Annotated in this window: 49 protein-coding genes (1 of these 49 running past the window's edge); 24 read left to right on the top strand and 25 right to left on the bottom strand. The window is 62.3% G+C overall.

Annotated features, from left to right (window positions below):
* Window positions 1–221 precede the first annotated feature (221 nt).
* Both menB and AACO21_RS05120 read left to right on the top strand, forming a co-directional pair.
* Window positions 222–1,043 carry a 1,4-dihydroxy-2-naphthoyl-CoA synthase gene (gene menB / locus AACO21_RS05115; RefSeq protein ID WP_346191425.1) on the top strand — a complete coding sequence of 274 codons (822 nt, stop codon included), beginning with the start codon at window positions 222–224 and terminating at the stop codon, window positions 1,041–1,043.
* Window positions 1,040–2,035 carry an o-succinylbenzoate synthase gene (locus tag AACO21_RS05120; RefSeq protein WP_346191426.1) on the top strand — a complete coding sequence of 332 codons (996 nt, stop codon included), beginning with the start codon at window positions 1,040–1,042 and terminating at the stop codon, window positions 2,033–2,035. Before menB ends, AACO21_RS05120 begins: the two co-directional genes overlap by 4 nt.
* On the opposite strand, the gene phaR is transcribed toward AACO21_RS05120, so the two are convergent.
* Window positions 2,002–2,553 (bottom strand): polyhydroxyalkanoate synthesis repressor PhaR, encoded by a 552-nt coding sequence (gene phaR / locus AACO21_RS05125; protein WP_346191427.1) that lies wholly within the window; start codon window positions 2,551–2,553, stop codon window positions 2,002–2,004. The two genes, AACO21_RS05120 and phaR, sit on opposite strands and share 34 nt — an antisense overlap.
* 168 nt (window positions 2,554–2,721) lie before the next feature.
* Between phaR and AACO21_RS05130 the strand changes: the two genes are divergently transcribed.
* Entirely contained in the window at window positions 2,722–4,386 is a 1,665-nt protein-coding gene (locus AACO21_RS05130; protein WP_346191428.1) for a methyl-accepting chemotaxis protein, read from the top strand.
* A 107-nt stretch (window positions 4,387–4,493) separates the two neighbouring features.
* On the top strand, window positions 4,494–5,102 hold the full coding sequence (locus AACO21_RS05135) for a hypothetical protein (RefSeq protein WP_346191429.1): 609 nt from the start codon (window positions 4,494–4,496) through the stop codon (window positions 5,100–5,102).
* A 109-nt stretch (window positions 5,103–5,211) separates the two neighbouring features.
* On the opposite strand, the gene AACO21_RS05140 is transcribed toward AACO21_RS05135, so the two are convergent.
* The 11 genes from AACO21_RS05140 to AACO21_RS05190 form a co-directional block, all read right to left on the bottom strand.
* Window positions 5,212–6,501 carry an outer membrane protein transport protein gene (locus AACO21_RS05140; RefSeq protein WP_346191430.1) on the bottom strand — a complete coding sequence of 430 codons (1,290 nt, stop codon included), beginning with the start codon at window positions 6,499–6,501 and terminating at the stop codon, window positions 5,212–5,214.
* 133 nt (window positions 6,502–6,634) lie between these two features.
* A complete protein-coding gene (locus AACO21_RS05145; RefSeq protein WP_346191431.1) occupies window positions 6,635–8,548 on the bottom strand; it encodes a 3-hydroxyacyl-CoA dehydrogenase NAD-binding domain-containing protein in 1,914 nt (637 codons plus the stop codon).
* 11 nt (window positions 8,549–8,559) lie between these two features.
* On the bottom strand, window positions 8,560–9,504 hold the full coding sequence (locus AACO21_RS05150) for a DegV family protein (RefSeq protein ID WP_346191432.1): 945 nt from the start codon (window positions 9,502–9,504) through the stop codon (window positions 8,560–8,562).
* Between the two features lies 1 nt (window position 9,505).
* Entirely contained in the window at window positions 9,506–10,792 is a 1,287-nt protein-coding gene (locus tag AACO21_RS05155) for an acetyl-CoA C-acetyltransferase (protein ID WP_346191433.1), read from the bottom strand.
* 1 nt (window position 10,793) lies between these two features.
* Window positions 10,794–13,148 (bottom strand): acyl-CoA dehydrogenase, encoded by a 2,355-nt coding sequence (locus AACO21_RS05160; protein WP_346191434.1) that lies wholly within the window; start codon window positions 13,146–13,148, stop codon window positions 10,794–10,796.
* 42 nt (window positions 13,149–13,190) lie between these two features.
* Window positions 13,191–13,874 (bottom strand): TetR family transcriptional regulator, encoded by a 684-nt coding sequence (locus tag AACO21_RS05165; RefSeq protein ID WP_346191435.1) that lies wholly within the window; start codon window positions 13,872–13,874, stop codon window positions 13,191–13,193.
* 128 nt (window positions 13,875–14,002) lie between these two features.
* Window positions 14,003–14,497 (bottom strand): asparaginase domain-containing protein, encoded by a 495-nt coding sequence (locus tag AACO21_RS05170; RefSeq protein ID WP_346191436.1) that lies wholly within the window; start codon window positions 14,495–14,497, stop codon window positions 14,003–14,005.
* A gap of 19 nt (window positions 14,498–14,516) precedes the next feature.
* Complete coding sequence (locus tag AACO21_RS05175) at window positions 14,517–15,032, bottom strand: dihydrofolate reductase (RefSeq protein ID WP_346191437.1); 516 nt, start codon at window positions 15,030–15,032, stop codon at window positions 14,517–14,519.
* Entirely contained in the window at window positions 15,029–15,439 is a 411-nt protein-coding gene (locus tag AACO21_RS05180) for a dihydroneopterin aldolase (RefSeq protein ID WP_346191438.1), read from the bottom strand. The genes AACO21_RS05175 and AACO21_RS05180 overlap by 4 nt, the downstream gene beginning before the upstream one ends.
* Before the next feature lie 82 nt (window positions 15,440–15,521).
* Window positions 15,522–15,914: a hypothetical protein gene (locus AACO21_RS05185; RefSeq protein ID WP_346191439.1), complete on the bottom strand. Its 393-nt coding sequence runs from the start codon at window positions 15,912–15,914 to the stop codon at window positions 15,522–15,524.
* Window positions 15,915–15,936: 22 nt separating this feature from the next.
* Window positions 15,937–16,155, bottom strand: a complete 219-nt coding sequence (locus AACO21_RS05190) for a hypothetical protein (RefSeq protein ID WP_346191440.1) — start codon at window positions 16,153–16,155, stop codon at window positions 15,937–15,939.
* 161 nt (window positions 16,156–16,316) lie between these two features.
* On the opposite strand from AACO21_RS05190, the gene AACO21_RS05195 reads away from it, so the two are divergent.
* Both AACO21_RS05195 and AACO21_RS05200 read left to right on the top strand, forming a co-directional pair.
* Window positions 16,317–18,695: a phosphoketolase family protein gene (locus tag AACO21_RS05195; protein ID WP_346191441.1), complete on the top strand. Its 2,379-nt coding sequence runs from the start codon at window positions 16,317–16,319 to the stop codon at window positions 18,693–18,695.
* A gap of 141 nt (window positions 18,696–18,836) precedes the next feature.
* Window positions 18,837–21,158, top strand: a complete 2,322-nt coding sequence (locus AACO21_RS05200) for an acetate/propionate family kinase (protein WP_346191442.1) — start codon at window positions 18,837–18,839, stop codon at window positions 21,156–21,158.
* 62 nt (window positions 21,159–21,220) lie between these two features.
* Here AACO21_RS05200 and AACO21_RS05205 read toward each other — a convergent pair whose 3' ends face one another.
* Window positions 21,221–21,913, bottom strand: coding sequence for a carboxylesterase (locus AACO21_RS05205; protein WP_346191443.1), 693 nt, complete (start codon window positions 21,911–21,913; stop codon window positions 21,221–21,223).
* Window positions 21,914–22,082: 169 nt separating this feature from the next.
* Between AACO21_RS05205 and trmA the strand changes: the two genes are divergently transcribed.
* Window positions 22,083–23,177 carry a tRNA (uridine(54)-C5)-methyltransferase TrmA gene (gene trmA, locus AACO21_RS05210; RefSeq protein WP_346191444.1) on the top strand — a complete coding sequence of 365 codons (1,095 nt, stop codon included), beginning with the start codon at window positions 22,083–22,085 and terminating at the stop codon, window positions 23,175–23,177.
* Here the strand turns inward: trmA and AACO21_RS05215 are convergent, their stop codons facing one another.
* Window positions 23,178–27,254, bottom strand: coding sequence for a PAS domain S-box protein (locus tag AACO21_RS05215; protein ID WP_346191445.1), 4,077 nt, complete (start codon window positions 27,252–27,254; stop codon window positions 23,178–23,180).
* Between the two features lie 207 nt (window positions 27,255–27,461).
* On the opposite strand from AACO21_RS05215, the gene cysD reads away from it, so the two are divergent.
* The 4 genes from cysD to AACO21_RS05235 all read left to right on the top strand — a co-directional run bounded on the left by cysD (window position 27,462) and on the right by AACO21_RS05235 (window position 32,964).
* Window positions 27,462–28,385 (top strand): sulfate adenylyltransferase subunit CysD, encoded by a 924-nt coding sequence (gene cysD, locus AACO21_RS05220; protein ID WP_346191446.1) that lies wholly within the window; start codon window positions 27,462–27,464, stop codon window positions 28,383–28,385.
* The gene (gene cysN, locus AACO21_RS05225; RefSeq protein ID WP_346191447.1) at window positions 28,385–29,653 is read left to right on the top strand and encodes a sulfate adenylyltransferase subunit CysN; all 1,269 of its coding nucleotides are present in this window, start codon (window positions 28,385–28,387) and stop codon (window positions 29,651–29,653) included. The genes cysD and cysN overlap by 1 nt, the downstream gene beginning before the upstream one ends.
* 158 nt (window positions 29,654–29,811) lie before the next feature.
* Window positions 29,812–30,972: a response regulator gene (locus AACO21_RS05230; protein ID WP_346191448.1), complete on the top strand. Its 1,161-nt coding sequence runs from the start codon at window positions 29,812–29,814 to the stop codon at window positions 30,970–30,972.
* Window positions 30,973–31,053: 81 nt separating this feature from the next.
* Entirely contained in the window at window positions 31,054–32,964 is a 1,911-nt protein-coding gene (locus AACO21_RS05235) for a diguanylate cyclase (protein ID WP_346191449.1), read from the top strand.
* Between the two features lie 115 nt (window positions 32,965–33,079).
* On the opposite strand, the gene AACO21_RS05240 is transcribed toward AACO21_RS05235, so the two are convergent.
* The 6 genes from AACO21_RS05240 to AACO21_RS05265 all read right to left on the bottom strand — a co-directional run bounded on the left by AACO21_RS05240 (window position 33,080) and on the right by AACO21_RS05265 (window position 39,370).
* Entirely contained in the window at window positions 33,080–34,393 is a 1,314-nt protein-coding gene (locus tag AACO21_RS05240) for an ATP-binding cassette domain-containing protein (protein ID WP_346191450.1), read from the bottom strand.
* A gap of 11 nt (window positions 34,394–34,404) precedes the next feature.
* A complete protein-coding gene (locus tag AACO21_RS05245; RefSeq protein ID WP_346191451.1) occupies window positions 34,405–35,160 on the bottom strand; it encodes an ABC transporter ATP-binding protein in 756 nt (251 codons plus the stop codon).
* 8 nt (window positions 35,161–35,168) lie between these two features.
* Window positions 35,169–36,101: a branched-chain amino acid ABC transporter permease gene (locus AACO21_RS05250; RefSeq protein WP_346191452.1), complete on the bottom strand. Its 933-nt coding sequence runs from the start codon at window positions 36,099–36,101 to the stop codon at window positions 35,169–35,171.
* Window positions 36,102–36,103: 2 nt separating this feature from the next.
* Entirely contained in the window at window positions 36,104–36,979 is an 876-nt protein-coding gene (locus AACO21_RS05255; protein WP_346191453.1) for a branched-chain amino acid ABC transporter permease, read from the bottom strand.
* 208 nt (window positions 36,980–37,187) lie between these two features.
* Window positions 37,188–38,237 carry a 2Fe-2S iron-sulfur cluster-binding protein gene (locus AACO21_RS05260; protein WP_346191454.1) on the bottom strand — a complete coding sequence of 350 codons (1,050 nt, stop codon included), beginning with the start codon at window positions 38,235–38,237 and terminating at the stop codon, window positions 37,188–37,190.
* A gap of 104 nt (window positions 38,238–38,341) precedes the next feature.
* Entirely contained in the window at window positions 38,342–39,370 is a 1,029-nt protein-coding gene (locus AACO21_RS05265) for a hypothetical protein (RefSeq protein ID WP_346191455.1), read from the bottom strand.
* A gap of 362 nt (window positions 39,371–39,732) precedes the next feature.
* On the opposite strand from AACO21_RS05265, the gene paaN reads away from it, so the two are divergent.
* The 10 genes from paaN to AACO21_RS05315 all read left to right on the top strand — a co-directional run bounded on the left by paaN (window position 39,733) and on the right by AACO21_RS05315 (window position 50,089).
* The gene (gene paaN / locus AACO21_RS05270) at window positions 39,733–41,397 is read left to right on the top strand and encodes a phenylacetic acid degradation protein PaaN (RefSeq protein WP_346191456.1); all 1,665 of its coding nucleotides are present in this window, start codon (window positions 39,733–39,735) and stop codon (window positions 41,395–41,397) included.
* A gap of 9 nt (window positions 41,398–41,406) precedes the next feature.
* Complete coding sequence (gene paaG, locus AACO21_RS05275; RefSeq protein WP_346191457.1) at window positions 41,407–42,204, top strand: 2-(1,2-epoxy-1,2-dihydrophenyl)acetyl-CoA isomerase PaaG; 798 nt, start codon at window positions 41,407–41,409, stop codon at window positions 42,202–42,204.
* Window positions 42,146–43,738 (top strand): 3-hydroxyacyl-CoA dehydrogenase PaaH, encoded by a 1,593-nt coding sequence (paaH, locus tag AACO21_RS05280; RefSeq protein WP_346191458.1) that lies wholly within the window; start codon window positions 42,146–42,148, stop codon window positions 43,736–43,738. The genes paaG and paaH overlap by 59 nt, the downstream gene beginning before the upstream one ends.
* A complete protein-coding gene (gene paaI / locus AACO21_RS05285; protein WP_346191459.1) occupies window positions 43,731–44,195 on the top strand; it encodes a hydroxyphenylacetyl-CoA thioesterase PaaI in 465 nt (154 codons plus the stop codon). The genes paaH and paaI overlap by 8 nt, the downstream gene beginning before the upstream one ends.
* Window positions 44,196–44,222: 27 nt before the next feature.
* Window positions 44,223–45,548 carry a phenylacetate--CoA ligase PaaK gene (gene paaK / locus AACO21_RS05290; RefSeq protein WP_346191460.1) on the top strand — a complete coding sequence of 442 codons (1,326 nt, stop codon included), beginning with the start codon at window positions 44,223–44,225 and terminating at the stop codon, window positions 45,546–45,548.
* A gap of 99 nt (window positions 45,549–45,647) precedes the next feature.
* On the top strand, window positions 45,648–46,853 hold the full coding sequence (pcaF, locus tag AACO21_RS05295) for a 3-oxoadipyl-CoA thiolase (RefSeq protein ID WP_346191461.1): 1,206 nt from the start codon (window positions 45,648–45,650) through the stop codon (window positions 46,851–46,853).
* A 54-nt stretch (window positions 46,854–46,907) separates the two neighbouring features.
* Entirely contained in the window at window positions 46,908–48,053 is a 1,146-nt protein-coding gene (locus AACO21_RS05300; protein WP_346191462.1) for an ABC transporter substrate-binding protein, read from the top strand.
* 73 nt (window positions 48,054–48,126) lie between these two features.
* Window positions 48,127–48,900, top strand: a complete 774-nt coding sequence (locus AACO21_RS05305; protein WP_346191463.1) for an enoyl-CoA hydratase — start codon at window positions 48,127–48,129, stop codon at window positions 48,898–48,900.
* An 8-nt stretch (window positions 48,901–48,908) separates the two neighbouring features.
* A complete protein-coding gene (locus AACO21_RS05310; protein ID WP_346191464.1) occupies window positions 48,909–49,691 on the top strand; it encodes an enoyl-CoA hydratase/isomerase family protein in 783 nt (260 codons plus the stop codon).
* Between the two features lie 215 nt (window positions 49,692–49,906).
* Window positions 49,907–50,089, top strand: a complete 183-nt coding sequence (locus tag AACO21_RS05315) for a hypothetical protein (protein ID WP_346191465.1) — start codon at window positions 49,907–49,909, stop codon at window positions 50,087–50,089.
* Window positions 50,090–50,269: 180 nt separating this feature from the next.
* On the opposite strand, the gene AACO21_RS05320 is transcribed toward AACO21_RS05315, so the two are convergent.
* A complete protein-coding gene (locus tag AACO21_RS05320) occupies window positions 50,270–50,800 on the bottom strand; it encodes a cysteine hydrolase family protein (RefSeq protein ID WP_346191466.1) in 531 nt (176 codons plus the stop codon).
* Between the two features lie 120 nt (window positions 50,801–50,920).
* Here AACO21_RS05320 and AACO21_RS05325 point away from each other — a divergent pair, with 120 nt between their 5' ends.
* Window positions 50,921–51,868 carry a helix-turn-helix domain-containing protein gene (locus AACO21_RS05325; protein WP_346191467.1) on the top strand — a complete coding sequence of 316 codons (948 nt, stop codon included), beginning with the start codon at window positions 50,921–50,923 and terminating at the stop codon, window positions 51,866–51,868.
* A gap of 25 nt (window positions 51,869–51,893) precedes the next feature.
* Here AACO21_RS05325 and AACO21_RS05330 read toward each other — a convergent pair whose 3' ends face one another.
* A complete protein-coding gene (locus tag AACO21_RS05330) occupies window positions 51,894–52,694 on the bottom strand; it encodes an IclR family transcriptional regulator (protein WP_346191468.1) in 801 nt (266 codons plus the stop codon).
* A 68-nt stretch (window positions 52,695–52,762) separates the two neighbouring features.
* Here AACO21_RS05330 and paaY point away from each other — a divergent pair, with 68 nt between their 5' ends.
* Window positions 52,763–53,380, top strand: coding sequence for a phenylacetic acid degradation protein PaaY (gene paaY / locus AACO21_RS05335; RefSeq protein ID WP_346191469.1), 618 nt, complete (start codon window positions 52,763–52,765; stop codon window positions 53,378–53,380).
* 8 nt (window positions 53,381–53,388) lie between these two features.
* Here paaY and paaX read toward each other — a convergent pair whose 3' ends face one another.
* On the bottom strand, window positions 53,389–54,336 hold the full coding sequence (gene paaX / locus AACO21_RS05340) for a phenylacetic acid degradation operon negative regulatory protein PaaX (RefSeq protein WP_346191470.1): 948 nt from the start codon (window positions 54,334–54,336) through the stop codon (window positions 53,389–53,391).
* Between the two features lie 171 nt (window positions 54,337–54,507).
* On the opposite strand from paaX, the gene AACO21_RS05345 reads away from it, so the two are divergent.
* Window positions 54,508–55,173: a hypothetical protein gene (locus AACO21_RS05345; RefSeq protein WP_346191471.1), complete on the top strand. Its 666-nt coding sequence runs from the start codon at window positions 54,508–54,510 to the stop codon at window positions 55,171–55,173.
* Here the strand turns inward: AACO21_RS05345 and AACO21_RS05350 are convergent, their stop codons facing one another.
* Window positions 55,174–55,842: a hypothetical protein gene (locus AACO21_RS05350; RefSeq protein WP_346191472.1), complete on the bottom strand. Its 669-nt coding sequence runs from the start codon at window positions 55,840–55,842 to the stop codon at window positions 55,174–55,176.
* A gap of 4 nt (window positions 55,843–55,846) precedes the next feature.
* Window positions 55,847–57,671 carry the 3' portion of a response regulator gene (locus tag AACO21_RS05355; RefSeq protein WP_346191473.1) on the bottom strand. It continues 1,259 nt past the right edge of the window, so 1,825 of the gene's 3,084 nt are visible here — the last part of the coding sequence; the start codon falls outside the window, past its right edge — the gene reads right to left on this strand; it ends in the stop codon at window positions 55,847–55,849.

A 57,671-nucleotide genomic window follows, 5' to 3' on the forward strand; every position in this document is an offset into this window, starting at 1 on the left:
GTTCGTCTGCAAAACCTGGACAAAAGAACCCGAACGCTTCAGGATCAACCCGATCCAGCACACCGTGGGACTAAACACCTAGTCATTAAAGACTAGGACATAAGTTGTAAATGGTTGACCTGGCGCAAACCGCCTCCGCCTGTGCCGCAACTGAATGCAGGTCAAATAAGGGAAGCCTGATCGAGGCTATACTCACGGCATTCCCCAAAAACAGAGAAACCATGGACCCGATTGTCTGGCAAAGCGCCCATACCTATTCCGACATCCTGTTTGAAACCTGCGATGGCATCGCCAAGATCACGATCAACCGTCCGGAACGGCGCAATGCCTTCCGCCCGGAAACCGTCCAGCAACTGATCGATGCTTTTCACCGCGCCCATCACGACAACACGATCGGCGCCATCATCCTGACCGGCACCGGCGACGAAGCCTTCTGTGCCGGCGGCGACCAGAAAATCCGTGGTGACGAAGGCTATATCGACGAAGGCGGCACGCCGCACCTGAACGTGCTCGACCTGCAAATGCAGATCCGTCGCCTCCCCAAGCCGGTGGTAGCGATGGTGGCCGGGTTTGCGATCGGCGGCGGCCACGTCCTGCACCTGGTCTGCGATTTGTCCATCGCCGCAGAGAATGCCCGCTTCGGCCAGACCGGCCCGCGCGTCGGCAGCTTCGATGCCGGCCTGGGCGCAGGCCTGATGGCCCGCACCATCGGCATGAAGCGCGCCAAGGAAATCTGGCTGCTCTGCCGTCAGTACGACGCCGCCACCGCCCTCGACTGGGGCCTGGTCAACGCCGTCGTACCCATCGCGGATCTGGAAGCGGAAACCGTCCGCTGGTGTCGCGACATGCTGACGCTCTCGCCGATGGCCCTGCGCATGATCAAGGCCGGATTCAACGCCGATACGGATGGCCTGGCCGGGATTCAGGAACTGGCCGGCAATGCCACCGGCTTGTTCTACATGACGGCAGAAGGCCAGGAAGGCCGCAATGCCTGGCTGGAACGCCGTCCTCCTGACTTTGCCCAGTACCGCAAGCGTCCGTGACCGCCTCGGCGCCGCACTGGATTGACTACAGCCTGCCGCTGCGTCGCCCCTGGGTGACTCAGTACGGCCAGGAAACCCGGCGCCAGGGCCGTTTATGCCGGATCGGCGATACGGCCGGCCTGGTCGGCTGGGGCGACGCCTCGCCGCTCCCCGCCCTGGGCATCACCCCCGAACTGGCGACACGCTACGCCCTCGAGTGCGCCAGCCTCGACCTCGCCGCCCGCCAGGCCCGCGTACCGCTCTATCGCCACTTGGGACAAGCGCGCCCGGTCAGCAGCCTGGAGGTCAACTGCATGCTGGGCAGCCTTGCCGACTGCACCGCCGAACAGGTTGCAAACGCCTACGCACAAGGTTTTCGCTGCTTTAAGTTGAAACTGGGCGTGACGTCGCTGGCGCTGGAACTGGCCCAACTCGAACAGTTGACCGTCGGACTGCCGGGCGACGCCCGCTGGCGCCTCGATGCGAATGCCGCCTGGACGCTGAGCGATGCCCGATACGCGCTACACCGGATGCGGGACTGGCCCATCGAAGGGCTCGAAGAACCCATGGCCCATGCAGACGCCAATGATCTCGCCTGTTTGCAGGAAAGCGTTCCCTTCCCGCTCGCCATCGATGAATCCTGGCACTTGGTTGATGCCGATTTCTTCAGCGCCCCCTGCGTCCGCCGGCTGATCCTGAAACCGGCCCGCCTGGGCGGCTTGAAGGAAAGCGTGCGGATCGCCGAATACGCCCGGCGTGCAGGCCTCGACTGCGTGGTGACCAGCGCGCTGGAAAGTGCCTGCGGGCTGCGTGCGGCAGCACATCTGGCCGCTGCCATCGCGCCGGATGCCTGTCACGGCCTGGCCACGGGTGACTGGCTACTGGACGACACAGGAGCAAGGCCGAGGCTGACCGACGGTCGACTCGCGCTGGACAGCGAAAATGGGCCAGACGGAACGGGCTTCACGCCCGCCACGGCTTACTTGTCGGCTTTCTCGCCCGGATTGAACTGAAAGCCGGTAAACATCGAACGCGTCTGGCTTTGCAGCTGGTCCTGCATGGACTGGAACATCTTCTGGGATTGATCCATGTAAGCGGTCATCACGCTCTGCATGGCCGGCTGCTGGAAGTTCAGGAACTGGTTCCAGAAATCCGCCTGCACGGAGGCATTGTCGGTCCCGTACATGCTGCGCGACTGCTCCTGCAGCTTGCCCTGGAAGTCGACAAACGTCTTCATGTTGTTCTCGAGATACTTCCCGAGCATGCCCTGCATCGTGCTGCCGTAGAACCGGATAAAACCGGACAGCAGGTCGCTGGAGAACATCGGCACCCCGCCGGTTTCCTCTTCCAGAATGATCTGGAGCAGGATGGAGCGGGTCAGGTCATCCCCGGACTTGGCGTCAACCACCTTGAAAACTTCGAACTTGAGGACCAGATCCTTGACGTCACCGAGCGTGATGTACGCGCTTGTTTTGGTGTCGTACAGGCGACGATTGGGGTATTTCTTGATCAGGCGTACCGCTTCCGACATGCTGCGATCCTCAAATACGGGTTTGTGTGCAGTGCAACATTATAGCTAAAAACGTTTCATGCTGATGCCCATTTTGTGCAGTTGTGACAGGTTTCTGACAGCAAGACAGGCGCACAATCACAGTCATAACAATGAATGCGACAACCACTAAAAGCACGGGGGAAGACCATGAAGATTCAACAAAAGCTACAGATTCTATTGGCCATTGCGATTGGCGCGCTGATTCTTGTCGGCGGATTGGGATTACGGGGCATCCTGATCGAGAGCGAGGCCATCGATGACATTGGCGGGAACCGCATGCCTTCCGTCACGAACCTGCTCCTGATCCGGGAAGCACTGACTGAAACGTCGCGCGGCACCTACATGGCCCTGGCGCTCACCCCCGCGATGTCTGCCGAAAAGAAAAAGGCAGAGATTGAGGTCATTCAGCAACGCAAGGGAAATAGTCAGAAACAACTGGAAGCGGCGATCAAAGGCTATGAAGCCCTCCCCGCCGATGCATCCGAGCAGGCGCTCTGGAATGAGACCAAAAAGCAGCTCGACACCTGGCTGACACTGGAAAGCCGCCTGCGTGTCGCCGAAGAAAAAGCCTTGAAATCGCTGACGGAAGAGGCTTTTAGTGCCTTCCAAAAAGAATCACGCGATGTGATTGAACAGCGTCGCCCGATCACCAAAGCGCTGTATGAAGCCCTTGGAAAAGTCATTGACCTGAATACGGCCGAAGGCCAGAAATCCTTTGCTGTCGCTCATGATGCGGCCGACTTTGCGAAAAAATCGGAGATCACCGTCCTCTTGATTGCCATCGGCCTCATTCTCGCCATCGGCTGGTCGATCATCAAAAGCATCATGCGCCCGATCAGCATCGCACAAGAGACCGTTCAGCACATTGCCGAAACCAGTGACCTGACCCGCCGAGTGGATTACCAGGCCAGCGACGAGGTCGGCGGCATGGTTTCAGCCCTGAATCACATGCTGGGCAAGGTTCAGGATTCGATGCAACGCATCCAGACCAGCATGAGCGATGTGCAAGCGGCCGTCGGCACGCTGACCTCAGCCTCACATGAAGTCGCCAACAGTTCCGCAAACCAAAGCAGTGCAGCCGCTGCCATGGCCTCCAACATCGAGCAACTGACCGTGAGCATCAATACCGTCAGCGACAGCGCCAGCGAAGCCCGCAATATGGCCGCCGAATCGGCCAACGTATCAGATGAGGGCGGACAAATCCTCGAACGCACCATCGCCGAAATGAACAGCATCAACCAGACTGTTGAACGCGCCTCCGGCGTCATCGCCTCACTCGGCAAAGAGGCGGAACAGATTTCCAGTATTGTCCAGGTCATCAAGGACGTGGCCGATCAGACCAACCTGCTTGCGCTCAACGCGGCCATCGAGGCGGCCCGTGCCGGCGAACAGGGGCGCGGCTTTGCCGTGGTGGCCGATGAGGTGCGAAAACTCGCTGAGCGCACCAGTCAATCGACACAAGACATCAGTCAAATGGTCGCCACCATCCAGCAATCGAGCAGCAACGCCGTACACGAAATGCAGGAAGTCGTCTCCCGCATGGCCAACGGCATGCATTTAGCGACCGATGCAGGGGAACGCATGGTGTCCATCCGCGATGCCGCACAACGTGTCACCGGTGCCGTCGTCGATATCAGCAGCGCCCTGCAAGAACAAAGCGTGGCCAGCCATGACATCGCCCGTCACGTCGAATCCATTGCGCAAATGACCGACGAAAACCACGCAGCAGCAGACCAGACGGCCAGCGAGGCGAAACGACTGGACGGGCTTGCTCAGGATGTCTCCCGCGTGATCAGCAGTTTCAAGGTCTAAGCAGCAGAGGGGAAATCCCCTTTGCTGCATTGCGGTAACAGCTTGTAACAATTCATGTTTCTTTAAGCGGTTATAATCCGGGCATTGACTCACTCGTTTCATTGCCCGTGCGCAAACTCCCCCTGCTCCTCGTCGCGCTTCTTGCTGCCGTTCAGTTGCATGCCGCTGAACTGCTTGCCGACAATGCCATTTCCAACGTCGACGCGACCCAGGTCCCCGCAGATGTGGTGATTACGCCCGTGCCCATGCCGCTGCCGGTGCAGGAGCTCTTGCAGCCGGTCAACCCGGCCAAAACGCTCAAAACCGCACGCAAGGCCAAACAGCAAAAAGCGGAAGCTCTGGTCTCCCTGCCGCTCAGCAGAACGGAACGCCAGCAACTCGGCTTGCTTTCGCCCAAGCGAACTCAGGAAAAATACCGTTTCGTCTTTTCCGGCGACGAGAACGACCCGGATGATTTCGACGAACTGGCGATCCATGTTTCCTACAGCCGTCCGCGCCTGAAATCGGACGACCCACAGGACAATGCACTGGATGCCCTCCCCGCCCCGTCGGATACGGCACGTGTGCGTTTGCTGTTTGCCCGCCTGAAGGCACTGGAAGCACACGCCATCGCGCAAGCCCCGGACGACGGCGCCCCGCTCTCCGGTAACGTTCAGCAACGCCTGGCAGAAGCCCGGCACAAAGCCATGGCCATCCACCAGGCCAAATTCGGTTAACCCCAGGCTGCAACAACCGCCCCCCTTCGCATCACCTCCTGGCAAAAAAAATCCCCGGACAAGCCGGGGATAAAATGATGATGCAAGGAAGAGAAGTTGCGTCGTCGGATCAGAAGTTGTAGTTCAACTGAACCGAGAAGAGATCGGCACGCGTTTTAAAGTCGCCACGAACCGTCTGACGGACATAAGTTTCGTCCGTGGAGGAGACATTACGAGCCGTTTTTGCGTCCTTAAAGAAAATATGGGCGTATCCCATATCCAGAGAAGTGGCCTTGTTCATAGACCAACGGGCGCCAAAGGCCAACCAGATACGGTCTGAATCCGGCACCGTCATCGTGCGGTGCGCGTCATCCGGAACCGGTGTTTCATCGTAAGCCAAGCCTGCACGCAGATTCCAAGCCTGATTCAGCTGATATTTACCGCCGATACCGACACGCCAGGTATCCTTGAAGTTGTAGCGCAACGGAGCCGTCGCGCGCGCACCAGTACCTGCATCAACCGGCATCAGCGTCTTCACAGAGCTCCAGCCCGTCCAGGTGGCATCAGCAAGCAACTCCAGGCGATCGTTCAACTTATGGCTTAGTGCCAAGGAGAAAGTATCCGGCGTTTCGAGTTCAGCCTTGATCTTTTGGTTCACATTCGCCGCATCGACCTTGAGCGTTCCGTCCAGGTGAAACTTCATCGTAGAGCGATAGCTGACCCCCACGCGGCTCTGCGGCGAAAGCTGGAACATAGCCCCAACGTTGTAGCCCCAGGCGGTATCATCGCCGGAGAGAACCGCCTTGCCAGCAGTCGACAACCCGGTCGGCGTGTATTGGCGGAACTCGATTTCATTCTTGGCGAAATTGATGCCGGCCCCCAGCGAGACCACCTCGTTCACCCGATAGGCGATGGAAGGATTCAGGTTCATCTGGTGAATAGAAGTGTATTGACCGGAAAAGCGCCCGGCAAACTCTTCCCCATATTCGGTCTCACTGCCGTAGGTCACGGACATCCCCACCCCCACGCGCAAAGCCGGCGTGATTGCATAGCTGTAATAACCGGCCGGCACGAGGGCCGTACCACCGCCATTACCGCCGTTGTCCCCAATCGCCAGCCCCGAGGTCGGCACAGCTTGGGAAATACGGATCCGGTCGGTTCCCGTATCCGTGAATTTGACAGAACGATCAATCACTGTGCCAGACAAGGAAATGCTGTGTCCCTGCTCGAGGTAAGTCATCCCGGCCGGATTGAAGAAGATGGTGCTTGCATCTTCTGCGACGGCTGCAGCCCCGGCGAAGGCCACGCTGGTGCCGGACGCATTCTGGTTCTGGAGTTGGAAGCCGGCAGCTGCTGCGGTACCGGAAAAAGCGACGGCGATCAGCGCCGGAATCAGGCGGAGGCCCTGTTGGGTTTGCATCGATTTGTCTCCTAGTTGTGATGTTGGGGATAAATCCCTTGTGTTACGAAACTCATTAAAACTCAAACAAACGTTTGAAATACCGTTTGATCGAAAAAAACCCGTTAAGGGTGTTGTTGATTTACAACAACGCTTAACGGGTGTGACGGCGATAGTGCAGCGGGCCACCCGTGAAGGGGGCAAATCCTGTTCCGAAGATCACGCCGGCATCGGCCAGTTCGGCATCGCTCACGATCCCGTCGGCAACCAATTGTTCAACACGATCCACCAGCGGTTTAGCCAGGCGCTCAGCCAGACCCGCCGGCACGCCACCTGCTGCGCCCTTCTTGGCCTTGCCGCTGCTCCAGTCGTAAAAGCCTTGGCCGGATTTTTTGCCCAGCAGATTCTTTTCGACCCGGCTCAACAGGCACTTCGGCGCATCCGCCCCACCGGCCAGCTGTTTGCCGGCTGCCATGGCGATATCCAGACCTACCGTGTCGATCAGTTCGATCGGGCCCATCGGCATACCGAAAGCGAGCATGGCTTCATCCACGGTTTCCGGTGAAATGCCCTCGTCGACCGCCCGCATCGCCGCCAGCATGTAGGGCGCAAGCACGGCGTTAACCAGGAAGCCCGGTGCGCTCTTGACTGGCAGCGGCAGCTTGTCGATCTGGCGGACAAAAGCACAGGCAGCCTGTACCGCCTGCGGGTCGCATCCTTCTGCTTCCACCACCTCCACCAGCGGCATCATCGCGACCGGGTTGAAGAAATGGATGCCGACCAGACGCTCCGGGCGTTGAAGCACCGTGCGCAAGTCCTCGATCTTGAGGCTGGAGGTATTGGTCGCGAGGATGGCCCCCGGCTTCATCCGCGGTTCGAGGCTCTTGAACAGCGCGTGCTTGGCTTCGACGTTCTCGAAGATGGCTTCGATGATCACATCCGCATGGGCCACGCCATCGCCCTTTACATCCGGAATCAGACGATCAAATGCGGCGCGGGCCTTGAGCGGGTCGCGCAGTTTGCGGGTATAGAGCTTGTGCGCGCGCTGCATGGCCGGCGCAATCCGTTCCACGCTCTGATCCTGCAGCGTCACCGTCATGCCCCGCAGGGCGCACCAGGCGGCGATATCACCGCCCATCACGCCAGCACCGATCACATGCACATGCCGGGCCTTGAAATCAACGTCCTTGCCGAAACCTTTCAGGCGTTCCTGCATGTAAAACACGCGCACCAGATTGCGTGCCGTCGGCGACGAGATGATGCGATCGACCACCTCGGGTGCCGCCAGGGCATTGCCATTGTGCTTGGCCCAGAGGTCGATGATGGCATACGGCGCCGGGTAATGTGCCGGCCGAGCCTTGCGGGCGACCTGCTTGCGCGCGCCATTGGCGACCACAGCCTTGAGCGGGCCATTGAGCAGACGCTGCATGAACGGCAACGGACGACGTGCCTGACCGGAAAGCAGCAGCTGACGGGCTGCCGGCCCCATCACACGCGGCGGCACGCATTCATCGGCCAGGCCGAGCTTCTTGGCGCGCTTGGCATCCAGGGTCTTGCCGGTGAGCATCATGTCGAGTGCCAGCGCCGGTCCGACGCGTTGCGGCAGGCGCAGCATGCCGCCCCAACCGGGGAAGATGCCGAGCATGACTTCCGGTAAGCCCAGCTTGGTACCGGATTCATCGACCGCCAGAATGTAACGGCAGGCCAGCGCCAGTTCCAGACCACCGCCCAGGCAATGACCACGCACCACGGCCAGGGTCGGATACGGCACGGCAGCCAGACGGTTGAACAAATGCCAGCCACGCTCGACCAGCGCCCGCCCTTTTTCCGGCGTATCCAGCTGGGTGAATTCCTGAATGTCGGCCCCGGCAATAAAGCCTGCCGCCTTGCCGGAACGGAAAATCAGGCCCTTGGGGGGAGTACGCTCAAAGGCATCGAGGATCTGGGCCAGTTCGCCCATCACCGCGACCGACAAGGAATTGGCCGATTCACCGGCCTTGTCGAAAATGGCGGTGGCGACGCCTTCGGCATCCAGCTCGACCCGCCAATGTTGCAGATTCAGATTCATGTCTTGATTCCTCAATGGATCGTTGGGGACACGGCCGCAAATGCGGCGGAAATCGCCCCCGGACCGACGTTGACCGCCGCCGTCTTGCTCATCGGGGCGATCAGGATGTTCGTATGGTGTGCGGCAGCAGTCTCTGCAAAGTGCGCATACCCGGGCAGGGCCTCGACCTGCTCCGGCTCGCCGCCATAACTCAGGCAGACCACCGGCGCGCTCAGCCCGCCTTCAATCTGACGCGCCAGACCAGCGAAAAGCTTGCCGACCCCGACCTCGAATCCCCGCACCTTATCCACCGTCCGCGTCACATCACAATGGCAGTGCAGGATGGGTTTCATGTCCAGCCAGCTGCCCAGGGTATAGGAGGTCCAGCTCAGACTGCTGTCCCCTTTGCGCGAGGCCCGCTTGTAAATGTGAAACAGATCGGCGGGAACGAGGTAGGTATGGGTCTGCTCAATCAACTGGCGCAGGCGCGCACCGATCTCGCTGGGTGCACCGCCGGCGCGGATCAGGCGAACCGCTTCAGCCACCGGGACAGCCTGGCCGGTAAACAGATTGCGAGTACTCAACACGGCCAGACCAAAACGCTCCGGCAAACCGGCCTGACGGCGGATCGCCTTGTATTTGGTGAGAATGGTGCGCGAAGCCTGCATCGCATGCTGATAGATCGGGCTGCGTTCGCTCGTGATGGTCAGGCAAAAGACGTAGTCGTAATCGAGCACCAGACGCTCGAGGAACAGGCGCTCGATCTGCTCGACCGAATACGGGATGGATTCCGCGAAATCTTCGTCCTTGCGATCCATCTGCCGACGATAGAAAGCCTGCGTCGCCTTGGGGTCGCGGGCATCCTCGATCAGACGCTCACCGATGCGCAAGGTGATGGGCATCACCAGCACACCGTGCTGATCGAGAAAGTCCCGCGGCAAATCGCAGGCAGAATCGACGACGATCCCGATGCGCATGTCAGTCCAGCGCCTCAACCAGCATGGCGCCGCCCAGGCCACCCCCGATACAGATGGTCGCGATGCCGCGCTTGGCCTTGTTACGACGCAACACATGCAACAGGTGGAGCACGATACGCGCCCCCGAGGCCCCCACCGGATGACCGATGGACACCGCACCGCCATCGACGTTGAAACGCTCCGGATCAATCTTCCCGAACGCCCCATCGAGGCCGAGTTGCTCGCGGCAATAGGTCTCATCCTCCCAGGCAGCGAGGCAGCCCATGACCTGCGCGGCAAAGGCTTCATTCAGCTCCCAGTAATCGATATCGGAGAGCGACAGACCGTGGCGCTGCAGCATCGGCGTCGAGGCATGCACCGGGCCGAGGCCCATCTGCTCGGGCTCCAGGCCGGACCATTGGCTATCGACGATCTTGCCGATCGGCTTAAGGCCCCACTGCTGCACGGCCTCTTCCGAGGCCAGCAAGACCCAGGCCGCGCCATCGGTGATCTGGGAGCTGTTGGCCGCAGTGATGTTGCCGTACTTCTTGTCGAAGAAGGGCTTCAGCTTGGCCATGCCGGCCATGCTGGCATCGGCGCGCACACCGTCGTCCTCGCCATAGACCTTGCCCTGGCCATCGACCACCGGCACGATTTCATCGAAATGACCAGCCTTGCGGCCTGCCAGTGCGCGCTGGTGGCTGCGCACGGCGAACTCATCCATCTGCTGGCGATTGATGCCAAAGCGCCAGGCCACGTTTTCAGCCGTCTGGCCCATGAGCAAACCAACCACAGGATCGGTCAGGCCTTTCATCAGGCCGATGACCGGGGTGAGCAGCATGGCGGGGCGCAATTTCAGGAAGTGCTGGATTTTCTGGCCCGCGGTACGCAGGCTCATCATCCCGGCAAACCAGCGCACCATTGCATCCGAATAGAGCAGCGGCGCGCGCGAGAGCGCATCGACGCCGCCGGCCATCACCAAGTTGGCGCGGCCGCTCTGGATGTTGGCGATGGCAGAGTCGATGGCCTGCATGCCGGAAGCGCAATTGCGCATCACGGTCCAGCCCGGCACTTTTTTGCCACAGCCCATGCGCAGGGCGACCATACGGCCGATATTGGTCTCATCCGGCGAGGGCGCGGCACAGCCGAGGATCACCTCATCCAGATCGCTCGGCGCGAAGGGCTGACGCAGCAACAGCGCGCGCCCGGCCTGGGTGGCCAGATCCGAGGCCGCAAACGGCCCCGGCCCCTTCTGTGCCTTCAGGAACGGCGAACGGGCGCCGTCCACCACGTAGATGGTCTTGCTCATCTCAGGCTGCCTTGCGGCACTCGGCCGGCTTGTTGGCGGTGGCCACGTTGTAGTCGAACGGGAAATCATCGACGCGCACCACGATGTCGCGCAGGTGGTTGCGCCGCTTCATCACCTCGTACTCGGCGGCGCTGATCACGCCGGCTTCAAACGCAGCAATGGCGATATCGCGGACATTGGCCACCGGGTTGTTGTCGAAACGCCCGTCCTTTTCCGCTGCGCGGATCTTGGCCTCGATGGCTTCCGCTTCGAGCGTGGCCTTCAGCGCCAGTTCGATGGCGCCCACCGGCTCCTGCTCAAGCATCGGCACGAAGCACTCCGCCGTCAGGCGATCGCGGGTGGCAGACGGGGCGATCAGGGCCTTGGCGACCTGATGACCGATCTCGTCGGACGGCACGACATACGGATGGCCCCACGGGAAGATGATGCGATTGACGATGGCTGCGATGAAACGCACCGGGAAGTTGGCAATCACACCGTCAAACGCCTGCTGCGCCTTGTACATCGAATCCCAGATAGCCCAGTGAGCCAGGGGGGCATCTTCCTGCTTGCGGCCCTCTTCCTCGTAACGCTTGAGGGTGCAGGAAATCAGATACATCTGGGCGAGGATATCGCCGAGGCGCGCCGAAAGTTTTTCGCGACGCTTGACGCTGCCGCCCAGCACAAGCAGGGAGACATCGGAGAGGAAGGCAAAGGCGGCGGAGAAGCGGCTCAACTGCTGGTAGTAACGCTTCATTTCCGGTGCCACATCGGTGTTGACCGTCGCGAAGTGCGAGCCGGTCACGCCTTGCCACAAGGCACGCAGGGCGTTCTTGATGGTGAAGCCGATATGACCGAACAGCGCCTTGTCGAAATCGACCAGACCTTGCTTGACGTTCGGATTCTGGGCCGCCTGCATTTCCGGCAGCAGATACGGATGGCAACGGATCGCGCCCTGACCGAAGATGATCAGCGAACGGGTCAGGATATTGGCGCCTTCAACGGTGATCCCGATCGGCACCTGCTGGTAGGCACGGCCGAGGAAGTTCGACGGGCCAAGACAGATGCCCTTGCCGCCGATCACATCCATGCCGTCATTGACCACCTGGCGGCCGCGTTCGGTCACGTGGTATTTGGCGATGGCCGAGACCACGGACGGTTTTTCGCCCAGATCGACCGCACCGGCCGTCATCTTGCGCACGGCATCCATCATGTAAGTGTAGGCACCGATACGGGTCAGCGCTTCCTCGACGCCTTCGAACTTGCCGACCGCCATCTTGAACTGGGAGCGCACACGGGCGTATCCGCCGACGGCGCGCGCCGTCATCTGGGCCATGCCGGTATTGGACGACGGCAAGGAAATGGAACGACCGGCTGCCAGACACTCCATCAGCATGCGCCAGCCTTGGCCGGCCATCTTCGGACCACCGATGATGAAATCGAGCGGCATGAAGACTTCGTGACCGCGCGTCGGGCCGTTCATGAACATGGCGTTGAGCGGGAAATGGCGACGACCGGTATCCACGCCCGGATGATCGTACGGCACCAGCGCACAGGTGATCCCGATGTGCTTCTTGTCGCCGAGCAGACCTTCCGGATCGTACAGGTGGAAAGCCAGGCCGAAAACGGTGCACACCGGGGCGAGCGTGATGTAACGCTTGTCCCAGCTGACGCGCATGCCGAGCACTTCCTTGCCTTGCCACATGCCCTTGCAGACAACGCCCGCATCCGGGATGGACGCGGCATCGGAGCCGGCCCAGGGACTGGTCAGCGCAAAGGCCGGCACTTCGATGCCCTTGGCCAGACGCGGCAGGTAGTAATCTTTCTGCGCTTCGGTCCCGTAATGCAGGAGCAGTTCTGCCGGGCCGAGGGAGTTCGGCACCATGACGGAAACCGACAAGGCCGAGGAGCGGGTGGACAGCTTGGTCACCACCTGCGAATGCGCATAGGCGGAAAACTCGAGGCCACCGTACTTCTTCGGAATGATCATGCCAAGGAAGCCCTTGTCCTTGATGTAGCGCCAGGCTTCGTGCGGCAGGTCATAGAGTTCGTGGGTCACCTTCCAGTCATCGACCAGACGGCAGGCTTCCTCGCACTCCTTGTCGAGGAAGGATTGTTCTGCCGGGGTCAGCTTCGGCTGGGGATAGGCATGCAGTTTCTGCCAATCGGGCTTGCCGCGGAAAAGCTCGCCTTCCCACCAGACGGTACCGGCTTCAAGCGCATCGCGCTCGGTATCGGACATCTGCGGGAGCACCTTGCGGTAGGCGGAAAAAATGGGCCGGGTGATCAGCGCACGGCGGAGGGGCCGGACGATGATCAGCCCGGCCAAAGTCGCCACGGCGGCGATACCCAGCAGAGGGATGAGGGTGTCGGACATGCTGTATGTCTCCTGTTAGGGTCTTTATATGGAACGGGTCGATTACAAGCTGTCGACCGCAGCTTCTGAAAACTGGGGCAAGGGAGCGCGCAGTCCGCCGAGCAGGAAGGACATCAGACGCGGCACCAGGCGATCGAGACGATCGGTGGCGTCCTCTGCCTCGATCTGCCAGTCGGTGACCAGACGCAGGGAGTCGGTCCCCGCGATCGCGTAGGAGGTCGCCCCCAGCATGAAGTGAAAACGCCAGACGATTTCGGCTTTCGGCACATCCGGCAAGGCACGGAACAGGGCCTCCTTGTAGCGATCGACCACAGCCTTGTACTCATGCGCCAGGAAGGTACGGATGAACTCGGAAGGATCGGTCAGGGTACGGCCCAGCAAGCGCAGGAAGGTCATTCCACCGCGCTCTTCATCATCGGCAATGCGCAGCAAGGTACCGAAGAAACCATCCACGATGAGCGAAGGCTTGATCGCCTTGCCATCGGACTCTGCCTCGAACTGATCCAGCACACGCAAGCGCTCTTCGTTCAGCCAATCCAGACGGCGCCGAAAGACTTCCTGCATGAGCGACTCTTTTGAGCCAAAATGGTAGTTGATCGCAGCCAGATTGACCCCGGCTTCGCTGGTGATCTGACGCATCGAGGTCCCCTCGTAGCCATGCGCCATGAACAGGCGCTCGGCGGCATCCAGAATGCGTTCGCGGGTATCTGCTTTTGATTCGGCCATGATGCTCACTCCACTATGATTCATACGTTCGTTTGAATCATAGGTTAAGCCATCGTAACTGGCAAGCCCCTTTTTACATTTTCCTTTTTAAGTCGGCCTCTTAGGCGTGGCTTAGCCAAGTGCCGGATTCAGCGCAGCTTGAAGCATCCTGCCGCGCGATCCTTCTCATAATGCGTATGCGGCAGGACACGTCCATGCATCGCGATATACACACCGGCAGGCAACTGCTGAACAGCGGCGTAGGCCACCCCGACGTTGAATGCGGCATCCGACCCGTCCACGCTGTAGGGCACCATCGCCCCCGTCAGCACCACCGTTTTGGCCGGCGCCCGGGCGGCAATACAGGCCGCGGAGAGGCCCATGGTGTCGGTACCATGCGTGATCAGGACATGCCGGCCGGGCAATGCAGCAACCGTATCGGCCAGCAACGCACGATCGGCATCGTTCATATCCAGACTGTCCTTCTGCAAGACAGCGTGAACCGTGATTGCCTCCCCGGACAAGCCAGCCAGACCCAGAATCGCCGGCAATACAGGTTCCCCGACATCCAGATTGCCGGTCAGCGGGTTGTAGCGCTTGTCGATCGTGCCCCCTGTGGCAACGAGATGCAGTGAAATGGACATCAACGCGGCTCCATCAATCTCAACGTGGCAACGCACGCGGCGTCGCTTGGCGATAGTGCAGGAAGCGGCAGCTCACCGGCTGCCCACTTTTTCTTTCGAGATAGGTTTGACAGTGGTCGCCGACCACCGCCCACGTATCCAGGGGAATCTCCGCCGGAAAATAGGTATCACCGGCAAAATCCCGCTCAATCCGCGTCAGGTAAAAGTCCGTACAGTACGGCCAGGCCGCCGCATAGACAGACGCACCGCCGATGACAAAAACCGGCTTGCCGGTTGCCTGCGCTCGCCGGATCCCCTCCTCGACCGAAGCCACACGATGGCAACCCGGACGCACGGCATAATCCGTCTGGCTTGAGACAATGAAGGCATCCACCGGCACCACATCCATGGACTCATAGGTCAGCCGACCGATCACCAAGGCCGCGCCCTCGACCATGCGCTCGAAGTAGGCCAGTTCTTCCGGAATATCCCAGGGCAGCCAGCCCGCCAGCCCGAGCATGCCATTTTGCGCCACTGCCCCGATTGCCGCGATCAAGTTCGGCTCCCGGCCCATTGCTCACGGGTCATCATCAAGGAGATGGCGGGCGTTCCCTGGCCGTTATAGACATGGGGTTTATGCATGGCAATGTAGGCTTGCGTCACGATGGGCATGCTGAAAATGGCATCCATGACCTCCAGGATGCTCGACTCCAGACATTCGCAATGCGCATTCTCCTCCAGGCGACGGATCGCCAGGAAAATCACCTCGTAATCGACAACCTGCCGGATATCGTGCGGATTCGCGACCGCCGTCATCGGCGCCCAGGCGTCCGCATGCACAACCACGGCCTGCGGGCCATGCTTTTCCAGCGGATTGCAACCGGTACGCAACTGGATCGTGGCATCCACCGATGCGCACCAGTGTCCGGCCAAGGGCATCGGCATGGGATAAGCGTTGTTCATGTTCTCGGCGTATTCAGAAACGAGGGAGCCGGAACAATACCAGACAGATAGCGCGCCCCCAACCCGCCTGCAAACAGGGGCTTTATGCGGTCACGTTGACCAGCGTGCCGGTGGTCTGGCCTTCGGCATTGATGACCGCCGCTGCCGTCGATGTGGTACTCAAGGCTTCCTGAATACGGGCGATGCCATCGCGCAGGGTCGTCAAGTCTGCTTGCGTGTCCTGCCCGGATTTCAATGAAACCAGATTGGCGCGTGCATCCTGCGCCGTGCCTTCGGCTCGATCCGATTCGACCCGGCGCGTCCGGGCGGTTTCGCGAGCACGCACGGCATTGGCCTGCGCCTCCTCGGCTGCGCTACGCAAGGCACGGGCACGCCCTTCTGCCTGCTCAGCCATGCGCTGCGCCTGCATTTCCTGCAACTGAGCATAGGCTCCGCCCCCGGCGCCGGATAGGGCAGATAAAGTCGCCGTTGCCATCAGATCACCCGATTCTGCAAACTCACGCCGTCACATTGATCAGCGTTCCGGTCGTCTGACCTTCGACATTGGCAACCGGACGCACTTGATTGGCCTCACGGGCCTGACGTGCTTCATCATCACGGTTCTGGCGCACCTGTTCCGACTGACGGGTTTGCTCAGCCTGACGGGGTTCCACCGCGGCATTCTGGGTCGCCGTGTTGTAGGTCTGAATATTGGGCAGGGAAGAACGAATTTCCATGGCGTTAAGCTCCTGATCCTCTTGGTTTAAATGTACACCAAAACCAGGATTTCGCCACCCCCGCACAACCATAAAGACCCGGCCGGATCGCCGAAACTCCCGCAAGCACCAAGGTTTCGCCTACCATGCCAGGGTGCGCCGCTTTTTCGGAGAGCCTCATCATGAACACTCCCTCCACTTCGGCCCTCGACCGCATTGACGCCTGGTGGCGTGCCGCCAATTATCTGGCGGGTGCCATGATCTACTTGCAGGACAACCCCCTGCTCGCCGCCCCCCTGCGGCCCGAGCACATCAAGCGCCGCCCGCTCGGTCACTGGGGCAGTAGTCCGGGCCTCAGCTTCATCCATGCCCACCTGACCCACCTGATCCAGACACATCGGCAAGCGGCCATTCTGCTCGCCGGCCCCGGGCACGGCGCCCCCGGCATCCTCGGACCAACCTGGCTGGAAGGCAGCCTGAATGAACTGGATCCGACCCACGGCTGGGGCCTGAACGGGCTGACCCGCCTCTGCCGGGATTTTTCCTTCCCCGGCGCACTCGGCAGCCATTGCACCCCGGAGCTGCCCGGTTCCATCCACGAGGGCGGCGAACTCGGCTACAGCCTGTCCCATGCCTTTGGCGCTGCGTTTGACCACCCGGAATTGCTGGTCACCGTCGTCGTCGGCGACGGCGAGGCGGAAACCGGCCCGCTCGCCACGGCCTGGCACAGCAACAAATTCCTGAACCCTGCCCGCGATGGGGCTGTCCTGCCCATCCTGCACCTGAACGGCTACAAGATCGCCAACCCCACCCTCCTGGCGCGCATCCCGCGCCATGAACTCCTTGCCCTGTTCCGTGGCTATGGCTGGGAACCGATTGTCGTTGAAGGGCACGAGCCGATGCCCATGCACGCCGCCATGGCTCAGGCCATGACGGACTGCCTGAGCCGCATCAGGACGATCCAGAGCGCAGCCCGCAACGGGCATCCGACGGTCGACCGTCCAATCTGGCCCATGATCATCCTGATTTCCCCCAAGGGCTGGACGGGGCCGGCACACGCCGACGGCCATGCCGTCGAGGGCACCTGGCGGGCCCATCAGGTGCCGCTCGCCGACCCGCGCCAGCGTCCGGACAACCTCGCCGCGCTGGAAGCCTGGTTACGCCGCTATCAGCCGGAAAATCTATTTACGCCAGAGGGCTTGCCTGCACCGGCATTACGCGACTTCTGCCCGCACCCCGGCCTGCGTCTCGGCACCTCGCCCTATGCCAACGGCGGCCGTTTGCGCCGGCCGCTCGATCGGCCGAACTGGCAGGATTTCGCCGTACCCGCCCAGCCGCATGGCCAGCAGCATGCGGAAAACACCGACCCGCTGGGGCATTACCTGGCAGCCCTCATTACGCGCAACCCAAGCAATTTCCGCCTGTTTGGCCCCGATGAAACCGCCTCCAACCGCCTGGGCGCCGTCTTTAGCGTGACCGGCAAGACCTGGCTGGGCGAATCCCGCCCGGCCGATGCAGACGGCGGCCATCTCTCGGCGGACGGCCGGGTCATGGAAATGCTCTCCGAACACACGCTGGAAGGCTGGCTGGAGGGCTACCTGCTGTCCGGGCGACACGGCCTCCTGTCGACCTACGAGGCCTTTGCCCACGTGATCGACTCGATGTTCAATCAGCACGCGAAATGGCTGGACATGGCGCGCAAAGTGCCCTGGCGCGCGCCGGTGTCAGGATTGAACCTCCTGATCACGTCGACCGTCTGGCGCCAGGATCACAACGGCTTTACCCATCAGGACCCGGGTTTTCTCGATCTGGTGGTCAACAAGAGCCCCGCCGTCACCCGCATCTACCTGCCGCCGGACGCCAATTGCCTGCTGGCGGTCGCCGACCAGTGCCTGACGGAAACCGATACGATCAATGTGATCGTGGCAGACAAACAGCGCCATCTCCAATACCTGAGTGCCGATGCCGCTGCCGCACACTGCGCCCGAGGCATCGGCCTCTGGGGCTGGGCCAGCACGGACGATGAAGCCGGTTGCGAGCCGGAAATCGTCCTTGCGGGCTGCGGCGACGTCGCCACGCGCGAAGCCCTGGCTGCGGCCGAACTGCTCTATCAGCACTTTCCGGACCTCAAGCTGCGCTTCATCAATGTGGTGGATCTCTTCACCCTGACACCGCCCGCCGAGCACCCGCACGGCCTCAGCGAAACGGAATGGATCAGCCTGTTCACGGCCGACAAGCCGATTGTCTTCTGTTTCCACGGCTATCCCTGGCTGATCCATCGTCTCGCCTACCGCCGCACCAATCATGCCAACCTGCACGTGCGGGGCTACAAGGAACGCGGCAGCATTTCGACGCCGCTCGAACTGGCCATCCACAACGAGATCGACCGCTTTTCGCTGGCCATCGATGTCATCGACCGCATTCCCCGCCTCGCCGTGGCCGGCGCGCATGTCCGGCAAGCATTGCTTGCAGCGCAGCAAGCCTGCCTTGAACACGCCCACCAAGAAGGGGTAGACCCGGATCATCTGAGCCAATGGCAATGGAAACTTGATCGGGATTAAAGCCAGACCAGCCCTGCTTCTGCCTCACGCAACACGGGGATTGTGGTTTACCCGTATAAACCGTGCGGACATCTTTGCTGCGCCGCAACAAAATGGTAGTCTTAAGCGCATAACATTGCGCCCACACGGCGGAGAAGCAGCATGAGCGAAATCGATCTGAAGCGTTTTTTCCTTGAACAGGTGAAGCTGTTCGAACATTTCACGGCCGACAAGGTCGAGGAAATTGTCATCAAATCCCGTCTCGCGACCTTCGAGGGCAACGAGGCCATGCTCGAAACCGGTGACGAAAGCCACCACTTCGGCGTCGTCATCAGTGGCCACGCCGAGATTTCGAGCAGCGACAACACGGGCACCCGCACCGTCATCTCCCAGTTGGAGCCGGGTGACGTTTTCGGGGTGATTTCGCTGTTGACCGGCGACCGCATCGCTGCCGACGTGATCGCCGGCAACCGCTGCTTCGTGCTGCTCATCCCGCAGGAAGTGTTCAACACGCACATCCTGACCAACCCCAAGGCCGTCGCCTATCTGTCGCGCCTGCTCGCCGAACGCACCCGGACCATGGCCACTGAAGCGCAGGCCTCGGCAACCGCCACGGGCAGCACGTCGGCGGACCCCTACGCGCTCTCCCTGCAGACCGGCCAGCCGGGCAAGGTCGTGACGCTCAATGTCGGCATCAGCCAGATTCATTTCGGCATCTACGACACCCGCGAAAGCGGCGCCGACATCCACGGCATCATCGACAATGCCGACAAGCAGGTGGCCCGCATCACCCTGCACGTGGGCACGCAGACCAAGACCATCGAGCATGTGCCCTTCAAGCTCTCCGACCTGTTCAAGGTCATGGCTGAAACCACGGCTGAGCTGGGCCGCGCCTTCACCTTCCATCCGGAAGACGTGACCGCCATCGGCCACCGCGTCGTGCATGGCGGCAACAAGTTCGCCAGCGCCGTCGTCATCACGCCGGCCGTGATTGCCGACATCGAGGAACTCTCGGTCTTCGCCCCGCTGCACAACCCGGCCAACGTCGCCGGCATCCGCGTGGCCACGAAGGCCTTTCCGAACGTGCCGCAGGTGGCTGTCTTCGATACCGCCTTCCACCAGACCCTGGCGCCGTATGCCTACCTCTACGGCCTGCCTTATGACCTGTACAAGCAGCACGGCATCCGCCGCTACGGTTTCCATGGCACCTCGCACCGCTATGTGTCGCTGAAATCGGCCGAGGTGCTGCAGCGCCCGCTCGGCGAACTGGAAGTCGTCTCCTGCCACCTCGGCATCGGCGCCTCGCTGTGCGCCATCGATCATGGCCGCTCGGTCGACACGACCATGGGCATGACGCCGGCGGATGGCCTGATCATGCCCAGCCGCTCGGGCAGCATCGATCCGGCCGTGATGATCCATCTGATGGAACAGCACAAGATGACGCCGGACCAGCTGGCCACGCTGATCAACAGCGACAGCGGCCTGAAGGGCATCTCCGGCATCTCGAACGACATTCACGAGATCGAGGCGGCGGCGGCCGACGGCCATCACCGCGCCCTGCTCGCCCACAAGGCCTTCTGCTATCAGGTGCGCAAAAACATCGGTGCCTACGTGGCCGCGATGGGCGGCATCGATGTCCTCGCCTTCACCGGCGACATCGGCGAGACCTCGGCCACCGTGCGCAGCCTGGCCTGTCAGGGCCTCGGCTATATGGGCATCCAGCTCGACGAGGAAAAGAACCGCAACCTCGGCCGCATCGACGGCTGGGCGGACATCGCCACGGTCGACTCGCCGGTCCGCATCCTCGTCATTCCGAATGACGACGAGCGTCTGATCGCCTGGGAAGCCCTGCGCGCCATCGAACGCAACCAGCTTTTGCTCGAAGCCAAGGCCGACGAGCCGCCGGCCATCCCGGTCGAAATCTCGGCCCATCACGTACATCTGTCACAAGCCGATGTCGAAGCCCTGTTCGGCCCCGGTCATCAGCTGACGCCGATGCACGAACTGTCGCAACCGGGTCAGTACGCCTGCGAGGAGAAAGTGCATCTGGTCGGCCCCAAGGGCCGCATCGCCAATGTCCGCGTGCTGGGTCCGACGCGTAAGGAAACCCAGGTCGAAATCGCCATGACCGAGCAGTTCAAGCTCGGCGTGCAGCCACCGATCCGCCAGTCCGGTGATCTGGCCGGCACCCCCGGCATCACGCTGGAAGGCCCGTACGGCAGCACGACCATCGAGCGCGGCGTGATCTGCGCCCAGCGCCACATCCACATGGCGCCGGAAGATGCGATGCGTTTCCGCGTGCGCGACAACTACGTCGTCCGCGTCCGCGTCGAAGGCGAGCGCGAGCTGATCTTTGGCGACGTCGTCGTGCGCGTCAATCCGGCTTTCCGCCTGGCCATGCACATCGACACCGACGAAGGCAATGCCGGCAATCTGAAAACCGGCATGCGCGGCTACATCGAGGAAATCCAGAGCCGCGCCTGATCGGCCGCCGCGTCGCGCAGCTCAGCAACCGGTGCCCGGGTGATCCCTGGCCACCGGTTTTTTCATGCCGCGATGGCGGCCATCCGCTCGCGCAACCAGGCGCCCAGCCAGCGCACTTCCGAAATGCAGACCTCGTGCGCCATCGTGAAGGTCCGCCAGGTCACGTCATGGCCTTTCGCCTGCAGCCAGTCGTGAGCAGCCAGACCCAGGGCCGGCGACACCACATCATCCTCGTCGCCATGGCCGACCAGCAGCGGCACCGCGAGGCTGGCAGGCTGATGCCGCAAGGCGAGCGCCTCCACGGCCGGCAGGTAGGTCGACAAGGCGATGATGCCGGCCAGCGGCGCGGCATGCGAAAGCCCTGCCGCGTAGGCCACGGCCCCCCCCTGCGAAAAACCGGCGAGGAAGATACGGTCGACCGCCACACCCCGGCTGATTTCACGGGCGATCAAGGCATGCACGCCGGCGATCGCCTCATCCAGGCTCGGCAGATCGATCTCGCGCCGGTCCGGATACATGGCCAGGATGTCGTACCAGGCCCGCATCTCGTAACCGCCATTGCAGGTCACCCGCCGGTACGGTGCATGCGGGAAGAGAAAGCGCACCGCCTGATCTTTCGGGATCCCGAGCGCCGGGACGATGGGCGCGAAATCACCACCATCCGCCCCCAGGCCGTGTAGCCAGATGACGCTCCAGGCAGGCGCGTCGGCTGTCTCGATTTCGATGGCTTCGAAGGGGTTCTGAGGGATGTCCATGATGATTTTTGCCTTCCTGGGCGCGTTGACCGCCGGGAGTATCGGCATCTCGCCCCCATTCGACAAGTCAGCCACAAAAAAGTCTGAAAAATCAGTCACCCTCCCAGCTGCCACACGGTAAACTTGCGCCCCTTGCACTTCGCGTGCCCGTTTTATTGCCTGACCTGCCATGCCGCTGCCGACACCCGATCCCGCCCGCTACGACGCCCAGCTTGCCGAGAAGCTGACCCGCTTCAAGACCGATTTTGCGCCGTTCGACCTGCCGGAACCCAGCGTCTTTGCCTCCGAGCCGGCGCACTACCGCCTGCGCGCCGAATTCCGCATCTGGCACCATGGCGACACCCTCGATTACGCGATGTTCGATCCGGAAAACCCGAAGCAGCCGGTCCTGATGGCGGATTTTCCGATCGGTGTCCGATTGATCCACGACACCATGCCCGTGCTAAAAGCCCGGCTGGGCGCGGACGAACTGCTGAAAAAGCGCCTTTACGCCATCGAGTTCCTGGCCACCCTCTCCGGCGAACTGCTGGTCACCCTGATCTATCACCGCAAGCTCGATGCCACCTGGGAAGCCGCCGCACGGACGCTGGCGGCGGAACTCGGCCTGATCATCATCGGCCGTAGCCGTGGCCAGAAAGTCGTGCTCGAGCGCGACTGGGTGCAGGAGTCTTTCGAGCTCAACGGTCGCCAACTCAGCTATCGCCAGCACGAAGGCGCATTCAGCCAGCCGAACGGCAACGTCAATCGCCAGATGCTGGCCTGGGCCTGCGCGCAGGCCGCCCCGCTCGGTGGCGATCTGCTCGAACTGTATTGCGGCAACGGCAATTTCACGATGGCGCTGGCCCCCCTGTTTGGCCGCGTGCTGGCCACCGAAATGAGCAAGACCTCGGTTCAAGCCGCCCTGCACAATCAGGCAGCCAATGGCGTGGAAAACCTGACCCTGGCCCGCATGTCGAGCGAGGAAATGAGTGCCGCCCTGGCCGGCACCGAGCGCTTCCAGCGCTTGAAGGACGTGGATCTGGCCAGCTACCGTTTTTCCACGATTTTCGTCGATCCGCCGCGCAGCGGTCTGGACCCGGCGACGCTGGCCCTGGCGGCAGGCTTCGAGCACATCCTCTATATCTCGTGCAATCCGGCCACCCTGCGCGACAACGTGGCGGCCCTGCACGCCACGCACCGTATCGCGGCCAGCGCGGTCTTCGACCAGTTCCCTTACACGCACCACCTCGAGTGCGGCGTCCTGCTCAGCCGCCGCACCGTCTGATCAACCGGCCTTGAGCGCCCGGATGGCGGCACAGGCCGCCTGCATGGCCGTCCGCAAGGCGGCCACATCCGCGCCCAGGCTCTCGATGGGCGCCCGCTCCCGCAAGGCCTGATTGAGGCGCGCCGCGATCGTGTGAATCTCGATCAGCCCCAGGGTACCGGCCGCGCCCTTCAAGGCATGCACCACCTGCTCGGCATCGGCATGCGAAGCCGCCAAAGCGGCATCCAGGCGCACCATATCGTCTGCATGCATATCGATAAACAGGCCGAGCATGCGGCGCACGCGTTCGGGCTTGCCGCGCATGGCCGAGAGGGCATGCGCCAGATCGAACCCCGGGATCGCGGCCAGTTCATCGGCCTCACCGACCGCCGCCGGTTGCACCGGAGCCGGCGGAACAAAGGCATCGGCGGGTACCTGCTGGGGCAGCAACCATTTGGCCAGCGCCCGATAGAGCACGTCCGGCTCAACCGGCTTGCCGACAAAATCGTTCATGCCGGCCTGCAGGCAGGCCGCCCGGTCTTCCGCAAAAACATTGGCGCTCATGGCCAGGATCGGACACTGCGCATACCCGGGCAGAGCACGAATGCGCCGGGTGGCCTCCAGGCCATCCATGCCCGGCATCTGCATGTCCATCAGGATCAGGTCAAAAGTACGCTGGCTGGCCTCGCGCACCCCGGCCGCACCATCGCCGGCCACGGTGACGGCGACCCCGGCCTCACGCAGCAAGGCGACGGCCACATCCTGATTGATCGGGTTGTCTTCGCACAACAGGATGGATTTGCCGTTCAAAGCAAGGTTGACCGTCGGCGCCGGGACCGGGCTGTCCACCTCGCCCCCCCCGCCTGATGCCTGCGCACAGCAGACGGTGAGCCAGAAACGGCTGCCCATGCCCGGCGTGCTTTCCACCCCGACCTGCCCTTCCATCATTTCGGCAAGATGGCGGGTGATCGCCAGGCCAAGACCGGTGCCGCCATGCAGGCGGCTCATCGAGTTATCGGCCTGTTCGAACGCCGAGAAGAGGCGCGACTGCGCATCCAGGGCGATACCCACGCCGGTATCCAGAACCTCGACCGTCAGCTGATGACGCTTGTCGGCCAGGGCCAGCGCACTGACCCGCAGGGTGATGCCCCCCTGCTCGGTGAATTTGACGGCATTGCCAAGGTAATTGAGGATGGCCTGAGACAGACGGGTCGGATCCCCGTTCAGGCGTTTGGGCAAATTGGGGGCCAATTCGGTGTTGACCGTCAGACCCCGCGCTGCCGCCCCCTCACGGACAAGGTTGGTCACGCGCTCAAGCAGGGCCGGCAAATCGAAATCAATGTGCTCCAGCACCAGTTTGCCCGCCTCGATTTTCGAAATATCGAGGATGTCGTCAATCACATGCAGCAAATGGTCGGCCGAATGCTTGATCTGTCCCAGCGTCCTGGCCTGCTCCGGATCGGTAAGCTTCCGTTGCAGCAGGTGAGTGAGGCCGACAATGGCATTCATCGGCGTCCGGATTTCATGGCTCATGTTCGCCAGGAAGGCACTCTTGGCCTGGCTGGCCACCTCCGCCACCTCCTTCGCCTTGGAGAGTTCCACAGTCCGCTGGACGACCAGGTCTTCCAGATGGTGACGATACCGGTCCAGTTCTTCCCCGATGCGTTTCTTTTCGGTGATGTCCTGCTTCACCGCCAAATAATGCGTGATGCTGCCTTGCTCGTCGCGAATCGGCGCGATGCTGGCAAATTCGTGAAAAATTTCACCGGTGCGCCGCCGGTTGACCAGTTGCCCCGACCACTGCGCACCCTGACTCAGGGCCGCCCACAAGCCTGCATAGGTTTCCGGTGGCGTCTCGCCCGATTTCAGCAAGCGCGGATTGCGCCCCAAAACCTCGTCCAGGCTATAGCCCGTCGTGTTCATGAAGGCCTGATTGACATACTCGATCCGTCCTTCCAGGTCCGTGATCACGATCGACTCCGGACTCTGTTCGACGGCCTGCGAGAGCTTGCGCAAACGACCATTCAGGTCGCGCAGGGTTGCTGCGCGCTGGGCATTGTCGATGGCCACGGCAGCCAGGCTGGTTGCCGTCTCGACATAGCGGGCCAGCACATCGGAGATGGTCGGATTGGGCGCGGCCCAATACAGCGCAAACGTCCCCAACACCTGCCCCGTGCTGGACAGGATAGGCTGTGACCAGCAGGCAGCCAGCCCATAACGGCTGGCGATGTCGCGATAGGGTCGCCAGTTTGCATCCTGTTGCAGGTCGGCAGACAAAACCGGCTGGCGCAAATAGGCGGCGGCCCCGCAGGAACCCACTGTAGGCCCGATGCTCAAGCCCTCCACGCAGGCCATGTAAGCCGCCGGCAAGGAAGGCGCGGCACCGTGATGCATGGCGCCCGCTTCGTCGATGAGCAGAATCGATGCCTGAACCTGGCTGTCTTCCGACTCGATGCCCTTGCAGATGCTGACGAGAATGTCGTGCAGGGCCTTGCCTTGAGACACCTTGCTGAGCACGGTATGGCCGAACTCCAGGATTCCCTGCTGATGCCGGCGTTCCGTCATGTCCACGAAGGTGGTCAGCAAATCCCCTTCAAAATCAATGCCGGACACTTCGACAATGCGGGTTTGACCGTCGGCACAGGTAATCCGGTATTCCGCCGGTACGATCGGCAACTTCCGCGCCTTTGCCTCGAGGCGCGCAGTACTCCAGCGGTCGATGCAAGCCGCCCGGTATGCCGGATCCGGATACGCCTTCCTGATCCAGGTTTCGATATCCGGCAGCGTCTCGGCCGGATAGCCGAACAAGGCCACAAAGCGCCGATTGACGAAGACAACTTTGCCTGTTTCATCGGTATAGGCCAGCGCCAGCGGCATCTCTTCCAGCAACTGCCGGAAGCGGCGCTCACTCGAGAGCAGCCGGGCCTCGGCCGCCTTGCTGGAGGTGATATCGATGGTCAGCCCCGCCGTCCACCGTGGGGTGCCATCCGGCTCCCGTTCAACCAGTTGCCCGCGTGTCGATAACCAGCGCGTTTGCCCGTGCGTATCGAGCACCCGATAGTCGGTCTTGAAAACAGACAGTTGGCCGCCTGCCACCGAATGAAAAAGCTGCTCGATGCGCGGCCGGTCTTCCGGATGAATCCGGGCCAGCACATCGGCCAGCGGCTCCTGGCGCAACCCGGCATCGCCGCCCAGCATACAAATCAGGGCGTTACTGCGAAACACCACCTGACGGACATGATCGAACTCCCACAGGCCGACGCCGGTCGTCGCCATGATCATTTCCATGTCGTGCATGACCCGCCCGCGCCGCTCCTCCGCCAGGGCAAAACCCAGTTTTTCAAGCAGACGGTGCTGACTGACCACCCCCAGGCACCGCCCGCCATCATCCACGACAACCAGATGACGAATCTGCTCCTGCTCCATGCGCGCGGCCACATCGACCACGCTGCAACCGAGCGTGATCGAGATCAGGGGCTGATGCATGACGGCGCCCATCGAGGTGGTCTCGGCGGGGATGCCTTCCAGCAACAGTCGGCTGATGTCACGTTCGGTCAGAATGCCCTCGGCCCGCCCCTCACGCCCCGCCAGCACATAATCGAGACGCCCGGCCGCCATGAGTTGGACCACCTGAGCGAGCGGCACCGCCGGATCGAGCAGGCTACCGGCATGATCCATGACACGGCCCAACTGCCCGAGCAGATGCAGCAGATCCTTGCCCACCCGCCGGCGGAAATCGGTTTCGGTGGCCAAACCGCACAGGCAACCGTCGTCATCGACCAGCACCAGATGCCGGACACCGCGCTCCAGCATCATCAACTGTGCACTGGCGAAATCCAGGCTGCGATTGGCCGTCAGCAAGGCCGTACTCATGACCTCGCCCACAGGCTTGTCGAGACTGATCCCTTGTGCGAGCAGATTGACCAGATCCCGCTCGGTCAGAATCCCCAGAGGGCGTGCCTCACGGGCAATCACCAGGGACGAAATGTGCTCTGCGGAAAAAATCCGTACCGCGTCGCGCACCGGCATCTCGGGCAACACCGTGCGGACCTGGGCCGTGGCGATATCCTGCAATCGAAGATGCGCGACTGAACTCATGGCTCCCCATTACCTCTTTGTTCTGTCTCCGCCTGCGCACGCGGACGGAATATCAAGCGCGATTATCCACGGATGCGGGGGGCAACCCAAGGTTAGATTATCGCCATATACAATTTCGATCTATAGGAATGAAATTTCATTCTTTAAAGAAATTTATCAAGTCCGTACAATGCGGGCATCGTGATCCCAGCCCTATTCAGGACGACCGTGAAAAAGACGCTTTCCCACCTCGACTGGCTTGAAGCCGAAGCCATCCACATCATGCGTGAAGTGGCCGGCCAGTGTTCCAACCCCGTGCTGCTGTTCTCCGGCGGCAAGGACTCGATCTGCATGCTGCGCATCGCCGAAAAGGCCTTCCGCCCGGGCAAGTTCCCCTTCCCGCTGATGCACATCGACACCGGCCACAACTATCAGGAAGTCGTCGCCTTCCGCGACAAGCGCGCCGCCGAACTCGGCGAACGCCTGATCGTCCGCTCGGTGGAAGACTCCATGAAGCGCGGCACCGTCGTGCTGAAGCACGAAGGCGAGTCGCGCAACAAGCACCAGTCGGTCACGCTGCTCGAAGCCATCGAGGAATTCGGCTTTGACGCCTGTATCGGTGGTGCCCGCCGCGATGAGGAAAAGGCCCGCGCCAAGGAACGCATCATGAGCTTCCGCGACGAATTCGGCCAATGGGACCCGAAGAACCAGCGCCCGGAACTGTGGAACCTCTACAACGCCCGCAGCCACAAGGGCGAGAACATCCGCGCCTTCCCGATCTCGAACTGGACCGAAATGGACGTCTGGCAATACATCGAGCGCGAGAAGCTCGAACTGCCGTCGATCTACTTCGCCCACACCCGCCCGGTCGTGATCCGCCAGGGCGCCATCGTGCCGGTCAATGTCCCGCTGGTTTCCGGTGAGCTGACCAACCTGCCGAAGGCCGGCGAGGAAATCATCGACAAGCTGGTGCGTTTCCGCACCGTCGGCGATATCTCCTGCACGGCGCCGGTCGAATCGGATGCCGACACCGTCGAGAAGATCGTCGTCGAAACCGCCACCACCACCATCACCGAGCGCGGCGCCACGCGTCTGGATGACCAGACCAGCGAAGCCTCCATGGAACAACGCAAGAAAGAGGGTTACTTCTGATGACCGCCCACGTTGAAGATCACGGCCTGCTGCGCTTTTTGACCTGCGGCAGCGTCGACGACGGCAAGAGCACCCTGATCGGTCGCCTGCTGTTCGACACCAAGACCATCCTCGCCGATACCCTGAACGCCATCGAAAAAACCTCGCAGAAGCGCGGCATGAGCGCCGTCGATCTGTCGCTGCTCACCGACGGCCTGCAGGCCGAGCGCGAACAGGGCATCACCATCGACGTCGCCTACCGCTACTTCTCGACCGGCACGCGCAAGTACATCATTGCCGACGCCCCGGGCCACGAGCAGTACACCCGCAACATGGTGACGGCCGCCTCGACTGCCAACCTGGCCATCATCCTGATCGATGCGCGCAAGGGCGTGCTGACCCAGACTCGCCGCCACTCCAAGCTGGCCTCGCTGGTCGGCATCCCGCACCTCGTCGTCGCCATCAACAAGATGGATCTGGTGGACTACTCGCAGGAAGCCTACGAGAAGATCAAGGCCGATTACCTCGAGTTCGCGGCCAAGGTCGGCATCGACGACATCCGCTTCATTCCGCTTTCCGCGCTGAACGGCGACATGATTGTTGACCGTGGCGACAGCCTGAACTGGTACGAAGGCCCGACCCTGCTCGAGATCCTCGAAGCCGTGCCGGCCGCCCATACCGAACACACGGAAAAATTCCGTTTCCCGGTGCAGTTCGTCTGCCGCCCGCAGGACTCCGCCAATCCGGATCTGCACGACTACCGTGGTTTCATGGGCCGTGTCGAATCCGGTGCGATCAAGGTCGGCGATGCCGTCACGGTTTTGCCCTCCGGACTGGAGTCGACCGTCAAGGCCATCCAGTTGGGCGGCACGGACCTCGCGGAAGCCGTCACCGAGCAATCCGTCACCCTGCTGCTGGCCGATGAAATCGACACCTCGCGCGGCGACATGATCGTCAAGTCGAGCGAAGTGCCGCCGGCCGTCAAGGAAATCAGCGCCACCGTCTGCTGGCTCTCGGAAACCCCGCTCGACCGCGCCCGCACCTACCTGATCCGCCACACGACGCGTGACTCGAAGGCCAAGCTGACCGCCATCGACCATCGCCTCGACGTGAATACGCTGGAGCGCGTGCCGGCCGAAAAGCTGGCCATGAACGACATCGCTCAGGTGCGCTTCAAGCTGGCCCAACCGCTCTTCGTCGATGCCTATGAGGACAACCGGGCCACCGGCGCTTTCATCGTCATCGACGAAAGCAACAACAACACGGTCGGCGCCGGCATGATCCTCTGATCCAGGCACCGCCCCCAACAAAAAGAGCCAATGTTGAAATTGGCTCTTTTTTTATTTATACGCGGCAAATCGCGGACATAAGTACAGGTTTTGACAAATCTGCTTGCCCCATTCCGCTGCCCTGGGCTATCTTTGGGCAATCAATGCCCATGCAAAAAATGATGACTTTCGAATTCGATACAGCCGACCAGCCTCTGGTATTGATTGCCGACGACGAACCCATGGCACGCACCCTGCATGCCGCCATCCTGAAGAAGGAGTTTCGCGTCGAGGTGGTCGAATCCGGCAGCGATGTCCTGCAGGTTCTCGACAGCCTGAAGCCTGATCTGATCCTGCTCGACATCGAAATGCCCGGCCTCGACGGTTATGAGACCTGCCGTCGGATTCGCGAACAGGGCAGCCTGCCCATCATTGTCGTCACCGGGCATGACACGCTGGAATCGCAGCTCGAAGCCTTCGAAGCCGGCGCCAACGATCTCATCCAGAAGCCGGTATCGGCCGATCTGCTCTTGCGCAAGGCAGGGCTGGCCATTGATACCCACCAGAACTACCAGCGTCTGCTGCAGGAAAAAAATTCGCTGCAGTCGATGGCGATGAATTTTCTCTCGTCGGTCGGTGAAACCGGCACCCTGCTCAATTTCCTGCGCACCAGCATTCAGTGCCGCTCCTATATCGAGTTGGCCCACCGCCTCAGCGAAGCCATGCAGAATCTCGGCATGCAGTGCTATGGCGTCATCCGGACGGCAACCGGCAACCAATATTTCCGTAGCGAAGGCGAGCCCAGCCCGCTGGAAAAATCGGTGTTGTCGCAGGTCGCCAGCATGGGGCGTGTTTTCCAGTTCAAATCGCAGTTGGTGGTGAATTACGACCATGTGTCGATGATCGCGACCAATGCCCCGATCCACTCCGATGAAGAGACCGGCAAATTCCGGGACAATCTCACCATTCTTGCCGAAGCCGCAGAGTCGCTCGTCGAAAACGTTGAAATGCGTCAGGCCTCGGTTCAGCGTGCAGAACAGCTGCAAGTCGCGATGATTGGCGCCAGCGCAGCCGTCGAGTCGCTGCGCCATGAACACCGCCTGATGATGACGGACACCCGCCTGCTGCTGCAGGAACTGGTCGATAAGGTCGAAGGCTCCTTCTCCTGGCTGGGCGCAACCACGGATCAGGAAAATGCGATCAATGACCTGATGAACGAATCGGTCCAGAACATCCTCGCCATGCTCTCCACCCGCGGTCAATTTGAAGCCGAATTCTCGGCCCTCCTGGGCGCGCTGCACGGCACCGCCGGGAGCAGTGACGATATCGAACTGTTCTGAAGCGAACGCGTCCGTTTGCATAATTGACAATCAATTTACCAATAATTAATAATCACGGATTGATTTCATCAGGTTCTTTCCGTGCGCACATCTTCCCCGAGCGGCAGCACCGCCTTGAGTGCGCTGATCCAGCGTACCCTGCACCTGACCGGTGACGCGTTTCTGAATACCCTGGTTGCCGGGATTGCCCGCGAACTGGGCGCACACTGGGTATTCATTACGCGTGCCCTGGACTTTCCAACCACCCGGGTCGCGGTCGTTGCCTCCAGCCAGCAAAGCAGCCCCAAATCGTTCGCACTGCCCGGCACACCCTGCGCCCTGGTCTACCTCGGCCAACCCGTCCTCATCGAACATGGTGTCTCGGAACGTTTTGAACCGGCCCGCGCCCTGGCCTGCGAAACTTTCCTCGGCTACCCCTTCTTTGATGGGGCAGGCCAATGTACGGGCCACCTCGGCCTGTTTTTCCAGACTCCGTATCAGCCGCCCGCCTCGCTGGAGGCGACCCTCACGCTCCTGACCAAACGGATCAGTGCGGAATTGCTGCGCCTGGATACGCAAAACAGACTCGACAGCACGCGTCGCCGCCTGGATTTCCAGAACCGCATCCTGCAGCAGGCGGCACGTCATGCGCCGCTAACAGAGGTCCTGAACAAGCTATTGCTGGGTATCGAACAGGAGCGCCCAGGCTCGCACTGTTCCCTGATGCAACCGACGGCTGATGGCAAACAGCTCAACCTGATTGCCGCCCCCACGCTGCCGACCGGCTACACCCAGCACCTGCGCAACATCCCCATCCGGGATCAGGCAGGTTCCTGCGGGACTGCCGCGTTTTCCGGCGAACGGGTGATCATCGACGACATCGCCACCCATCCGTACTGGACACGCTTCCGGGAGAAGGTTTTACCCTACGGCTTGCGCAGTTGCTGGTCGCAACCCGTGCATGCGGCCGATGGCACGCTGGAGGCTGTTTTCGCCATTTACCAGGAACAGCCGGGCACGCCGACGGCGGAGGAAATCGAGCTGATCGAGTCGGTCGCGGCACTGGTCAGCCTGGTCATGGAAAACTATCGCACCACCGCCTCCCTCATTGAAACCACCCGTCGCTACAAGCTCTTTCTGCACACCTCGGCAGACGGCATCATCGTGCTCAATCAAGAGGGCGAATTTATCGAGATCAGCGATGGTTTCCTGCGCCAGGTGGGGGCCACAGACCGCGCACAGTTGGCCGGCACCCGTATTTGGGACTGGGATGCCCAGCCGGATGAAACGGCTTACCGGGAACGCCTGAGTCACTGCAGCGAGACGCCGGTCATGTTGAGTACACGCCAGCGGCGCCTCGACGGGACAAACTGGGATGCGGAAATCAGCATGGCCGCCTTTCAGGATGGACAACGCACCCTGATCTGGGCCTCGGCCCGCGATGTCAGCGAACGCAAGCGCATGGAGGCGGAACTGCTGCGCCGCGCCACCTACGATGCCCTGACTGGCCTATTCAACCGGGGCAGCTTCATGCATGCCTTGTCCGCCGAATTCCAGCGCAGCCAGCGTCACGCCCGCCCGCTGGCGGTGATGATGCTGGATATCGACCACTTCAAGCAGATCAACGACCGGCTCGGCCACCATACCGGGGATGTCGTGCTGCAGCAGGTGGCAAGCGCGTTTACCGACACCCTGCGCCAGGAGGATGGCGTCGGCCGGATCGGTGGCGAGGAGTTTGCGTTTTTCCTGCCGGAAACAACGGCCGAGGGTGCGGCCGAAGTGGCTGAACGCATCCGCCAGCGCGTCGCGGCACTGGACTTCCGAGATCTGGGCCTGCAGGAAGGAGTGCGCTGCTCGATCGGCTACACCCTGCTGGAAGGCGACGAGCCGACCCATGAAGCCCTGCTCTCCCGCGCAGACCATGCCCTCTATGCGGCCAAAGCCGGCGGCCGCAACCGGATTTGCCATACACAATCCAACGACGAGCAATCCGACGACGACACCGGCCGCTGAATCCCCCTTCCCGACGGTCAACGCGCAATCAGCACAAAAAAATCCCGGGTTTCCAGAGGGCGGAAACCCGGGCAAAGTGCAGTGACATTCACGAATGAATGCGTTGCGGGGATCGTTACATGCCGAGGTAAGCGGCGCGGACCTGCTCGTTGCTGATCAGTTCCTGACCGGTGCCGGTCAGCGTGATGCTGCCGGTTTCCAGCACATAACCGCGGTCGGCGATGGCCAGTGCGGCAAAGGCATTCTGTTCGACCAGCATGATGGTCATGCCCTGCGCCTTGAGTGTCTTGACGACGTTGAACACCTCTTCGACCAGGAGCGGCGCCAGCCCCATGGACGGCTCGTCCAGCAGCAGCATCTTGGGGCGGCCCATCAGTGCGCGGCCGATGGCCAGCATCTGCTGCTGACCGCCGGACAAGGTCCCGGCCGGCAGATGGCGTTTTTCCTTGAGAATGGGGAACATCGCGTAGATTTTCTCCATATCCTCTGCCACCTGATGCTTCGGCTGGGTATAGGCGCCGAGCAGGAGGTTGTCTTCGATCGAGAGCGGGCCGAAAACCTGACGTCCCTCCGGACTCTGGCAGATACCGCGCCGGACGCGCTGATCGGCACGTAGACCGGAGATGTCCTCGCCATCGAACCAGATGCTGCCGCTGCTCATCGGCTGGACCCCGGAGAGCGTCCGCAGGAAGGTCGTCTTGCCGGCCCCATTGGCGCCGACCAGCGCCACCAGTTCGCCCTTGCGCACTTCCAGATCGATGCCTTTGAGGGCCTTGATCCGGCCGTAGCAGCTTTCCATGCCCGACACTTTGAGCAGGACATCGCCCTTCGGAGCAGCGCCGGATTGCAAGGCGCCGGCACTGTGCGCGCCCAGACCGACCGACTCCGGCGCCAGGCTGGCAATGCGGTGAAAGAGCTCGCGGAATTCGGCGCGGGACTTCTCGCCGAACAGCGGATCGTCGTTATCCTGGAAAGCCCGGTCGATCTCCGCCCAGTCCTCGGCATTCAGCGCCGTGCGGGCGAGCGGCATGACATCCTTTTCTTCGCTGCGGATGTGGCTCTTGATCGCCTGGGTGTAGTGCCGCAGGGCCTCGGTGAAGGCCGGGTTGGCCTCTGCCCCCCCGGCGGTCGACGCCAGTTTGAGGCGTAAATCGCGCAGGACGTCCGGGCCGTTGCGATGCTCGGCCTGCAGACGGTCGAGCACGCCGGCGGCCTCGGGAGAACGGGCGCGCAGCAGCGGAAAGAGGAATTCGTCCTCCTTCGCATGGTGGGCGCGGTCCATGAACTCCTCGATGTAATCGAAGACCGAACTGAAAAACGGGGCTTCCACCTTGCCGCCCGCGTCGATTTCGTCGGCCACAAGATCGAGCGTCGTGGCGATGCGCCACAGGTTCTGATGCTCTTCGGTAATGATGCGCAGGGATTCCATGATTCGTCCTCTTAGGCGTGCGCGCCGAGATAGGCGGCAATCACATCCGGGTTCTTGCGGATTTCCTCGCCCGTGCCTTCAGCGAGTTTCTTGCCGTAATCCAATACCAGGATACGGTCCGACAGGTTCATCACCATCTTCATGTCGTGCTCGACAAGCACGACGGTGACGCCGGAATCGGCCACTTTGCGGACCAGATGATCGACCTCGATGGTTTCCTTGGGGTTGAGACCGGCGGCCGGCTCGTCCAGGAAGATCAGGCGCGGCTTCATGGCCAGGGCGCGGGCGATTTCCAGGCGCTTGAGGGCACCAAAGGACATCGCATCGGCCCGGGCATTGACGTACTGGCCGAGGCCGACGAACTCCATCAGAGCGGCGGCCTCTTCACGCAGCTCGCGGTCGCGCCGCTTGAGCCCCGGAAAACGCAGGGCGGCCTTGATCAGGTTGCGGTCCAGGCGCAAATGCGCCCCGACCATGACGTTCTCGATGGCCGTCATGTTCATGCACACCTGCAGGTTCTGGAAGGTCCGTGCCACGCCGCGGCGGGCCAGTTCGTTCGGCGACTTGCCCTGAATAGCCTCGCCATCGAGCCGGATTTCGCCGGTGGTCGGGGTGTACACCCCGGTAATCAGGTTGAACAGCGTCGTCTTGCCGGCGCCGTTCGGGCCGATCACGGAATAGACGATGCCGGCATCGATATTGAACGAGACATTCTGGACGGCCTTGACGCCGCCGAAATGGATGGAGAGATCTTTGACTTCAAGCATCGGCACGGTTATTCCCCTTTCCCGAACTTGGCGGCCAGCGTCGGCACGATGCCTTTGGGCAGGAAGATCATGAACAGCATCAGGATGGCCCCGAAGACCACGGTTTCCCAGCCTTCGAAGGTGGCCAGGGCCTGCGGCAGCGCGGTGAGCAGCACGGCGCCGATGAGCGAGCCGAAGACCGAAGCCATGCCGCCAACGACGACCATGGTGACCAGCTCGATGGAATGGAAGAAATCGGCAAAGTTCGGGCTGACAAACCCGATGTAATGCGCCGTGACACTGCCCATCAGGGAAGCGAAGACTGCCGACATGACGAAAATCGCCACCTTGTAACGCACCACATCGACGCCGACCACCTGCGAGGCCACTTCGGAACCGTGCAGGGCACGCAAGGCGCGGCCGAAGGGCGAGTCGATCAGGTTCAGCGAGGCCCAGACACTGACGACGAGGAGGCCGGCGACCACCCAGTACCAGATCTTGTCGCTGTAGATCTCAACCCCGAAGACGCTCATCGGCGGCACCGGCATGCCGTCCGGCCCGCCGGTCCACTGCGCCTCGTTGCGCAAGGCAATGTTGATGATGATGCCGAGGCCGAGCGTGGCCATGGCCAGGTAATGCCCCTTCAGCTTGAAGATCGGGCGTGCCACCAGCGCTGCCAGCAAGCCGGTCACTGCCGCACCGGTCCCCATGGCGACCAGCGGGTGCCAGCCGAAATGCGTGGGCAGCACGGCGGAGGCGTAGGCCCCGATGCCGAGGAAACCGGCGTGCCCCAGGCTGATCTGGCCGGCAAAGCCGATCAGCAGGTTGAGGCCAAGCACGATCACGGCATTGATGGCCATGCGGATGGCGAGGTCAAGATAAAAGCTGTTGGGCACGATGAAAGGCACGACCAGCAGCACGGCGATGACGATCAGAAGACCGATGTTCTGAGACTTTTTCATGCTTACACCCGATCCGTCGATTTACCGCCGAACAGGCCGCGCGGCATGAAGAAGAGGATGAACAGGATGAGCACGAAGGGAATCGCATCCTTGTAGGCGGACGACAGATACCCGGCGCCCATGGCTTCCAGGATGCCCACCAGCAGCCCACCCAGCACGGCCCCGAGACCATTGCCCAGGCCGCCGACCACCGCCGCGACAAAGCCCTTCAGGCCGAGCATGATGCCCACATCGTAGGAAGTCAGCGTAATCGGCGTGATCAGGATGCCGCCGAGCGCCCCCAGTGCGGCCGACATGGCGAAGCTCATGAACAGCACCCAGCTGGTGTTGATCCCGACCAGTTCGGCCGCCGTCCGGTTGAAGGACGTGGCGAGCATGGCCTTGCCCTGCAGGGTCCGGTTGAAGAAATACCAGAGCGCGACGACCACAATGGCCGTGATACCGAACACCCACAGGCTCTGCGGCATCAGCACCGCACCCAGGATTTCGATCGGCTGATCGCCCGAGAAAGCCGGCAGCGCGAAGGTTCCCTTGCCCAGCCAGATCTGGATCAGGCCGCGGATGACCAGCGAAGCACCGATGGTGATGATGATCAGGGTCACGGTTTCCGCGCCCTTGACCGGTTCGATGGCCAGCTTTTCAACCACCACGCCGACGATGGCCGGCACCAGGATGGCCAGCGCCAAGGCCACCGGCAGCGGCAAGCCGGCCGCCGTGAAGAACACGGCCAGCATGCCGCCCAGCATGATGAACTCGCCCTGGGCAAAGTTGATCACGTGGCTGGCGTTATAAATCAGCGTGAAGCCGAGGGCCGCCAGGGCATAGGTCGCACCGACCGTCAGCCCGGAAAAGAGGAATTGCAGAAACTGGGCCAGCATCACGCCCTCCCTGCCTTCTGGAGCAGGCGGAGGTTCCGTCCCCTGCGCCCTGCCTTGAGCACCATGTTCATGTTGTCTCCTGATATTTTTGTTGTGGATTCGACGAGGCGAAATTCACTAATACATAAATGATTTAATCACTACGATATTAGTGAGTCAAGCCATAAGAACGCCGCTTCAAATCCCGTCCCTGCGCCTTGCCTGCGGTTCAGAACTTGAGCAGATGATCGTCGTCTGCCACCACCGGCTGCTGCTGGGCAAAGAAGCCCTCGGTATGAATCAGTTCATCCTTCGCACCCAGCGCCTTGACTGCGGCGACACAGGTGTCGACAAACTCCGGGCTGCCGGCGGCAAAGATGGTGTGCTTGGAGAGATCGGTGAAGAGCTTCGGCAGCACGGCGTCAACACGCCCCTGCATGTAGCCTTCGCGCTCCTCGCGGGTCAGGGTGATCTTGTAGTCGAAGTTGCGGTGCTTGGTGCGCCACCAGGCCATCATCCCCTGGCTATAGACATCGTCCGCCGTACGGGCCGAGAAGAGCATGGTCACCGGCTTGCGGAAGCCCCGGCGCAGCGCGGCTTCGGCCAGGGCCAGGATCGGGGCCAGGCCGGTACCGGCGGCCAGACAGAGGACCGGCGTATCGACCGACGGGTCGCCGATGAAGGTGCCGTAGGCCCCGGAAATTTTGACGCCTTCGCCAATCTGCAGGCTGTCGTGAATCCAGTTGCTGGTCACGCCGCCTTCGGCGCGGGCCACCTGCAGCACCAGTTCGCCATCCGGACGCGGTGCGTTGGCAATCGAGTAGGCGCGGGCCGGCACATCGGCGCGCGGATTGCCCACCGTGACGTACTGACCGGGCCAATGACGGATCGGCTGGCCAACCGGACGCAGGCGCAGCTCGACGACACGCGCGGCGATCGGCTTCTTGTCGATGACGACAAACAGCGCGTCTTCACGCGGCGGGAAGAGTTTCGGCTTGGCATCCTCGGTGCCCCACTCGATGGTCAGCTCGTCGGAAATCGGCTTCGCCATGCACATCAGGCCATAGCCCTGCTTGCGCTCATCTTGCGAGAGCGCCATGTCGAGCACCATGCCCTGATCGAACTGACCCTGCGTGACCTTGACCTTGCATTCGCCGCACGCCCCGGCGCGGCAGTTGTTCGGCAGCGCGTAACCTGCCTTTTCGAGTGCCATCAGCACGGTATCGCCATAGGCGCAGTCCACCGACTTGCCCGAGGGTTGCATGATGATGCGAGCCATTTTTCTTCCCCTTGTTGTGTTTTATCTCTGTTGCGGCAAGGCCGACGTCCTCGAAAGGACGCCGGCCAGGAGCAAATTTGCTGTTTTCTGACGGTCGACCGTGATCAGAACACCGGAATGATGTCTTCCATCTCGATGTCGCTGATTTCCTGACCGGTGATGCCGACTTCCGGAATGGCCGGGAACGGGATGTTGTAACGATCCAGCACACCCTTCAGGTTGAGCATCGCGTTCTTCCAGTTTTCCAGCTTGGCTTCATAGGTCGGGATACCGAAACCGGCGGTGCGGGCCACTTCTTCGGCTTCGCGCTGGTTGGCGATGAAGTCTTCCGGCAGATCCCAGAATTCCATCGGCGGCTCGAAGAGCACGGCGGACAGGAAAAGGTAACCGGCGCGGATCTGCTTGGTAACGACCGACTTGGTCTCTTCGGCCAGGCCCGGATAGTCACGCTCCATGACCGCCATGCAGATGGCCATGTGACGACCTTCGTCGCGACCGATGTTCTTGAAGGCTTCCTTGAAGACCGGCTCACGGGAGTTGTCGAACATCTGCTTGAAGATGGTCGCAGCGGCGATCTCGCCCATCAGGAAGGAGCTGAACAGGACAGCGAGGTCGTACTTCGGCACGGCTTGCTTGTAGCCATTCCAGTAGCGGCCGCCGTTGAAGTACAGCCACTGCACGTTTTTCTGCAGGCGCTTGCCCAGTTCGGTCTTCGGCTGATAGGTCAGCGGGTCCGGATGGCCCAGGAACTTGGTAATGGCCAGACCGCACATGATTTCGTGGTTCTGCTCGTCACGGGTGACCGAGAAGAAGCACTTGCGGACCGGATCTTCCTCATGCACTTCATACGTCTTGATCAGGGCTTCGGCAAAAACCGGGGGGGCCGAGGCGTCGAACACCGACAGGAGGCTCCACCAGTAGGCGATGGATTCGCGCTCTTCCCAGGTGTAGCTATCCACGTCCAGGGTATCCCAGGGCAACTTCTCCGGATCCCAGTCTTCACGACGCGCGGCTTCCCAGACTTCCTGCAGCTTCTTGCTTTCCGAGCGCCAGGACAGCGGATACACGTTCGGTTGTTCGGTTGCCGGCGGAAATTCCATCTTGTCGGCAAAGCGTTCCTTGTTAGCAGCCATATCTCCTCCTTTTAAGGATTTCATCAAGTCATCAGGCACCCCATCCGGAACCCCGGCTGGCGTTGAGTGAATAATGATACAGACCGAAACGACGTGTCAATCATTTTTGTATCGTATTGATCAAATTTTTTTCAGAAACAAATTCTGCATTTCAGAACATTGAAAAACAGCTGGCGCCAAAAGAATTTATTCAATTGTTTTTGTTGAGTTTTTACAGGCATACGTAACAACTTACATTAAACGTAACAATGAAAGCGCACAACAAATACGATACTTTTATTTGACTTTTGTTGATCGCATTCGTATCGTGTGCAACATCCCATCCACATCGCACATAGAAAAAACTGTCCGAGGAGATCCAGATGACCCACCCGCTGCTTGAGAAACACCGCGCCACGCTTGAAGGCGCCCTGAACGCCATCCAGACCCGTGGCTATTGGTCGGCCTTTAACGAAATGCCGAGCCCGAAGACCTATGGTGAAACGGCAGCCGATGACGGCAAGCGCGCCTTTGAAGCCTGCCTCGGCCAGCAATTCAGCCTCGATCAACCGGGCCAGCAAGGCTGGGCTGGGGGCGAGCAGTCGCCTTATGGCATCGAGCTGGGCGTGCAGTACCCGGTTTGCGATCCGGAAAGCCTGATTGCCGCAGGTCAGGCGGCCATGGCGGGCTGGCAGCAGGTCGGTGCCACCGGCCGTACCGGCATCTGCCTGGAAATCCTGGATCGCCTGAACAAGCAAAGCTTCGAACTAGCCCACGCCGTGATGATGACCACCGGCCAGGGCTGGATGATGGCCTTCCAGGCCGGTGCGCCGCATGCACAGGATCGCGGCCTCGAAGCCGTTGCCTACGCCTGGCGCGAACAAAGCTTCGTCCCGACCGAGACGGTCTGGGACAAGCCGCAGGGCAAGAACCCGTCGCTGGTCATGAAGAAGCACTTCGAAATCGTCGGCCAGGGCGTCGGCGTCGTGGTCGGCTGCGGCACCTTCCCGACCTGGAACACCTATCCCGGCCTGTTTGCCGCGCTCTCCACCGGCAATGCCGTGATCGTCAAACCGCACAGCAACGCCATCCTGCCGGCCGCCATGACCGTGCGCACCATTCGCGCCGTGCTCGCCGAAAACGGCATCGACCCCAATCTGGTCACGCTCTGTGTCGCCGACCGCGCCACCACGCAAAAGCTGGTCACGCACGCTGCCGTCAAGTCCATCGATTTCACCGGCAGCAATGTGTTCGGCCAGTGGCTCATCGACAATTGCCGCCAGGCCCGCGTTTATGCCGAGCTGGCCGGCGTCAACAACATCGTCATCGACTCGACCGATGCCTACAAGCCGATGCTGCGCAACCTGGCCTTCACGCTGGCGCTCTACTCTGGGCAGATGTGCACGACCTCGCAGGCCCTCTTCGTGCCGGCCGGCGGTATCGAGACCGAAGACGGCCACAAATCCTACGACGACGTCTGTGCCGACCTGGCCAAGGCCGTCTCGGGCTTCCTGAGCAAGCCGGAAGTCGCCCACGCCGTGCTCGGCGCCGTACAGTCCGCCGACACCCTGAAGCGTATCGGCGAAGCCGACAGCGGCCGCCTGGGCAAGGTCATCCTGGCCTCGACCAAGCTCGACAATCCGGAATTCCCGAACGCCGAAGTCCGCACGCCGGTCCTGCTCGCCTGTGACGCCGCCGACGAAGCCGCTTATATGGAAGAACGATTCGGCCCGATCAGCTTCATCGTCAAGGTGGCTGACACCGCGGCTGCGATTGCCCTCTCCGAGCGCATCGTCTCCACCCACGGCGCCCTGACTGCCGGCATCTACTCGACCAAGGCCGAGGTGATCGACGCCATGACCCGCGCCACGATGCGCGCCAAGGTGGCCCTCTCCATCAACCTGACCGGCGGTGTCTTCGTGAACCAATCGGCGGCGTACTCCGACTACCATGGCACCGGCGGCAATCCCGCCGCCAACGCGTCCTACGCCGATGCTGCCTTCGTCGCCAACCGCTTTGTCGTCGTGCAGCGTCGCTATCACGTCTGAGAACAGCCCATGAATTACGAGAACATCACCCTCACCTGCGACAACGGCATTGCCCGCCTGACCCTGAACCGGCCGGACAAGCTGAACAGCTTCAATGAAGAGATGCATGCCGAACTGCGCGATGCGCTGGACGGCATCCAGAGCGGCCGTATTCCGGCCCGCGTGCTGGTCCTCAGCGGTGCCGGCCGCGCCTTCTGTGCCGGCCAGGATCTGGCCGACCGCGCCATGCAGATCAAGGACGGCAAGCTGCCCGACATCGGCGACATCGTCGAACGCAACTACAAGCAACTCATCGTCCGCCTGCAGAACCTGCGCGTGCCGACCATCGCCGCTGTCAATGGCATCGCGGCCGGTGCCGGTGCGTCGGTGGCCCTGGCCTGCGACCTCGTGATCGCCACCCAGTCGGCCTCCTTCCTGCAGGCTTTCTCCAAGATCGGCCTGATTCCGGATACCGGCGGCACCTGGTTCCTGCCGCAACGCGTCGGCATGGCCCGCGCCATGGGTCTGGCCCTGCTGGCCGACAAGCTGCCTGCCGCCAAGGCGGCCGAATGGGGCCTGATCTGGGAATGCGTGGCCGACGCCGAGTTTGCCGCCCGCATCGATGCCCTGGCCGGCCAACTGGCGAGTGCCCCGACCAAGGCCCTCGTCCGTACCCGCCAGGCCATGCATGCCGCCCCCGGCCACACCCTGGAACAACAGTTGTCCTTCGAAGGCGGCTTCATGCGCGAACTCGGCTGGTCCCGCGACTATGCCGAAGGCGTGCAGGCCTTCATGGAAAAACGGGCCCCGAACTTCACCGGAGAGTGATGCCGTGAGCCACGCCCCCCTTCCCCAGCAGGCGGTCATCGCCGTCGTCGGCACCGGTGCCATGGGCGCCGGGATTGCCCAGGTGGCGGCCCAGGCCGGGCATGTCGTAAAACTGCTCGACAATCGCCCGGGCGCCGCCCAGAAAGCCATCGACGGCATCTGCACCCAATTCGCCAAAATGGCCGACAAAGGCAAGTTGACCGTCGAGCAGGCGCAGGCCGCCGGTGCGCGCCTGCGTGCCGTCGAGGCCCTGAGCGAACTGGCCGATTGCGCCCTGGTCGTCGAAGCCATCGTCGAGAATCTGGAAGCCAAGCAAAAGCTCTACGCCGACCTTGAAGGCATCGTCAGCGAAGACTGCATTTTCGGCACCAATACCTCCTCGATCTCGGTGACCGCCATTGGCGCCGCCCTGAAACGCCCGGAACGCCTGGCCGGCCTGCACTTTTTCAACCCGGCGCCGCTGATGGCGCTGGTCGAAATCGTCTCCGGCCTGGCCACCGACAAAACCGTGGCCGATACCCTCTTCGCCAGCGCAGCGGCCTGGGGCAAAACCCCGGTGCATGCCAAGTCGACCCCGGGTTTCATCGTCAATCGCGTCGCCCGCCCCTACTACGCCGAGGCCCTGCGCCTCGCTCAGGAAGGCGCCGCCGACTATGCAACCATCGACGCCGTGATGCGTGAAGCCGGCGGCTTCCGCATGGGGCCGTTCGAGCTGATGGACATGATCGGCCACGATGTCAATTTCGCCGTCACCAACTCGGTCTGGCGCGCCTTCTACAACGATCAGCGCTTCCTGCCCTCGCTCATCCAGCAAGAGCTCGTTGATGCCGGCTTTTATGGCCGCAAAAGCGGTCGCGGTTTCTACGACTACCGGCCGGATGCGGCGAAGCCCGAGGCGCAGAGCGAAGCGGCTCAGGTGCCGGCCGGCAAAATCGTGCTGTTTGGCGAGTCGACCGTCGCCGAAGCGCTGGCCGAGCGTCTGGAACACTCCGGCCTGTCCTTCTCGCGCGCCCCGGATGCCGATGGCCGCATCGCCGAAATCGGCCGCGCCGTCCTCTACGTGACGGATGGCCGCAGCGCCACCCAGCGCGCCGCCGAGTCCGGCGTTGCCAACACCGTCCTGATCGACCTCGCGCTCGACTACGGCACGGCCAAGCGCCTCGCCATCGCCGCCGCCGAGCAATGCGACCCGGCCGCCGTCAGCGCCGCCACCGGCCTCCTGCAGGCAGCCGGCTTTGCCGTCAGCCGTTTTCTGGATGTGCCGGGCCTTGCCGTCATGCGCACCGTCGCCATGCTCGCCAACGAAGCGGCCGATGCCGTCAATCAGGGTGTCTGCTCCGAAAGCGCCGCCGATGCGGCCATGCGACTCGGCGTCAATTACCCGCAAGGGCCGCTGGCCTGGGCCGATGCCGTGGGCGTAGCAACGATCCGCGATGTCCTGGCCCATCTCGGCGCCAGCTACGGCGAAGACCGCTACCGCATCTCGCCGCTGATCCAGCGTGCCGTCCATGCCGGAAGGAAAATTCATGACTGAACACACGTTGACCGCCGCCGAAGCACAGGCGCTCGCCAACGCCACGGCCGAGGCCATGTATGCCCGCGACCGTGCCGCCCAGGCGCACGACATCCGCATCGTCCGCGTGCAGCCCGGCGCGGCCCTGCTCAGCATGCCGGTGCGCAGCGACATGGTGAATGGCCATCACATCTGCCATGGCGGCATGATCTTCACGCTGGCCGACACGGCCTTTGCCTACGCCTGCAACAGCTATAACAAGAACACCGTGGCCTCGGCCTGCCACATCGACTTCCTGGCCCCGGCCAAGGAGGGCGAGACCCTCGAAGCCGAAGCCATCGAGCAATCCGCCGCCGGCCGTACCGGCGTCTATGACGTCACCGTCCGCACCACGGGCGGCAAGACCATCGCCCTGTTCCGCGGCAAGAGCTACCGGATCAGCGGCGAAGTCATCGCCGGCCTCGCTGCAGCGAACTGAACAGAACACAACGAAGAGGAGACAAACATGCCCGTCAAGAAGCCCCTGCCCGGCGACCTGGAACCCATCGAAACAGCCAGCCGCGACGAAATCTCGGCCCTGCAGCTGGAACGCCTGAAGTGGTCGGTCCGTCACACCTACGACAACGTCGAGCCCTACCGTGCCAAGTGCATCGAGAAAGGGGTGCATCCGGACGATCTGAAGTGCCTGGCCGATCTCGCCAAGTTCCCCTTCATGACCAAGACGGACTTGCGCGACCACTATCCGTTTGGCCTCTTCGCCGTGCCGCGCCAGAAACTTGCCCGCCTGCACGCCTCCAGCGGCACCACCGGCAAGCCTGTCGTCGTCGGCTATACCCGGAACGACATCGACAACTGGGCCAACCTGGTTGCCCGCTCGCTGCGCGCAGCCGGTGTCCGTCCCGGCGACATGGTGCATAACGCCTACGGCTACGGCATGTTCACCGGCGGCCTCGGCGCCCACTTCGGCATTGAGCGCGCCGGCTGCATCGCCGTCCCGATGTCCGGCGGCCAGACCGAAAAGCAGGTCCAGCAGATTCTCGACTTCAAGCCCGATGCGATCATGGTCACCCCGTCCTACTCGCTGGTGATTGCCGAAGAATTCGAGAAGCAGGGCATTGCCCCCGAAGACATTTCGCTGAAGGTCGGCATTTTTGGTGCCGAGCCCTGGGGCGAAGGCATGCGCGCCGAAATCGAATCGAAACTCGGCATCGACGCGATCGACATCTACGGCCTGACCGAAGTCATGGGCCCGGGCGTCGCCAACGAGTGCATCGAAACCAAGGACGGCCCGGTCATCTGGGAAGACCACTTCTATCCGGAAATCATCAACCCGGAGACCGGCGAAGTCGTGGCCGATGGCGAAGAAGGCGAACTGGTCTTCACCTCGCTGACCAAGGAAGCCTTCCCGGTCATCCGCTACCGCACCCGCGACCTGACCCGCCTGCTGCCACCGACCGCGCGCGCCTTCCGCCGCATTGGCAAGATCACCGGCCGTTCGGACGACATGCTGATCGTGCGTGGCGTAAACGTCTTCCCGACCCAGATCGAAGAGCAGATCCTGCGCGACAAGCGCCTCTCCGGCAACTACCAGATCCTGCTCACCCGCGACGGTCACCTCGACAATGTCGAGATCCGCTGTGAAACCCAGCATGAACTGATCGGCAAGCTGTCGGCCGCCGATGTCCAGCAGATCGCCAAGGAGCTGCAGCACCGGATCAAGACCATTGTCGGCATCTCGACCAAGATCACCGTCATGGAATTCGACTCGATTCCGCGCACCCAGGTCGGCAAGGCCCGCCGCGTGCTGGACGAGCGCCCGAAACAGCTCTGATTTTTTGCCCATTGTCGTTGCCGCGACACTCGGCCGCCGCCCACCGGGGCAGACTGGCGGTCGCTGTCCGGCCTGCATGACACCCCGGAAAGGACGTTCATGACCCAAGCTTTCATCTGCGATGCCATCCGTACCCCGATCGGCCGTTACGGCGGCGCCCTCGCCGGCGTGCGTGCCGACGACCTCGGCGCCATCCCGCTCAAGGCGCTGATGGCACGCAACCCCCAGGTCGACTGGAACACGGTCGATGACATCATTTACGGCTGCGCCAACCAGGCTGGTGAAGACAACCGCAACGTCGCCCGCATGTCCGGCCTGCTCGCCGGTCTGCCGGTCGAGGTGCCGGGCACGACGGTCAACCGTCTGTGCGGTTCTGGCATGGATGCCGTCGGCCTCGCTGCCCGCTCGATCAAGGCCGGCGAAACCCGCCTGATGATCGCCGGCGGCGTCGAAAGCATGTCGCGCGCGCCCTTCGTGATGGGCAAGGCGGAATCCGCCTTCTCCCGCCAGGCGGCGATTTTCGACACGACCATCGGCTGGCGCTTCATCAATCCGCTGATGAAGCAGCTGTACGAAACCCATTCGATGCCGCAAACGGCCGACAACGTCGCGGCCGATTTCGCGATCAGCCGCGCCGATCAGGACGCCTTTGCCCTGCGCTCGCAGCATCGCTGGGCTGCGGCCGATGCCGCCGGACGGTTCAAGGACGAACTGGTCCCGGTGGTCCTGCCGCAGAAAAAAGGCGATCCCAAGACCGTCGACCGTGACGAGCATCCGCGTCCGGAAACCACGCCCGAGATGCTGGCCAAGCTCAAAGGCGTCAATGGTGCCGACCTCAGCGTCACCGCCGGCAACGCCTCGGGCGTCAATGACGGTGCCTGCGCCCTGCTCATCGCCTCCGAAGCCGCCGCTGCGCAATACGGCCTGACGCCGCGCGCCCGCGTCGTCGGCATGGCCACGGCCGGGCTGCTGCCGCGCATCATGGGCTTCGGCCCCGCCCCCGCCGTCAAGAAGGTGCTGGCCCAGACCGGTCTGACGCTCGATCAGATGGATGTCATCGAACTCAACGAGGCCTTTGCCGCCCAGGCCCTGGCCGTGCTGCGCGACCTCGGCCTGGCCGACGATGCCGCCCACGTCAATCCGAATGGCGGCGCCATCGCCATGGGTCACCCGCTCGGCATGAGCGGCGCCCGTCTGGTGACCACCGCCATGTATGAACTGCATCGCCGTGGCGGCCGCTACGCGCTGTGCACGATGTGTATCGGGGTCGGGCAAGGGATTGCCATGATCATCGAGCGCGTCTGATTTGCCGTTTTTCAACGTAACACCTGACAACAACCCCGTGGAGGAGACAAACCCATGAAGCAGACGATGAAAAAGCTGGTTGCTGGTGCCGCCCTGACCCTGGCCGCCTTTGGTGCGCTGGCCGCCGATCCGATCAAGATCGGTTCCGTGCTGTCGGTCACCGGCCCGGCCGCCTTTCTCGGCGACCCGGAACTGAAGACCCTGCAGCAGTACGTCGAAGACATCAATAAGAAGGGCGGCGTCCTTGGCCGTCAGCTGCAGCTCGTGCATTACGACGACGGCAGCGATGCCAACAAGGCCAACGGCTTTGCCAAGCGCCTGATCGATGACGACAAGGTCGATCTGATCGTCGGCGGCACGACCACCGGCGCCACCATGTCCATGGTCCCGCTGGTCGAAAAATCCGGTACCCCCTTCATCTCGCTGGCCGGTGCCGTGGTCATCGTCGAGCCGGTCAAGAAGTTCGTCTTCAAGACCCCGCACACCGACCGCATGGCCGCTGAAAAAGTCTTTGAAGACATGAAGAAGCGCGGCATCAGCAAGGTTGCCCTGCTCTCCGAGACCTCCGGCTTCGGTCAGTCCGGCAAGAAGGAAACCGAAGGCGTCGCCGCCAAGTACGGCATCAGCCTGGTGGCCAACGAAACCTACGGTCCGAAAGACACGGACATGAGCCCGCAGCTGACCAAGATCAAGACCACGCCGGGCGTTCAGGCCGTCTTCATCTTCGGCCTCGGTCAGGGTCCGGCGATTGCCACCAAGAACTACAAGCAGCTCGGCATCAGCCTGCCGCTCTACCACGCCCACGGCGTCGCCTCCGAAGAGTTCATCAAGCTCGCCGGTCCGGCGGCCGAAGGTGCCCGCCTGCCGGCCGCCGCGCTGCTGGTTGCCAACAAGCTGGCCGACAAGGACCCGCAAAAGCCGGTGGCCGTCGGCTACGCCAAGGCCTTTGAAGAAAAGTGGAAGACCGATGTCTCCACCTTTGGCGGCCATGCCTACGACGGCCTGATGCTGGCGGTCGACGCCATCAAGCGTGCCAAAACCACCGACAAGGCGGCTGTCCGCGACGCGCTGGAAGCCACCAAGGGCTATGTCGGTACCGGCGGCATCGTGAACATGTCCCCGACCGACCACATGGGCCTCGACCTTTCTGCCTTCCGCATGCTGGAAATCAAGAACGGCGACTGGAGCCTCGTCCAGTAAGCCTGCACCGTTCATTCGACTTGGCCGCCAGGGGAGACGCTCCCTTGTGCGGCTTTTTTTTGGAATACAGACCATGACCCAACTCGTTCTCAGCGAAACCATCGGCCGTGTCGGCCTCATCCGCATCAACCGTCCCGAGGCCATGAATGCCTTGAACAACGACGTCGTCGACGGCATCGGCGCCGCCATCGACGCCTTCGAAGCCGACGAAGCCATCGGCTGCATCGTCCTCACCGGCAACGAAAAAGCCTTCGCCGCCGGGGCCGACATCGGCTTCATGAAGGACTTCGACTACATGCACGCCTACAAGACCGACTTCATCACCCGCAACTGGGAGCGCATCAAGACCGCCCGCAAGCCGGTGATCGCCGCGGTTTCCGGCTTCGCCCTCGGCGGTGGCTGCGAAATGGCGATGATGTGCGACATGATCTTCGCCGCTGACACCGCCAAGTTCGGCCAGCCCGAAATCAAGCTCGGCACCCTGCCCGGCGCCGGCGGCAGCCAGCGTCTGCCGCGCGCCGTCGGCAAGGCCAAGGCCATGGACCTCTGCCTGACCGCGCGTTTCATGGATGCCAATGAGGCGGAGAAGGCCGGTCTGGTCGCCCGCATCTACCCGGCCGATCAACTGCTCGAAGAAACCCTGAAGGCCGCGCAGACCATCGCCAACTTCTCGCTGCCGGTGGTCATGATGATCAAGGAATGCGTCAATCGCGCCTACGAATCCAGCCTCAACGAAGGCCTGCTCTTCGAGCGCCGCGTGTTCCATTCGGCTTTCGCGCTGGAAGACCAGAAGGAAGGCATGGCCGCCTTCGCCGAAAAGCGCAAACCGACTTTCAAGCACCGCTGAGGCACGCCATGTACCAGACACTCGAAATCGAACGCAAAGGCAAGGTCGCCACGATCTGGATGAACCGCCCGGCTGTCTTCAATGCCTTCGACGAACAGCTGATCGCCGAGCTCTCGGCCGCCTGTGCCGAGCTGGAGGCCGATGCCGGCGTCCGCATCGTCGTGCTCGGCGGACGCGGCAAGCATTTCTCCGCCGGGGCCGACCTCAACTGGATGAAGCGCGCGGCCCAATTCACCCATGAACAGAACGTCGAGGATGCCCGCAAGTTTGCCGGCATGCTGCGCGCCCTGTCCGGCATGTCCAAGCCCACCATTGCCCGCGTTCAGGGCGCTGCACTGGGCGGCGGCACCGGCCTCACCGCCGCCTGCGACATGGCCATCGCCAGCGACGATGCCGTGTTTTCGACCTCCGAGGTGAAGTTCGGCATCATCCCGGCCGTGATCAGCCCCTACGTCCTGCGCGCCATCGGCCCGCGCCACGCCCTGCGCTATTTCCAGAGCGCCGAGCGGATCAGCGCCCACCGTGCCCTGATGATCGGCCTGGTCGGCGAAGTCGTCCCCCTGGCAGAACTGGACGCCTGCGTGGACACGCTGGCCGATACCCTGCTGCAAGGCGGCCCGCTGGCGCAAAAAGCCGCCAAGGATCTGATCGCGGCGGTCAACGGCAAAAACATCGACGATTCGGTGAGCGAAGAAACCGCCCAGCGCATCGCCCGCCAACGCGCCACGGACGAAGCCAAGGACGGCATCAGCGCCTTCCTGGAGAAACGCCCTCCGGCCTGGCTGGCCTGAGCGCCCTCTTGCCCGGCACAGAGAGGCAGCTGGCTTGGCCGCCTCTCTGACACGCCTCGCGCATTGCGCATTGCGCATTGCGCATTGCGCATTGCCCATTGTGCACATCGCGAACCGCAGTCCAGACGGCCCCCTCTTTCATCAGTCAAAGCCTAGCCAAACCGCACTCAAGCCGCTAAAGTCCCGCCCTTTGACGCTGTCTGAAAGTGTATTCCATGAAAACCGCCCGCCGTCGTACCCGTTACCCCTACATTTCCCTGCCGGCCACGCTGGATGCCGTGCTGGATGCCGAAGTGCAGGAAAAGGGGTACAGCAATCATCCGGAAGGCATGCAAGCGTTCACGGCCTACCTGCGCCGTGCTGTCGCCTTCGAGCGCAAACAGCGCTACGGGCGCTGATTCAGCCCCCCTCAGGACACGCCGTTCATTGTCCACCGCGTGTCTGCAGGCATGCGCGGCGGCGCCCTTGGCCAGCCGCCATGCCCGGATCAATCCCCCTCCGCAGGGCCTGCTGACCAACAAAGCCGTGACCGACGGTCAACTGCGCGCCGAGGTGCTTTTTGACGCCCCAGGTCGCCGTCAAAGGCCGACGCTGGCCGCATCACACACCGTCACACGCGGCGCCACACCATTCAGGGCGATCAGGTGAATCATCTGGCTGACCGTGGTGCAGCAATCCGAGAGCACGCTGACACGGTATTTTTCGGCTGACTTCGAGATGGCCGTATGGGTCACGCAGTTCTGGGTCATCATGCCGCAGACCAGCAGTTCCTCAATGCCGCGCGCCGCCAGCTGCGCCTCCAGATCGGTCCCGAGAAAGCTGTCGGCAAAACGCTTGATCACGATCGGCGCATCCGGCGCGGCCTGAAGCAAACGGGCATGGAGCGCCACCCCGGGGGTGCCCGGATTGAAAAACGGCGCCGGCCCCTTGCTGGCATCCGCCACATGCTGAACAAAAATCACCGCCACGCCCTGACGACGTGCCTGAGCAATCGCTTGCTCGATCCGGGCGAGCACCGGCTCGGGCTGCCAGAGCGGGAATTTACCGTCCGGAAAGTAGTCGTTCTGAATGTCGATGACGATCAGGGCGCGTTGCGGGTTTGGGTTCATGAACCTGCTCCTTGGAAAGAATGAAGCACCGATTGTGCTGCGCCGGGCTGCGTGACAACAGTGGCCCGAATGTCAATTTAGATTAAGATCGGGCCAACCCATTGCCCCGAGGCTCGCACCATGCAGCGCATTGCCGTGATCGCCTTTGACCGGATCAGCCCCTTTCACCTCGCCGCCCCCTGCGTCGTGTTCGCTGACCCACATCCGGACGTGCCCCGCTTTGCCCTGCAAGTGTGCAGTGCAGAAGGCCCGACGCTGGCCACCACGGCAGGCTTCCGGATACAGGCCGAATACGATCTCTCGGTCCTTGCCGAGGCCGACATCATCATCGTGCCGAGTTGGCGCGATCCGGCAGAAAGGCCGCCCGCAGTGCTGATCAACGCCCTGCAAGCCGCTGCCGCCCGGGGTGCCCGCCTGGTCGGGCTGTGCCTGGGGGCCTATGTATTGGCGGCAGCCGGCCTGCTCGATGGGCGCCGGGCGACCACACACTGGGCCTATGCCGATGATTTCGCCCAACGCTTTCCGACGGTCAACGTCGATCCGGAGGTCCTTTACGTCGATGATGGTCTCTTCTTGACCTCGGCCGGCACCGTGGCCGCCATCGACTGCTGCCTGCACCTGCTGCGCGACCTGATCGGCATTCAGGCCGCCAACGGCGTCGCGCGCCGCCTGGTCATCGCGCCGCACCGTCAGGGCGGGCAAGCCCAGTTCATCGACCAGCCGCTGCCTGCGGCCCCCCAGGATTCACGCCTGGCAGAGCTGCTCAACTGGGTGCGCGCCCATCTGGATCAGGCCCATACGCTGGACAACCTGGCCGCCCGCGCCTTGATGAGCCGGCGCAGCTTTTCCAGGCATTTCCGGACGTTGACCGGCGAGAGCCCTTTGCAGTGGCTGCTCCGCGAACGCCTGGCCTATGCCCAGCAACTGCTCGCCGGCACGGGGCAAAGCATCGATACGATTGCCACGCTCAGCGGCTTTGGCAGCCCGCTCTCCTTCCGCCAGCATTTCCGTCAGGCCTATGGGGTGACGCCCGGCCAGTGGCGGGCCGGGTTTTCAGAACAGGCGTGACCCCGGCGTTGCCGCAGGGGAAAAATCAGCTTGGAATCTTCGGATCGCCGTGGGCACCGATACGCGCCGACAAGGCTTCGGCGTGGCGCAGCAGGCACTGGACGACTTCGCCCTCGGCACTGGTGTCGAACATGCCTTGCACGCCCACGACCAGTAGCGCCATGGTGATTTCGTTCTTGAAATTGAAGACAGGTGCCGCCACGGCTTCCACGCCCGGCACGCGATGAAAGCCCTCGGTGTTGGCAAATCCCTGACGCCGGATCTTGTCGAGCAGCGCATCAATCCCGGCCTGGTTTTTTAATTCGGGCGGCACATCGGCGGCTTTCATTTCGGCGCGGATGAGCGGCATGACCACCTTTTTCGGCATCCAGGCAGCAAAAATCCGCCCGGTGGCCGAGGACAACAGATCGAGCACCGTCCCGGTAATCACATTGACGGTAATCGGTCGGCGCGGACGCTCCCAGCGCACGATCACCGGCCCGCGATCGCCCCAGACAGCCAGTGCGGTGGTCTGGTTGATCTCGTCCCGCATCTCGGAAATCATGTTCAGGCCAAGACGGACGCGATCCAGGCGATCCAGGGCAACCAGCCCCATGTTGAGGGCAAAGGGACCGAGGTCGTAGCGGGAGGTGGCCGGGTCCTGTTCGACCAGCCCCGCCCGGATCAGGCTGACCAGATAACGGTGCGCCTTCGAGGCCGGCATGTCTGCGGCGGCGGCGATTTCCTTGAGCATCATCGCGCGCTGGCCATCGACCATGGCCTTCAGGATACCCATGCCGATTTCCAGCGATTGCACGCCATGTTTGCCGTCAATGTCTTCGCTCATGATCGCCCCGGAATTCCATTATTTGAAACTGATTCTATAATACAACAATTCAAACACAGGGTTGTATCATGTCATCGCTTCGCGTTTACGCCATCGACGGGATCGTTCCCGTCGTCGATCCCACCGCTTATGTGCACCCCAGCGCCGTTCTGATCGGCGACGTGATCGTCGGACCCGGCTGCTATGTCGGCCCCTGCGCCAGCCTGCGCGGCGACTTTGGCCGGCTCATTCTGGAAGCGGGCGCCAATCTGCAGGACACCTGCGTCATGCATGGGTTTCCCGGCACCGACACCGTGGTCGAAGAAAACGGTCACATCGGTCATGGTGCCGTCCTGCACGGCTGCCGCATCGGCAAGAACGCGCTGGTCGGCATGAACGCGGTGATCATGGACAACGCGGTGATCGGCGAAGCCAGCATCGTCGCGGCCTCCGCCTTCGTCAAAGCCAGTGAGGTCATTCCGCCGGGCGTGCTGGTCGCCGGCATGCCAGCCAAAGTGATCCGCCCGCTGAGCGAACAGGAAATGGCCTGGAAGGCAGAGGGCACCCGCACCTATCAGGACCTGACCCGGCGCTGCCTGGCCACGCTGGTCGAAACCGCACCGCTGACAGCCGTCGAGGCCGACCGCAAGCGCATCGAGATCCCGGACGTCGTGCCCCTGACCACGCTCAAGCAGCGTCAGGGCTGAGCCGTCACTCAGGCTGCCAGCGGGTCGTACTGAGGAAAACGCTCCGGAAGCGTCGGATCTTCGGCCGGCTGGCTGCCGTCAGCCAGACACAAGGCGCTGTCCAGATGACGGCTGACCAGCGGCTCCAGGCGCTTGTACAGCTCCTTGCAGAGCAGGCGCGCCTGCTGACCCGGCCAATCGTTGGGCAACAGCACGTCGGGCAGTTCCGGATCGCGCAGGAGCAGACGACGGTAGTCGTGAATGAGCAGGATGCGAAGCAGGAAGGCATCCTGCGGGGTCACGCCGGCCAGATGATCGCGGCGCAATTCATCGAGGACCGGCTGATAGGTAGCCACCAAACTGCTGTAGGCGTCGGCAAGTTGTCCCAGGTCCCAGGCCCGGCTGACCAGATCGGCATCGCTGGCCGACAGCGCCGAGCGGGAGTCGGCCGCAAACAGCGGCAGCAAGGCGCTCAAAGCCGGGGCCAGCCCTTCGGCAACCAAGGCATCCAGGACACTCGGCAATTCCGCACTCGGATGCACGAAACAATCCGCCCCCAAGGCGCCAAACCCCTGCCAGAACAAGGCCCGACGGACGTGCTCGCGCAGCTTGGCATCGAGATCGCCAACCACCAGCATCAAACGCCAGCGGCGATCCCAGAGCGGCGCATGGGCGGCATAAATATGCCGCGACGCCTCTTCAAAACGGCGCCGCCCTGAAGCGGTCAGGACGTAATCGGCACGCCGGCCGATGGTTTCGGTTTGCAGCCACTCTTCCTTGACCAAGCGGAAGACCGAGGTACGAACCAGGCGCTCGTTGAGTTCCAGCGGCTCCAGCAGGCGAATCAGGCTGCCCAGCCAGATCCGGCCGCCGCGCGGCAAAATGGCATCACCAAAAACGGTGATGATCAACGACCCCGCCTGCACGCGGCGCTGGGCGCGAAAATCGTCAAGACGGGCTTGTAGGGCTTGGCTCACGGGTGGCATGGCCGGCCGGCGTACGGGTTAGGCACTTCCGGGCAAATCGGCGTATCATTTTTATAAGCCCGAAAGGATAGCAAATTCCCGTATTTTTTCGTTGATTTTCCGCAATACCCGCGCAAAACGATACCAATACAAACCAATTTAACGAAAAACCGTTTTCCTTCCATGCGCCGACAGCCTCCCGTTTTTCGCCCGCTTCTGCTGCTTGCCCTGCTCACCCCGCTCGCCCTGTGCTTGAGCCGGGATGCGGCCGCCAACGCTTACAAATGCCGATTGCCGGATGGCAGCGTCGAGATCGCCAGCCGCCCCTGCACGACGGGCAGTGCCACCCTGAGCGTACAGAACGAGGAAAAAATTCCGGAGAGTCGGCGCCGCGAGGCCGAAGAAGAAGTCCGCCGTCTGCGTACCCAGATCGAGCGGCGCGAAGCGTCCCAGCGCGACACCCCGGCCCGCGACCCGCAGGCAGCGACGCAGCCGCAAAACGCACATAATGTCCCCGGCCCAGAGACGCCCCCGCCCGCATCGCCCAAGCGGAGCGTCGAGGCGTGTCTGCAGGAACTGGATCGTCACGCGCTCGACCCGAGTCAGCGCCTGAATCTGGAAAGTGCCTGCCGGAGCAACCCGGATGCCCAACTCGTCTTTGTGCCGGTCCCGGTCTATACCCAGCAGCCGGGCACACCGCGCCCCATCATGCCGGTTGTGCCAAGCCAACCGCATGTCCCGATGCCGCCCCCCGTGACGCCGGTCAAACCGGGAGTGAAGCCGCAAGCGACGGCCCCACAAGAAACCCCCTCCACAGTCTGCCTGCCCGGCAGCAAATTCTGCCGTTGATCAACGGTCGACCGTCAGACGACGGCCAATTTCACCACCGCAGGCGGCAGCCACCCGGGCGTACTCCTCCGGCGTATCGATCGTCGCCTGTTCGACCTCAACCGCCTGCAGGCGACGCTTGATATAGGGCAGCCAACGCGCATCGAGTTCCTGCTGCAACTGCTGCTGGACCTGCCCCGCGCTGCCCCGCCAGATTCCCAGATCGGCAAAGCGCTGCTGCAACTCGGTACGCAGCACGGACTCAAGCGCTTCCGCATGCCGTTGATAAATGGCCACATGGGCCATTTCGTGTGCGTAAATCTGATCGTAGGCACAGCTTCCGCGCGGAAATTCGCTCGCCACATACACGGTCAGCGGGGTATAGCCATAGCTGAAGGTGATTTTGGGGCTGCCGCATTCCCACCGCCCATCGAGAGAGCGACGCAGACTCAGATGCAAATCGTAGCGCGCCATGGCCACGCCCCGTGTCAGTCCCAAAACGCGCATACCGGACCTGACCACGCCATAGGCCATCCCCTGCAGGCTCGCCTGACGATAGGTGAAATTGTAGGAAAGCCGCGCTTCCTCACGTTTCAGTTCAATGCCGGGCGGCGGCAGGTCGGCACAGGGGTCCGCCAGCGCGGAGGCGCTCAACAGGAGCAGCAGGATCGCGCCCCGAGTCTGCCGCATGGGACTACTGCGCCAGGATACGAATGCGCAAGGCGGCGGACAAATCGGCCGCTGCCTCGACCAACTGGACCATGCCCTGGCGTACTGTCGCCAGGTCCTGGGGGCCCGCCGCCAACTCGACTGCACGGGCCGAGGCGACCAGTGGCTCAGCATTAAAATTACCCGCGATGCCGCGCAAAGTATGGGCGTGACGTTCGATCTGGATGAAATCCCCCGACTCGACGGCTGCACGCAGCTGCGCCAAGTCTTCGGGACAGGAGTCGATGAACAACGGACCGATCAAATCGACCACCTCGGCGTCCGCCTCGCGCAGCGCCTTCAGGAAATCGAACGCATGGGCCAGCGGCGCAGCCTCCACGGCTTCTGACACGCCTTCCTCAGCAGGGTGGAGCAAGGAGAACAGGTCATCGGCACGCAAAGGCTTGGCGATGTAATCATCCATCCCCGCTTCGAGGCAACGCTCCCGGTCACCTTCCATGGCATTGGCCGTCATGGCAATGATGCGGGTCTGGCAGCCCATCGCCCGGATCATGCGTGTCGCCTCCAGCCCGCCCATCACCGGCATTTGCCAATCCATCAGGATGACATCGAATGGGCGCTCACGCACCTGATCTACCGCCAACTGGCCGTTCTCGGCCACGGTCACGCGATGCCCCCATTTTTCCAGCAGGCTGACCGCCAGTTTCTGATTGACCAGATTATCCTCAGCCAGCAGCACATTCAGCGCTGTTCTGTTCTCCCGCAGCGAGTGTCGGGTAATCAGCGGCGTACCGGCGGGGGCCTCCCCCTTGCCGAGCACGCTGTGCATCCCCGCCAGCAAATCCTCCTGGGAAACCGGTTTGCTGAAATAGGCGGCAATCCCGAATTCACGGCAACGCTCGGCATCGCCCCGGGTTGCGCCAGACGACAGCATGATGCGTGGCACGGCGGCCAGTTGCGGCACGCCCTGCAGATGCAAGGCAAGTTGAAAACCATCCATGCCCGGCATGTGGGCATCCAGCAGGATCAGGCGCGGCACGGCGTCATGATGCGCCACCGCCAGCAAGTCTTCTGCGCAGGCATAGGTGCTCACCTGCATGCCCCAGCTGGCCAGGGTTCGGGAGAGCACAATGCGGTTGGTCTCGTTGTCATCGACCAGAATGACCGGCAGACCCGACAGCGAGACAGGCTGGGCAGCCACAGGCTGCTGGCTGTGATCGACCGGCAAGGGCAATTGCACGGTAAAGCAGCTGCCCTGCGTCAGCACGCTCTCCACCTGTATCTCGCCCCCCATCATGCTGACCAGACGATGGCAGATGGTCAGCCCCAGGCCGGTCCCCCCGTAGCGACGCGTCGTCGAGGTATCTTCCTGCATAAATGCCTCGAAAATATGGCTCAGCTTGTCAGCGGCGATGCCAATGCCGGTGTCCCGCACATCAAAACACAGGGCATCGCTGCCCTTGGCCGGGTAGGCCCGCACCACCACCTCACCGTCGGCGGTGAACTTGATCGCATTGCCGGCCAGGTTGAGCAGGATCTGGCGCAAGCGGCCAGGATCGCCCAGCACACAGTCGGGCAGGGCCGGATCGATATCGAGCACCAGTTCCAGGCCTTTTTCATGCGCCCGCAAGGCCAGGGTCTTCATCGTGTCCGCCACCAGGCGGCCTGGGTGGAAAGGAATGTGTTCAATGAGCAATTTCCCGGCTTCGATTTTCGAGAAATCGAGAATGTCATTGATGATGGTGAGCAGGGACTCGGCAGAGCTCTTGACGATCTGGAGGTACTCGCGCGGCTCTTCCGGAAGCTCGCTGGCCAGGGCCAGTTCGGTCATGCCGATCACGCCGTTCATC

The organism is Dechloromonas sp. ZS-1, from assembly GCF_039649255.1.
Classification (GTDB): domain Bacteria; phylum Pseudomonadota; class Gammaproteobacteria; order Burkholderiales; family Rhodocyclaceae; genus Azonexus.

Excerpts from the sequence above, each read along its gene's own strand:
- AACO21_RS05330 (WP_346191468.1), bottom strand. The coding sequence starts at position 52,694 with ATGAGCGAAGACATTGACGGCAAACATGGCGTGCAATCGCTGGAAATC.
- menB (WP_346191425.1), top strand. The coding sequence starts at position 222 with ATGGACCCGATTGTCTGGCAAAGCGCCCATACCTATTCCGACATCCTG.
- AACO21_RS05325 (WP_346191467.1), top strand. The coding sequence starts at position 50,921 with ATGCAGCGCATTGCCGTGATCGCCTTTGACCGGATCAGCCCCTTTCAC.
- paaN (WP_346191456.1), top strand. The coding sequence starts at position 39,733 with ATGACCCACCCGCTGCTTGAGAAACACCGCGCCACGCTTGAAGGCGCC.
- AACO21_RS05190 (WP_346191440.1), bottom strand. The coding sequence starts at position 16,155 with ATGGAAATTCGTTCTTCCCTGCCCAATATTCAGACCTACAACACGGCG.
- AACO21_RS05305 (WP_346191463.1), top strand. The coding sequence starts at position 48,127 with ATGACCCAACTCGTTCTCAGCGAAACCATCGGCCGTGTCGGCCTCATC.
- AACO21_RS05170 (WP_346191436.1), bottom strand. The coding sequence starts at position 14,497 with ATGTCCATTTCACTGCATCTCGTTGCCACAGGGGGCACGATCGACAAG.
- AACO21_RS05260 (WP_346191454.1), bottom strand. The coding sequence starts at position 38,237 with ATGGCTCGCATCATCATGCAACCCTCGGGCAAGTCGGTGGACTGCGCC.
- AACO21_RS05205 (WP_346191443.1), bottom strand. The coding sequence starts at position 21,913 with ATGGACATCCCTCAGAACCCCTTCGAAGCCATCGAAATCGAGACAGCC.
- AACO21_RS05230 (WP_346191448.1), top strand. The coding sequence starts at position 29,812 with ATGATGACTTTCGAATTCGATACAGCCGACCAGCCTCTGGTATTGATT.
- AACO21_RS05255 (WP_346191453.1), bottom strand. The coding sequence starts at position 36,979 with ATGCTGGCCCAGTTTCTGCAATTCCTCTTTTCCGGGCTGACGGTCGGT.
- AACO21_RS05250 (WP_346191452.1), bottom strand. The coding sequence starts at position 36,101 with ATGAAAAAGTCTCAGAACATCGGTCTTCTGATCGTCATCGCCGTGCTG.
- pcaF (WP_346191461.1), top strand. The coding sequence starts at position 45,648 with ATGACCCAAGCTTTCATCTGCGATGCCATCCGTACCCCGATCGGCCGT.
- AACO21_RS05300 (WP_346191462.1), top strand. The coding sequence starts at position 46,908 with ATGAAGCAGACGATGAAAAAGCTGGTTGCTGGTGCCGCCCTGACCCTG.
- paaK (WP_346191460.1), top strand. The coding sequence starts at position 44,223 with ATGCCCGTCAAGAAGCCCCTGCCCGGCGACCTGGAACCCATCGAAACA.
- paaY (WP_346191469.1), top strand. The coding sequence starts at position 52,763 with ATGTCATCGCTTCGCGTTTACGCCATCGACGGGATCGTTCCCGTCGTC.
- paaH (WP_346191458.1), top strand. The coding sequence starts at position 42,146 with ATGCCGAAGGCGTGCAGGCCTTCATGGAAAAACGGGCCCCGAACTTCA.
- AACO21_RS05130 (WP_346191428.1), top strand. The coding sequence starts at position 2,722 with ATGAAGATTCAACAAAAGCTACAGATTCTATTGGCCATTGCGATTGGC.
- AACO21_RS05180 (WP_346191438.1), bottom strand. The coding sequence starts at position 15,439 with ATGAACAACGCTTATCCCATGCCGATGCCCTTGGCCGGACACTGGTGC.
- AACO21_RS05150 (WP_346191432.1), bottom strand. The coding sequence starts at position 9,504 with ATGCGCATCGGGATCGTCGTCGATTCTGCCTGCGATTTGCCGCGGGAC.
- AACO21_RS05320 (WP_346191466.1), bottom strand. The coding sequence starts at position 50,800 with ATGAACCCAAACCCGCAACGCGCCCTGATCGTCATCGACATTCAGAAC.
- AACO21_RS05195 (WP_346191441.1), top strand. The coding sequence starts at position 16,317 with ATGAACACTCCCTCCACTTCGGCCCTCGACCGCATTGACGCCTGGTGG.
- AACO21_RS05350 (WP_346191472.1), bottom strand. The coding sequence starts at position 55,842 with ATGCGGCAGACTCGGGGCGCGATCCTGCTGCTCCTGTTGAGCGCCTCC.
- AACO21_RS05160 (WP_346191434.1), bottom strand. The coding sequence starts at position 13,148 with ATGTCCGACACCCTCATCCCTCTGCTGGGTATCGCCGCCGTGGCGACT.
- phaR (WP_346191427.1), bottom strand. The coding sequence starts at position 2,553 with ATGTCGGAAGCGGTACGCCTGATCAAGAAATACCCCAATCGTCGCCTG.
- paaI (WP_346191459.1), top strand. The coding sequence starts at position 43,731 with ATGACTGAACACACGTTGACCGCCGCCGAAGCACAGGCGCTCGCCAAC.
- AACO21_RS05155 (WP_346191433.1), bottom strand. The coding sequence starts at position 10,792 with ATGAGCAAGACCATCTACGTGGTGGACGGCGCCCGTTCGCCGTTCCTG.
- AACO21_RS05265 (WP_346191455.1), bottom strand. The coding sequence starts at position 39,370 with ATGGCTGCTAACAAGGAACGCTTTGCCGACAAGATGGAATTTCCGCCG.
- trmA (WP_346191444.1), top strand. The coding sequence starts at position 22,083 with ATGCCGCTGCCGACACCCGATCCCGCCCGCTACGACGCCCAGCTTGCC.
- AACO21_RS05165 (WP_346191435.1), bottom strand. The coding sequence starts at position 13,874 with ATGGCCGAATCAAAAGCAGATACCCGCGAACGCATTCTGGATGCCGCC.
- AACO21_RS05310 (WP_346191464.1), top strand. The coding sequence starts at position 48,909 with ATGTACCAGACACTCGAAATCGAACGCAAAGGCAAGGTCGCCACGATC.
- AACO21_RS05200 (WP_346191442.1), top strand. The coding sequence starts at position 18,837 with ATGAGCGAAATCGATCTGAAGCGTTTTTTCCTTGAACAGGTGAAGCTG.
- AACO21_RS05185 (WP_346191439.1), bottom strand. The coding sequence starts at position 15,914 with ATGGCAACGGCGACTTTATCTGCCCTATCCGGCGCCGGGGGCGGAGCC.
- paaG (WP_346191457.1), top strand. The coding sequence starts at position 41,407 with ATGAATTACGAGAACATCACCCTCACCTGCGACAACGGCATTGCCCGC.
- AACO21_RS05240 (WP_346191450.1), bottom strand. The coding sequence starts at position 34,393 with ATGGAATCCCTGCGCATCATTACCGAAGAGCATCAGAACCTGTGGCGC.
- cysN (WP_346191447.1), top strand. The coding sequence starts at position 28,385 with ATGACCGCCCACGTTGAAGATCACGGCCTGCTGCGCTTTTTGACCTGC.
- AACO21_RS05215 (WP_346191445.1), bottom strand. The coding sequence starts at position 27,254 with ATGAGTTCAGTCGCGCATCTTCGATTGCAGGATATCGCCACGGCCCAG.
- AACO21_RS05315 (WP_346191465.1), top strand. The coding sequence starts at position 49,907 with ATGAAAACCGCCCGCCGTCGTACCCGTTACCCCTACATTTCCCTGCCG.
- AACO21_RS05140 (WP_346191430.1), bottom strand. The coding sequence starts at position 6,501 with ATGCAAACCCAACAGGGCCTCCGCCTGATTCCGGCGCTGATCGCCGTC.
- AACO21_RS05345 (WP_346191471.1), top strand. The coding sequence starts at position 54,508 with ATGCGCCGACAGCCTCCCGTTTTTCGCCCGCTTCTGCTGCTTGCCCTG.
- AACO21_RS05245 (WP_346191451.1), bottom strand. The coding sequence starts at position 35,160 with ATGCTTGAAGTCAAAGATCTCTCCATCCATTTCGGCGGCGTCAAGGCC.
- AACO21_RS05145 (WP_346191431.1), bottom strand. The coding sequence starts at position 8,548 with ATGAATCTGAATCTGCAACATTGGCGGGTCGAGCTGGATGCCGAAGGC.